The sequence below is a fragment of the Streptomyces sp. NPDC087428 genome (assembly GCF_044744085.1).
In the GTDB taxonomy this organism is placed as follows: Bacteria; Actinomycetota; Actinomycetes; order Streptomycetales; family Streptomycetaceae; genus Streptomyces.
Genome location: NZ_JBIUXR010000004.1, coordinates 402498 through 460168, shown reverse-complemented (window position 1 = coordinate 460168; position 57671 = coordinate 402498). Strand labels below are relative to the sequence as shown.

44 protein-coding genes and 1 pseudogene (2 of these 45 cut by a window edge) are annotated in these 57671 nt (G+C 71.9%); 21 read left to right on the top strand and 24 right to left on the bottom strand.

The genetic code is table 11. The annotated features are described in order from the left end of the window. Together ACIO3R_RS11485 and ACIO3R_RS11480 are read left to right on the top strand one after the other, a co-directional pair. Window positions 1–131, top strand: partial view of a helix-turn-helix transcriptional regulator gene (locus ACIO3R_RS11485; RefSeq protein WP_402105230.1) — the 3' portion only. 364 nt of this gene lie to the left of the window's left edge; 131 of the gene's 495 nt are visible here — the last part of the coding sequence; the start codon falls outside the window, past its left edge; its stop codon occupies window positions 129–131. A 179-nt stretch (window positions 132–310) separates the two neighbouring features. After that, window positions 311–1654, top strand: coding sequence for a histidine-type phosphatase (locus ACIO3R_RS11480; protein ID WP_402105228.1), 1344 nt, complete (start codon window positions 311–313; stop codon window positions 1652–1654). A 49-nt stretch (window positions 1655–1703) separates the two neighbouring features. Here ACIO3R_RS11480 and ACIO3R_RS11475 read toward each other — a convergent pair whose 3' ends face one another. Then, the gene (locus ACIO3R_RS11475; RefSeq protein ID WP_402105226.1) at window positions 1704–2324 is read right to left on the bottom strand and encodes a TetR family transcriptional regulator; all 621 of its coding nucleotides are present in this window, start codon (window positions 2322–2324) and stop codon (window positions 1704–1706) included. A gap of 130 nt (window positions 2325–2454) precedes the next feature. On the opposite strand from ACIO3R_RS11475, the gene ACIO3R_RS11470 reads away from it, so the two are divergent. Both ACIO3R_RS11470 and ACIO3R_RS11465 read left to right on the top strand, forming a co-directional pair. Further along, a complete protein-coding gene (locus ACIO3R_RS11470; protein WP_402105225.1) occupies window positions 2455–3300 on the top strand; it encodes a class I SAM-dependent methyltransferase in 846 nt (281 codons plus the stop codon). A gap of 126 nt (window positions 3301–3426) precedes the next feature. Next, window positions 3427–3879 carry a flavodoxin family protein gene (locus ACIO3R_RS11465; RefSeq protein WP_385030496.1) on the top strand — a complete coding sequence of 151 codons (453 nt, stop codon included), beginning with the start codon at window positions 3427–3429 and terminating at the stop codon, window positions 3877–3879. A 92-nt stretch (window positions 3880–3971) separates the two neighbouring features. On the opposite strand, the gene ACIO3R_RS11460 is transcribed toward ACIO3R_RS11465, so the two are convergent. The 6 genes from ACIO3R_RS11460 to ACIO3R_RS11435 form a co-directional block, all read right to left on the bottom strand. Continuing rightward, window positions 3972–6308, bottom strand: coding sequence for a glycoside hydrolase family 3 N-terminal domain-containing protein (locus tag ACIO3R_RS11460; RefSeq protein WP_402105224.1), 2337 nt, complete (start codon window positions 6306–6308; stop codon window positions 3972–3974). An 82-nt stretch (window positions 6309–6390) separates the two neighbouring features. Beyond that, window positions 6391–8325, bottom strand: coding sequence for a cellulase family glycosylhydrolase (locus tag ACIO3R_RS11455; protein WP_402105222.1), 1935 nt, complete (start codon window positions 8323–8325; stop codon window positions 6391–6393). Window positions 8326–8386: 61 nt separating this feature from the next. Beyond that, the gene (locus ACIO3R_RS11450; protein WP_402105283.1) at window positions 8387–9388 is read right to left on the bottom strand and encodes a LacI family DNA-binding transcriptional regulator; all 1002 of its coding nucleotides are present in this window, start codon (window positions 9386–9388) and stop codon (window positions 8387–8389) included. 146 nt (window positions 9389–9534) lie between these two features. Further along, window positions 9535–10362 (bottom strand): carbohydrate ABC transporter permease, encoded by an 828-nt coding sequence (locus tag ACIO3R_RS11445; RefSeq protein ID WP_402105220.1) that lies wholly within the window; start codon window positions 10360–10362, stop codon window positions 9535–9537. A 13-nt stretch (window positions 10363–10375) separates the two neighbouring features. Beyond that, on the bottom strand, window positions 10376–11317 hold the full coding sequence (locus tag ACIO3R_RS11440) for a carbohydrate ABC transporter permease (RefSeq protein ID WP_402105218.1): 942 nt from the start codon (window positions 11315–11317) through the stop codon (window positions 10376–10378). Between the two features lie 31 nt (window positions 11318–11348). Next, complete coding sequence (locus tag ACIO3R_RS11435; protein WP_402105217.1) at window positions 11349–12641, bottom strand: ABC transporter substrate-binding protein; 1293 nt, start codon at window positions 12639–12641, stop codon at window positions 11349–11351. A gap of 273 nt (window positions 12642–12914) precedes the next feature. On the opposite strand from ACIO3R_RS11435, the gene ACIO3R_RS11430 reads away from it, so the two are divergent. Then, complete coding sequence (locus tag ACIO3R_RS11430; protein WP_402105215.1) at window positions 12915–14018, top strand: substrate-binding domain-containing protein; 1104 nt, start codon at window positions 12915–12917, stop codon at window positions 14016–14018. A gap of 118 nt (window positions 14019–14136) precedes the next feature. Here ACIO3R_RS11430 and ACIO3R_RS11425 read toward each other — a convergent pair whose 3' ends face one another. Together ACIO3R_RS11425 and ACIO3R_RS11420 are read right to left on the bottom strand one after the other, a co-directional pair. After that, the gene (locus ACIO3R_RS11425) at window positions 14137–16623 is read right to left on the bottom strand and encodes a polysaccharide lyase 8 family protein (RefSeq protein WP_402105213.1); all 2487 of its coding nucleotides are present in this window, start codon (window positions 16621–16623) and stop codon (window positions 14137–14139) included. A gap of 325 nt (window positions 16624–16948) precedes the next feature. Then, window positions 16949–17872, bottom strand: coding sequence for an NmrA family NAD(P)-binding protein (locus tag ACIO3R_RS11420; protein WP_402105212.1), 924 nt, complete (start codon window positions 17870–17872; stop codon window positions 16949–16951). A gap of 17 nt (window positions 17873–17889) precedes the next feature. On the opposite strand from ACIO3R_RS11420, the gene ACIO3R_RS11415 reads away from it, so the two are divergent. Next, window positions 17890–18384, top strand: a complete 495-nt coding sequence (locus ACIO3R_RS11415; RefSeq protein ID WP_402105211.1) for a TetR/AcrR family transcriptional regulator — start codon at window positions 17890–17892, stop codon at window positions 18382–18384. 27 nt (window positions 18385–18411) lie between these two features. Here ACIO3R_RS11415 and ACIO3R_RS11410 read toward each other — a convergent pair whose 3' ends face one another. After that, window positions 18412–20361, bottom strand: coding sequence for an ABC transporter permease (locus ACIO3R_RS11410; protein WP_402105210.1), 1950 nt, complete (start codon window positions 20359–20361; stop codon window positions 18412–18414). A 76-nt stretch (window positions 20362–20437) separates the two neighbouring features. Next, window positions 20438–21238: a molybdate ABC transporter substrate-binding protein gene (gene modA / locus ACIO3R_RS11405; RefSeq protein WP_402105208.1), complete on the bottom strand. Its 801-nt coding sequence runs from the start codon at window positions 21236–21238 to the stop codon at window positions 20438–20440. A gap of 495 nt (window positions 21239–21733) precedes the next feature. Between modA and ACIO3R_RS11400 the strand changes: the two genes are divergently transcribed. Then, complete coding sequence (locus ACIO3R_RS11400; RefSeq protein WP_402105206.1) at window positions 21734–22153, top strand: molybdopterin-binding protein; 420 nt, start codon at window positions 21734–21736, stop codon at window positions 22151–22153. An 80-nt stretch (window positions 22154–22233) separates the two neighbouring features. Here ACIO3R_RS11400 and ACIO3R_RS11395 read toward each other — a convergent pair whose 3' ends face one another. From ACIO3R_RS11395 to ACIO3R_RS11385, 3 genes are all read right to left on the bottom strand, one after another. After that, complete coding sequence (locus tag ACIO3R_RS11395; RefSeq protein ID WP_402105204.1) at window positions 22234–22734, bottom strand: molybdopterin-dependent oxidoreductase; 501 nt, start codon at window positions 22732–22734, stop codon at window positions 22234–22236. A 154-nt stretch (window positions 22735–22888) separates the two neighbouring features. Beyond that, complete coding sequence (locus tag ACIO3R_RS11390) at window positions 22889–25645, bottom strand: molybdopterin-dependent oxidoreductase (RefSeq protein ID WP_402105202.1); 2757 nt, start codon at window positions 25643–25645, stop codon at window positions 22889–22891. After that, window positions 25642–26466 (bottom strand): FAD binding domain-containing protein, encoded by an 825-nt coding sequence (locus ACIO3R_RS11385; protein ID WP_385027406.1) that lies wholly within the window; start codon window positions 26464–26466, stop codon window positions 25642–25644. The genes ACIO3R_RS11390 and ACIO3R_RS11385 overlap by 4 nt, the downstream gene beginning before the upstream one ends. A 242-nt stretch (window positions 26467–26708) precedes the next feature. On the opposite strand from ACIO3R_RS11385, the gene ACIO3R_RS11380 reads away from it, so the two are divergent. Then, window positions 26709–28229 (top strand): PucR family transcriptional regulator, encoded by a 1521-nt coding sequence (locus ACIO3R_RS11380; protein ID WP_402105200.1) that lies wholly within the window; start codon window positions 26709–26711, stop codon window positions 28227–28229. Between the two features lie 31 nt (window positions 28230–28260). Here ACIO3R_RS11380 and ACIO3R_RS11375 read toward each other — a convergent pair whose 3' ends face one another. Both ACIO3R_RS11375 and ACIO3R_RS11370 read right to left on the bottom strand, forming a co-directional pair. Continuing rightward, a complete protein-coding gene (locus tag ACIO3R_RS11375) occupies window positions 28261–28668 on the bottom strand; it encodes a molybdopterin-binding protein (protein WP_385027359.1) in 408 nt (135 codons plus the stop codon). Between the two features lie 48 nt (window positions 28669–28716). Beyond that, window positions 28717–29325 carry a TetR/AcrR family transcriptional regulator gene (locus ACIO3R_RS11370; protein WP_385027356.1) on the bottom strand — a complete coding sequence of 203 codons (609 nt, stop codon included), beginning with the start codon at window positions 29323–29325 and terminating at the stop codon, window positions 28717–28719. A 237-nt stretch (window positions 29326–29562) separates the two neighbouring features. Between ACIO3R_RS11370 and ACIO3R_RS11365 the strand changes: the two genes are divergently transcribed. The 4 genes from ACIO3R_RS11365 to ACIO3R_RS11350 are packed head-to-tail and all read left to right on the top strand — an operon-like array spanning window position 29563 to window position 34418. Then, a complete protein-coding gene (locus ACIO3R_RS11365; RefSeq protein ID WP_385027353.1) occupies window positions 29563–30150 on the top strand; it encodes a 2Fe-2S iron-sulfur cluster-binding protein in 588 nt (195 codons plus the stop codon). After that, the gene (locus tag ACIO3R_RS11360) at window positions 30147–31139 is read left to right on the top strand and encodes an FAD binding domain-containing protein (protein ID WP_402105197.1); all 993 of its coding nucleotides are present in this window, start codon (window positions 30147–30149) and stop codon (window positions 31137–31139) included. The genes ACIO3R_RS11365 and ACIO3R_RS11360 overlap by 4 nt, the downstream gene beginning before the upstream one ends. Further along, the gene (locus ACIO3R_RS11355; protein ID WP_402105196.1) at window positions 31136–33277 is read left to right on the top strand and encodes a xanthine dehydrogenase family protein molybdopterin-binding subunit; all 2142 of its coding nucleotides are present in this window, start codon (window positions 31136–31138) and stop codon (window positions 33275–33277) included. Before ACIO3R_RS11360 ends, ACIO3R_RS11355 begins: the two co-directional genes overlap by 4 nt. Continuing rightward, window positions 33270–34418 carry an XdhC family protein gene (locus tag ACIO3R_RS11350; RefSeq protein ID WP_385027344.1) on the top strand — a complete coding sequence of 383 codons (1149 nt, stop codon included), beginning with the start codon at window positions 33270–33272 and terminating at the stop codon, window positions 34416–34418. Before ACIO3R_RS11355 ends, ACIO3R_RS11350 begins: the two co-directional genes overlap by 8 nt. Window positions 34419–34542: 124 nt before the next feature. Here the strand turns inward: ACIO3R_RS11350 and ACIO3R_RS11345 are convergent. Beyond that, window positions 34543–35995 (bottom strand): annotated as a pseudogene (locus tag ACIO3R_RS11345) (glycosyl hydrolase family 95 catalytic domain-containing protein); the annotation flags it as partial. A 72-nt stretch (window positions 35996–36067) separates the two neighbouring features. Continuing rightward, window positions 36068–37255: an ROK family protein gene (locus tag ACIO3R_RS11340; protein ID WP_402105195.1), complete on the bottom strand. Its 1188-nt coding sequence runs from the start codon at window positions 37253–37255 to the stop codon at window positions 36068–36070. A gap of 486 nt (window positions 37256–37741) precedes the next feature. Here ACIO3R_RS11340 and ACIO3R_RS11335 point away from each other — a divergent pair, with 486 nt between their 5' ends. After that, on the top strand, window positions 37742–38455 hold the full coding sequence (locus tag ACIO3R_RS11335; RefSeq protein WP_401286453.1) for an NPP1 family protein: 714 nt from the start codon (window positions 37742–37744) through the stop codon (window positions 38453–38455). Window positions 38456–38479: 24 nt separating this feature from the next. Here ACIO3R_RS11335 and ACIO3R_RS11330 read toward each other — a convergent pair whose 3' ends face one another. Next, the gene (locus ACIO3R_RS11330) at window positions 38480–39664 is read right to left on the bottom strand and encodes an ROK family protein (protein WP_402105193.1); all 1185 of its coding nucleotides are present in this window, start codon (window positions 39662–39664) and stop codon (window positions 38480–38482) included. A 232-nt stretch (window positions 39665–39896) separates the two neighbouring features. Here ACIO3R_RS11330 and ACIO3R_RS11325 point away from each other — a divergent pair, with 232 nt between their 5' ends. Next, a complete protein-coding gene (locus tag ACIO3R_RS11325; protein ID WP_402105191.1) occupies window positions 39897–42098 on the top strand; it encodes an alpha-galactosidase in 2202 nt (733 codons plus the stop codon). 51 nt (window positions 42099–42149) lie between these two features. On the opposite strand, the gene ACIO3R_RS11320 is transcribed toward ACIO3R_RS11325, so the two are convergent. From ACIO3R_RS11320 to ACIO3R_RS11310, 3 genes are all read right to left on the bottom strand, one after another. After that, window positions 42150–42380 carry a hypothetical protein gene (locus ACIO3R_RS11320; protein ID WP_385027332.1) on the bottom strand — a complete coding sequence of 77 codons (231 nt, stop codon included), beginning with the start codon at window positions 42378–42380 and terminating at the stop codon, window positions 42150–42152. 38 nt (window positions 42381–42418) lie between these two features. Continuing rightward, window positions 42419–43366, bottom strand: coding sequence for a TauD/TfdA dioxygenase family protein (locus ACIO3R_RS11315; RefSeq protein ID WP_402105190.1), 948 nt, complete (start codon window positions 43364–43366; stop codon window positions 42419–42421). Window positions 43367–43939: 573 nt separating this feature from the next. After that, on the bottom strand, window positions 43940–45412 hold the full coding sequence (locus ACIO3R_RS11310; protein WP_402105188.1) for a glycoside hydrolase family 76 protein: 1473 nt from the start codon (window positions 45410–45412) through the stop codon (window positions 43940–43942). 194 nt (window positions 45413–45606) lie between these two features. Between ACIO3R_RS11310 and ACIO3R_RS11305 the strand changes: the two genes are divergently transcribed. Together ACIO3R_RS11305 and ACIO3R_RS11300 are read left to right on the top strand one after the other, a co-directional pair. Next, complete coding sequence (locus ACIO3R_RS11305; RefSeq protein ID WP_402105186.1) at window positions 45607–47268, top strand: MFS transporter; 1662 nt, start codon at window positions 45607–45609, stop codon at window positions 47266–47268. 175 nt (window positions 47269–47443) lie between these two features. Next, window positions 47444–50572, top strand: a complete 3129-nt coding sequence (locus tag ACIO3R_RS11300; protein ID WP_402105185.1) for a GH92 family glycosyl hydrolase — start codon at window positions 47444–47446, stop codon at window positions 50570–50572. Between the two features lie 90 nt (window positions 50573–50662). Here ACIO3R_RS11300 and ACIO3R_RS11295 read toward each other — a convergent pair whose 3' ends face one another. Continuing rightward, window positions 50663–52954 (bottom strand): glycoside hydrolase family 3 N-terminal domain-containing protein, encoded by a 2292-nt coding sequence (locus ACIO3R_RS11295; RefSeq protein ID WP_385027317.1) that lies wholly within the window; start codon window positions 52952–52954, stop codon window positions 50663–50665. A gap of 274 nt (window positions 52955–53228) precedes the next feature. On the opposite strand from ACIO3R_RS11295, the gene ACIO3R_RS11290 reads away from it, so the two are divergent. Together ACIO3R_RS11290 and ACIO3R_RS11285 are read left to right on the top strand one after the other, a co-directional pair. Continuing rightward, window positions 53229–53828 carry a TetR/AcrR family transcriptional regulator gene (locus ACIO3R_RS11290; protein WP_385027314.1) on the top strand — a complete coding sequence of 200 codons (600 nt, stop codon included), beginning with the start codon at window positions 53229–53231 and terminating at the stop codon, window positions 53826–53828. A 95-nt stretch (window positions 53829–53923) separates the two neighbouring features. Continuing rightward, window positions 53924–54388 (top strand): hypothetical protein, encoded by a 465-nt coding sequence (locus ACIO3R_RS11285; protein WP_385027311.1) that lies wholly within the window; start codon window positions 53924–53926, stop codon window positions 54386–54388. Between the two features lie 22 nt (window positions 54389–54410). Here ACIO3R_RS11285 and ACIO3R_RS11280 read toward each other — a convergent pair whose 3' ends face one another. Continuing rightward, the gene (locus ACIO3R_RS11280; protein WP_402105281.1) at window positions 54411–56468 is read right to left on the bottom strand and encodes a SpoIIE family protein phosphatase; all 2058 of its coding nucleotides are present in this window, start codon (window positions 56466–56468) and stop codon (window positions 54411–54413) included. Between the two features lie 210 nt (window positions 56469–56678). Here ACIO3R_RS11280 and ACIO3R_RS11275 point away from each other — a divergent pair, with 210 nt between their 5' ends. The 3 genes from ACIO3R_RS11275 to ACIO3R_RS11265 form a co-directional block, all read left to right on the top strand. Continuing rightward, window positions 56679–56933 (top strand): WhiB family transcriptional regulator, encoded by a 255-nt coding sequence (locus tag ACIO3R_RS11275; RefSeq protein ID WP_385027308.1) that lies wholly within the window; start codon window positions 56679–56681, stop codon window positions 56931–56933. 74 nt (window positions 56934–57007) lie between these two features. Then, a complete protein-coding gene (locus ACIO3R_RS11270; protein ID WP_385027305.1) occupies window positions 57008–57325 on the top strand; it encodes a YkvA family protein in 318 nt (105 codons plus the stop codon). 149 nt (window positions 57326–57474) lie between these two features. After that, window positions 57475–57671, top strand: the 5' portion of a protein-coding gene (locus tag ACIO3R_RS11265; RefSeq protein WP_402105182.1) for a discoidin domain-containing protein. 1972 nt of this gene lie beyond the right edge of the window; 197 of the gene's 2169 nt are visible here — the first part of the coding sequence; it begins with the start codon at window positions 57475–57477; its stop codon lies off the right edge, out of view.

The following is a 57671-nucleotide window of genomic DNA, read 5'->3' as shown; positions in this document are numbered from 1 at the left end:
TGGCCAAGGCGCACACCCGGCCGGTCAAGGACCAGCCGGTCAGGATCGGGGAAGGGGCCCCCACCGCCCCAGGAACAGGCGCGGGCGCAGGCACTGCCGAAGGCCCAGCGACCGGCGCAGGCGCCGTCTAGCCGCGCTTGCCCGGAGCCGCGTGTTCCCCGTCGGCGGGCAACGGCGGCCCGGAGCCGCGTGTTCCCCGTCGGCGGGCAACGGCACATGTGCGGGCCATCTCCCGGACGTGTCGGGTTCATCCGGAACGATCATGATGCGAGCGCCCGACCGATACATCCCGACCCGAACCGGTGAATTCATGCAGAAACGAACTGTCGCCGTCGCTCTGACGCTCACCGCCTCGGCACTGTTGTCGACGGCAGTGCCGGTCCAGGCGAACTCCTCAGGCTTCTACGCCACCAAGACGCCGTACGCCCCGCAGCAGAACATACGGGCGTACCAGCAGGCCCCCAAGGGGTTCGTCCCGGTGTTCACCGAGAACGTCTCCCGCCACGGCTCCCGCGCGGCGTCCGACAGCGAGGACGGCGACCTGATCCTGGCACTGTGGACGAAGGCGGCGAGCGAGGGGCAGCTCACCCGCGACGGCGAGCGATTCGGCGGCGAGACGAAGTCGCTGCTCGCGGCCATGGACAAGGTCGGGTACGGACAGCTCAGCGGCCGGGGCGAGCGCGAGCTCGCGGACACCGCCGCGCGGCTGGAGAAGCGGCTTCCCACTCTCTTCAAGAAGATCGCCAGGGACTCCGAGCAGATCAACGTCGTCAACTCCGGCAAGGACCGCGCCGTCGACAGCGGCAACCTGTTCGCAGCGGCCCTCGCCGACAACGACCCCGCCCTGAAGCCGCTCATCACACCGGCCAGGACCGACGCCGACCTGCTCTACTTCCACAAGTCGGCCGGCGGCGCGGAGTACCGGGACTACGTCGGCAACGACAAGCGGCTCGCCGCCACGCTCAAGGGGATCACCGACCAGCGGGCCACCCGCACCGCCGCCCGCAACGTCCTCGGGAAGATCTTCAAGCCGGCCTTCGTCCAGCGGATCGCGGCGGGAGAATTCTCCTCGATCGGTACCGCGACGGAGGCCGCGCAAGCGGTCTACGCCCTCTACAGCATCGCCCCGACCATGGCCGACGAGGGCAACTGGAACATGGCGCGCTACATCGCACCGCGTGACGCGCGGTGGTTCGCCTACCTCAGTGATGCCGAGGACTTCTACGAGAAGGGTCCCGGCTTCTCCGACAGCGACATCACGTACAGGATGGCGAACGTCCTGCTCGACGACTTCTTCGCGAAGATCGACGCCAAGCGGGCCGGGACGGGGAACGTGGGCGCCGAGCTGCGCTTCACGCACGCAGAGGAGATCATCCCGCTGGCCGCGCTCATGGGCCTGCCCGGCAGCGTGAAGGCGGCCTCACCGGCCAAGCCGTACACGTACGCCAACAACGCCTGGAGAGGCGCGTCGGTCGCGCCCATGGCCGCGAACATCCAGTGGGACCTGTACCGGAAGGGGAACAAGTACCTGGTGCGAATGCTCTACAACGAGAAGCAGACCGCGTTCAAGCGGGGCTGCGAGCCGGTGGCGAAGGGCAGCTACTTCTACGACGCCGACGAGCTGAAGCGCTGCTTCGGCCGCGTCACGTCCTGACATCCCGCGAACGGGAGCCGGGCCGCGGCGGTCGCTGGCGTACCCGCCTCTACTCCCCGGCCGCCGCGTCGTCGGAGGCGGCCCCGGCAGCCCCCGCGAGCACGGCGATCAGCCTCCGCACCTGCTCCCGGGGGTCCGGGGCACCGGACCAGCCCGTCATCAGGAGGTGATGGGTGGTTCCGACCACGGCGAGCGCGACCGCCGCCGTGTCGGTACCTGTCGCGAGGCGGCCCAGGCGCTGTTCGGCGTCCAGGTACCCGGTGATCGACTCCTGGACCGAAGCGAAGCCCGGCGCCCCGGCCTCCAGCGCCCGGCGCAGCCGCAGGGAGGCGGCAGGGCGCGTCATGGCCAGGCCCGCGATCGTCGGGCCGCCGGAGTCCAGCAGTGCGAGCGCGACATCGCGGAGATTCCCGGCCACCGTGCCCTCGCCCACCCGTCCGGGCAGCGCCTCGGCCTGCCGCGCCGTGTGCGCGAACCTGTCCAGCACCAGATCGGCGACGAACTCGTCCAGGCCGGCGAAATGGGCGTGCAGTACTCCCTTGGCGCAGCCCGCCTCGCCGGTGATCGCCCTGCTGGTCAGGGCGCCCGGCCCGTCACGGGCCAGCACCCGCTCCGCCGCGGCGAACAGCCGCTCCCGAATGTCCGGCATCGCTACTCCACGCGGTGACATGAGGCTCCTCCCGAGGTGATGTCGCGGCCCGTCAGGGCAACGGGGGTTGCCAGTATGGGCACGCGCCCATACTGTATGGGCACATGCCCATCATAGGCCCGGCGGTCCCGTACCCAGCAGGAGGCACCCGATGCCCGACATCGTCAACACCGAGCAGGCGCAGGCCTGGAACGGCTACGAAGGCACGTACTGGGCGCGCAATCAGGACCGCTGGGACGCGGTGAACGGGGGCTTCGACGAACCGCTGCTCGCCGCCGCCGCTATAGGCGAGCGGGACCGGGTGCTCGATGTCGGCTGCGGGGCCGGAAAGACGGCACGGCTGGCCGCACAGCGAGCCGCCCGCGGGCAGGTGCTGGGGGTCGACCTGTCGGCCCCCATGCTGGAGCGCGCCCGGGTGACGGCGGCGCGGGAGGGCATCGGCAATGTGACGTTCGATCACACGGACGCCCAGGTCCACCCCTTCGAACCCGCCGCCTTCGACGTGGCGGTCAGCCGCTTCGGGGTGATGTTCTTCGGCGACCCCGTCGAGGCCTTCACCAATATCGGCCGCGCCCTGCGCCCCGGAGGCCGCCTGGCGTTCATCTGCGCCGCGGAGGCCGGGGGCAACGAGTGGATCCAGGCCATGTCCGTGCTGCGGGACCACCTGCCCCTCGGGGAGTTCGGGGCGCCGGGCGGCCCGGGGATGTTCTCCCTGGCGGATCCGGACCGCATCCGCACGGTGCTCTCCTCCGCGGGGTTCGTGGCCGTCAGCCCGGTGGAGGTGGAGGCGTACGGGCACTGGGGGCGGGACGCCGAGGACGCGGCGGACTTCCTGCTGGACAGCGGCCCCGGACGCCATCTCAACGATCAGGTGGACCAGGAGACCCGGGGCCGCGCCCGCGAGGCACTGGTGAACCGCCTGCGCGACCACGAGGAACGGGGCGCCGTCCGGCTCCGCAGCACCGCTTGGCTCGTCACCGCCGGCCGCCCGGCGTGAACGTGCCCGGCCCGCCGGAGGCCGTGCACGCGCCGAGCGGTTGAGCGACCGGTGGTGCCGTCGCCGTCGCCGTGTGACGCGTGCCTCGCTTGCGGCCGGGAGGCGGGGGCGGCAGGGTTCGGGGGTGTGGCCACTCTACTGATCGTGCATCACACACCCTCGCCGAACTGCCAGGCACTGTTCGAAGCCGTCGTCTCCGGTGCGGCGGCGGAGGGGATCGAGGGCGTCGGGGTCGTGCGGCGCGCGGCACTCGCCGCGACGGCGTCCGACGTGCTGGCCGCCGACGGCGTTCTGCTCGGCACCCCGGCCAACCTCGGCTATATGTCGGGCGCCCTCAAGCACTTCTTCGACCAGGTCTACTATCCCTGCCTGGACGCGACGCGCGGCCGGCCCTTCGGGTACTACGTGCACGGTGGCAACGACGTCACCGGGGCCGTACGGGCCATCGAGTCGATCACCACGGGCCTGGGATGGCGCCGTGCGGCGGACGCCGTGACGGTGACGGGCGAGCCGGGCAAGGCCGATACCGAGGCGTGCTGGGAGCTGGGGGCGACGCTCGCGAGCGGCCTGATGGACTGACACCTCCCAACGGCGCCGTACGGCCACGAGCCGCCCAGCGACCCGCACATCGCGGGGCACGACTGCCCTGGCGGTGGCGGAAGAGGAGGGGCTCACCGTCGGCTGCCGCCGGTCCGAGCCGTCACGGTCAGTGGGGCCTCGCGGGTACGGTCCGAGGACGGGCCCGTCCCGACCGCGAACTCTCCCGGCTCCACCGCCCGCTCCAGCGCACGGGTGACGGAGGCCAGGGTCCGCGCCCCGAGAGGGAAGGAGACCTCGGCCCGCGCTCCGGGCGCCAGATCGACACGGGCGAAGCCGCGCAGCTCCCGTACCCGCGGCCACGACGTTCCGCCGAGCACCCGGCGCACGTAGAGCTGCACCGTCTCCCGCACGGGCCGGCCGCCCGTGTTGTGCACCTCCACCGTGCACACGAGCGGTTCCGCCGGACCATGAGGCGCGTCCGTACCGAACTCCTCCGCCGCGGCGGACGCGCGGGACAGCCGGGGGACGCCGTACTCGACCGACGTATAGCTCAGACCGTGACCGAACGCGTGGCGCGCGGTGGCGGGCTGGTCGACATAGCCGCGGTAGCCGTGGTCCTTGCCGTTGTAGAAGACCGGCAACTGCGCCGCCGAGCGGGGGACCGAGACGGGCAGCCGGCCCATGGGTTCCGCCGTGCCGAACAGCACGTCCGCCAGCGCGCGCCCGCCCCACGGGCCGGGATACCAGGCGCTCAGCACCGCGCCCGCCCGGCCGGTGAGATCCGGCAGCGCGTGCGGACGGCCCTGGACCAGCACCACGACGACAGCGGTCCCGGTCGCGGCGACCGCGTCCAGCAGGGCCGACTGCCCTTCGGGGATTCCCAGTTCGGCCAGGTCGACACCCTCGCCGCAGGTCATCTCCACGGGGTTGCCCGAGGCGATGACCGCGGCCCCGTTGGCGTCGAAGCGCGTCCCCGACTCCCGTGCGCTCGAACCGCCGAGCACCACCACCGCGACATCGGCGCGGGCGGCGAGGGCGACCGCCGCGGGCACGGCCGACAGGTCACCGCCGACGAGTTCGCAGCCCCGGGCGTACACGACCTCCGTGCCGGCCGGAGCCGTGGCCGTGAGGCCGTCGAGGACGCTGATGCCGGTGCCGGGCCGCTGGGGTGCGGTGTAGTCGCCGATCTGCTGCGGTACGGAGTCGGCGTTCGGCCCGACGACCGCGATGCGCCGGACCTCGCTGCCGAGCGGGAGCGTGCCCCCGTCGTGTGCGAGGAGCGTGACGGACTCCCGGGCGATCCGCTCGCTCAGCAGCTCCGGCCCCGGAGCCGGCGCACGCTCCCCGGTGTACGGCCGCTCGAAGAGACCGAGCCGGAACTTCAGCGCGAGGACCCGCCCGACGGCGGTGTCCAGCGTGCCCTCGTCGACCAGGCCGCGCCGCACCGCCTCCTCCAGGCGGGGGAAGCAGCCGTCCCACAGGCTCAGGTCGGTCCCCGCCTCCAGTGCCAGCGCGCCGGCCGCCACCGGGTCCCCGGCCAGCCGCACCAGCCGGTCGAGCGCCAGCCCGTCGGCCATCACCAGACCGGTGAACCCCCACCGCTCGCGCAGGATCCCGGTCAGCAGCTCCCGGTTCGCCGCACACGGGATGCCGTCGAACTCGTTGTACGCCGCCATCACACCCGCCGCCCCGGCCCGGACCCCTGCCAGCGCGGCTTCCAGATGGATCTCGTGCAGCTCGCGGGCGCCCAGCTCGGTCGCCGCGCTGTTGCGGCCGCCGGCCGTCGCCCCCTGCCCGGCGAAGTGCTTGAGCACGACAGCCGCCCGCTCCGGCCCGAACTGCCGCTCCGGGGGCCCCTGGACGCCGCGCACCAGGGCTTCGCTGAACCGTGCAGCCAGGTACGGATCCTCACCGAAGCACTCCTCCGCGCGGCCCCAGCGCGGATCGCGCACCAGGTCGAGCGCCGACACCAGCGCCACATGGCCGCCGCGCGACCGCAGTTGCGCCGCGGCGAGGGCGGCGGCCTCCTCGTACAGCTCCGGGTTCCAGGTGGCACCGACCGCCAGGTTGACCGGCAGCAGGGTCCCGTCCAGCGCCTGGAGGCCGTGCGGCATCTCCTCGACCAGCAGGACCGGGATACCGAGCCGGGTGTTCTCCACGACATACCGCTGCACGGCGTCGGAGACCCGCGCGCCGTCCGCCGCACCGATGCCGGTGGCCGCCGTCACACCCGACCAGGGATCGGCACGCTGCAACCCGTAGAGCGCGCCCATCCCGTCGAACGCGGCCACCTCGGCACGGAACGCCTCGGTCAGCCGGTGGCCCGATGAGGTGCGTGCGTACGCGTCCCACCCGTACATCCGCTGATTGACCTGACCCACCTTCTCGGTGAGCGTCATCCGCGCCAGCAGATCGCGCACCCGGTCGGCGACGGACGCCGCGGGGTCGCGGAAGAGCGGCTCGGTCATGGGTGGCTCACTTTCACGGTGCGGGTGTCGCGGGCGGGACGGGCGCCGGGTGGGCGGCGCGCGGGTTGTGGCGGTCAGCCGGTCAGCGCAGTTCGAGGACGCGCACCCCGTACGGGGCGATCACCACGTCCCGCACCGGGGCGCCGCCGGTCAGCTCGTGCAGTTCACCGTCGGCCGACGGGCGGACGGTCAGCTCCTCGGCCGACTGGCTCACCAGCCACACGAAGCGGGCGCCGTCCTCGCGGACCAGCGTGTCGGCGGCCACGTACGGCGTGCCGACCGTCACCGGCCGTGCGGCACCGGCCAGTTCGGCGAGCGCCGCGTACAGCCGGTGCGTCTGCTCCGGGTTGGCGCGGGCCGTGCGGGCGGCCATGTGCTCCAGTGGGTAGGTCGCCAGGACCGTACGGCCCTCGCCCGTCTCGTGGCGGAGCAGCGCCGGGCGGCCGTGCGCGTCGGTGGCGACGACCCGTGCGCCCACCGGGACGACCGGCAGGTAGGCGCGGCTGTCCTCGTTGCCGGCGACCGGGAAGGTCAGGGTCTCGCCCGCGGCGATGGAGCCGAAGTCCTCGGTGAACGTCATCTCCAGGACGTCGTCCTCGATCGGCTCCGCGACCCCGTAGGAGAGCTGGAGTTCGACGCCGAACAGGCCGTCCAGGTCGTGGAACCACGGGCCGCGCGTCGTCGGGTACTCACCCGAGCAGAACGACAGGTAGACCGTGGCGCCGGAGCGGGCCCGCTCCTCCAGCACCCGCCGGGTGCGGGTGGTCAACTGCCGGGTGGACGGCAGCAGATACAGCGCGGCGTCGGCCGGCAGCCCGTCCGCCTCGCGGGTGAGGGCCACGGGCAGGTCCGCGCCGCGCGCGGCCACGTACCCCTGGTGCAGCGAGGTGAAGATCAGCGGCCGGTCGGCGGGCCGGCTGTAGGGGTAGCCGCGTTCCAGGAAGGCGGGCACGACCAGGGCGGTGTCGGCGTCGGAGCGGCGGCACCGCGCGAAGTCGACCCGCTTCAGGACCTCGGCGAAGTCGGCCAGTTCCCGCAGTGGCTCCTTCGGCCGGCCGGCGCTGTCGGTGATCCCGAAGTGCATCTCGAAGGGGTGGTGGTCGTACGGGGACTGCTCCCAGAGGTCGTCGTAGTCCGTGTTGTTCCAGGCCATCCAGCCGGTGGCGCCACCGAGCAGCGAGTTGTGCAGGGTCTGCCGGTAGAACACCCCCGCGTTCGCGGCCGAGACCGTGTCGGTCGAGAGCCCGAACTCCTCCAGCACGACCGGCTGGCCGGTGACGGCGGCGAGTTCGCACTCGAACGCGGCGCGGTAGTGCTGGCGCGGCCGGTCGGTGTCCGAGCGGTACACGTGCGGCCCCACGAAGTCGACGTACTCGGCGGTGTCCCGCAGCGAGAAGCCGTTGTCGCGGCCCGTCACCTCGATGCCCCACGCGCCGTCCCCGAGCGACACGGGCTGGGTGCCGCCCGCCGCGCGCACCGCGTCGCACATGAACTGTGCCCAGGCGGTGACGACATCACTGGAGGGCGGATCGACCTGGTAGATCCGGCCGTAGCCCGGCATCTCGTTGGTGATCAGCCAGCCGGTGACCGCGGGATGGTCCTTGAAGCGCCGGGTCATCTGGGAGACGAACCAGGCCTGCCGCCCGACGAGCCACACGTCCTCGTACAGATCACGGTCCCCGCGCCAGGCCGGGTCCCAGTTCTCGCCCGACATGTGGCCGACGATGAAGGTGGGGACCGTACCCATGCCCGCCTCGCTGTGGGCGTCCAGGAAGTCCCGGAAGCGGTCGCACAGTTCCTCGTCGATCCGGCCGGGCTCGGGGTGGAAGTCGGGCCAGTAGAAGAACGACCGGGTCATGTTCAGCCCGTGCTCCCGCAGGACGGCCAACTCCTCGCGGACCGTCTTCGGCTCGTAGTTCCGCCACATCAGCGGACCACCGGTGCGGGACCAGAAGTTGGCGCCGAGCCAGGGGAGAACGGCGGAGTCATGGGTGAGCTGGGCGCTGTGGCGTCGCATGGTCGTGTCCTGACCTGTTCGAAGTGCGGGGGTGGATCGGTGCTTTGAGGCTTCGGGGCCCTCAGTGCGAGGTGGGCAGTGGGCCGGTCGACTCCCGGACGACCAGGCGCGGACGTCCGTCGAGTACCGGCGGGGGTACGTCCTCCCCGCACTGGATGAGCAGCGCGCGGGCGGCGGCCGCGCCGACCCGTTGCACCTGCTGGTCCACGGTGGTGAGCCGGGGGTGCAGCCAGCGGCCGAGCGGCAGGTTGTCGTAGCCCACCACCGACACGTCCCCGGGCACCAGGAGCCCGGCGCGCTGGGCCGTCCCGATCCCGCAGACGGCCATGGAGTCGTTGGAGAAGACCAGCGCGGTCGGCCGGTCGGGCAGGGCGAGCAGTTCCTCCGTGACGGCGACGGCCGCCTCCTCCGTGAAGTCGGTGTGCCGCACGGCGACGGGCCGCAGTCCCGCCTCGGTGAGGGCTTCCTCGAACGCGGCCCGGCGCAGCCTGGTGTGCACCAGCTCGGCCGGGCCCGCGACGTACGCGATCCGCCGGTGGCCGAGCTCCAGCAGGTGCGCGACGGCCTCGCGGACACCGGCGCCCTGCTGCCCGAGGCCGACGCCGGGCACCGGCGCCGCGGCGTCCGGTGAGCCCAGCAGCACGGCGGGCAGCCCGAGGCCGTGCAGCAGCAGCGGGCGCGGGTCGTCCGCGCGTGCGTCGGTCAGCACCGCGCCGTCGATCCGGCCCTCGGCGACCAGCCGTTCGTACAGCGCGCCCTCCTGGGCGATGTCGGCGACCAGGTGGAGGAGCAGACCGTAGCCCCGGGGGGCCAGTTCGCCCTCCAGGCCGGTGATCAGCTCGCTGAAGTGCGGGTCGGCGCCGAGTACGTCGGTGGGCCGCCGGACGACGAGGGCGATCGTCCGGGTCCTGGCCCGGCGCAGGGCCGTCGCGGACGCGCTGGGTGACCAGCCGAGTTCGGCCGCCGCCTCCAGGACCCGCCGGCGGGTGGCCTCCGAGATCCGGCCCCGGCCGTTGACCGCCTGGGAGACCGCGGCGGTGGAGACCCCCGCGGCGGCGGCCACGGCCTTGATCGTGGGCCGGACGGCTCCGTCGGCGCCCGCGCGGGCACCCCGCCTGCCGGTCGGAGCGCCGGGGCCGCGGCCCGTGGGCGGATCCGGCAGCCCGGACCCCGACGGCGTACCCACGACGCCTTCCCCGAGATGTTCCCTCACATCTTCACCGCCCCGTTCACGAGAGCCTGCTGCATGCGCTTCTGGAGCACGGTGTACACGACCCAGACCGGGACCAGTGTCAGCACGGTGCCTGCGGTCAGAATGCCGTAGTCGGTGCCGGTCAGGGACTTGAGGGTGGGCAGGGCGACCTGGACGGTGCGCTGCTCGGGATCGGGGCCGATGATGACGAGCGAGTACAGGTACTCGTTCCAGAACGTCAGGAAGTTCAGCAGCAGGATGGTCGCGATGCCCGGCATGCACATCGGGGTGTAGATGTGCCGCAGCACGGCGAAGGTGGACGCGCCGTCCAGCCGCGCCGCCTCCTCCATCTCGTGCGGGATGGTCCGCATGAACTGGACCAGGATCACGACCGAGAGCGGCATCGCCGTGGCCGGGAGGAACAGCACCATGAACGTACGGGTGTGGAACAGCCCGGTCGCGGCGGCGAGCAGGAACGTCGGGAAGAGCGCGGCGAACGTCGGCACCAGGAACCCCAGCGAGAACACCCGCTCCACGAACGCCCCGAGACTTCCCTCGGTACGGGCGATGGCGAAGGCCGCTGGGATGGCGAGCGCCAGGGTGAGTGCCAGCGCCAGCACCGTGACGAGCACCGAGTTGACGATGGCCGGACCCAGATCGGCGGAGGAGAAGGCCTCGCCGAAGTTGTGCAGGGAGAACGACGTCGGCAGGGAGAACGGACTCCCGAAGATCTGGTCGTTCGTCTTGAACGCCGAGACCAGCAGGTAGTAGAGGGGGACCACCAGCAGCGCCGCGTACAGCCAGGCGAGGACGTGGGCCGCCAGCCAGGACCTTCCGAACTTCATGGAACCGCTCCGATCAGTAGTTCTGGCGGAAGACGCGGCGGATGGTCAGCAGCCCGGCCAGACCGACCAGGAACAGGACCACACCGACGGTCTGGCTGTAGCCCAGGTCGGCCGCGATGAACGCCTTCTGGTAGACGAGGAAGGACAACGTTGTCGAGGAGCTTCCCGGCCCGCCCTGGGTGAGCAGCAGGACGTTCTGCGCCGAGCCGAACAGCGTCCACAGGAACTGAAGCATCGTCACGACACCGACGAAGTCGCGGATGACGGGGAAGTGGATGCGCCACATGGCGCGCCAGTGGCCGGCGCCGTCGAGCTGCGCGGCCTCACCGATCTCGTCCGGCACACTGCCGAGACGGGCGGCGAACAGCACGGCGGTGAACCCGATGCCGCTCCACACGTCGAGGACGATCAGGCAGTACAGGGCGGTGGACGGCGAGGCCAGCCAGGCGTCGGTGAGGGAGCCCAGGCCGATCTTCTCCAGAGCGCCGTTGAACAGACCGTCCGGGGAGAGGACCGCGTAGAACACCATCGCCTTGGCCGGCGTGGAGATCAGACCGGGGATGAAGAGCAGGTACCGCAGGACGCGGTGACCCGGCGGCTTCTGCGCGACGTAGTACCCCAGCATGTACGCGCACACGATCATCACGGGCAGTGCGACGACGAGTTGGGTGGCGGTGTTGCCGACCGAGTCCCAGAAGACCGGGTCGTCGAAGACGGTACGGACGTTGCCGAGACCGGCGAACGAGACCGGCTGGAGCATCCCGGGCCAGTGCATCGCGGCGATGACGAAGATGGCGACCAGCGGGCCGACCATGAAGACGAGGTACCAGACCAGCGCCGGCGCGGCGAGGACGACCCCGCCCTGCTTGCGGCGCGGGGGAGCGGCGAGGGGCGGCGACGGCGGGGCCGGCCGGCGGACCGACGCGCCGTCCGGGGCGGACGAGAGCAACGTCATGAGGGACTCGCAGAGGGCTCGGGCGCGCGGTTCAGGCCGTGCGGTAGGCGGATTCGAGGGCGGAGCGCACGGCGGTGGCACTCGTCCCCCGGGTGAAGGCGGTGCTGGTCGCCGTGATCAGCGGCTGGGTGGCCGTCGGCGGTACGTACAGGTCGGGCAGGAGGACCTGGCCGACCCGGTCGCCGAGCTGCTGGGCCTTGGCCACCAGGGGGAACTGCTTGCTGACCGTGTCCGTCACCAGAGCCATGTCCCGCCCGCTCTCGGTGATGAAGCGCGACACCACCTCGGGCCGGTACATGAAGCGCAGGAACTTCTCGACCGAGGACAGCTTCTTGACGCCGTTCGGGCTGATCCAGAAGCCGATGAGGGTGTACGAGCGCAGGATCGTCGGCTTGCTGTGCGAGGCGCCGGGGGCCAGCGGCCAGCCGCCGACATCGGTGTGTGCGGCGGGCTTCGGGGCGACCTTCGCGAGCGCCGAGGACATCGCGGACTGGATGGCCGCCGATTCGGTGTTGTACTGCGTGGTCATCGTGTCCGAGGTCAGCCCCTGCGCCTTGTCGGCGAAGACACCGGCGTCGCGCAGCTGGACGAAGTAGTCGATGCCCTCGCGGGCTCCCCTGCTGCCGCTGAAGTCGCCGCTCGTGTACACCTTGCGGGCCTCGTCGGGCGTGAGGAAGGTCTGGATGATCTGGGCCAGCAGCTTCTGCCCCGTCCAGTCGTTGCCGCCCACGGTGACGGGCGCGATGCCCTTGGCCCGCAGTTTGCGGGCGGCGCCGATGAGCTGGTCCCCGGTGGTCGGGACGGCGTCCACGCCGGCCCGCTCCAGCAGGGCGGTGTTGTAGGCGACGGGCCAGTTGGTGGCGAAGTAGGGGAAGGCGCGCAGCCTGCCCTTGCCGTCGGTCCACTCCTCCAGCGCCGCGGGCAGCACGCGTTCGCGCAGCCCCCAGTCGTCGAGGTAGCCCGACACGTCGACGGTGGCGCCGACATCGGTCCAGGCCAGCGTCTTGTCGTAGAGATTGACCATGACCACGTCCGGCTCCTTGCGGGCCAGCCGGGACGTTTCGTACACCTGGGGAAGGTCGTCGCCGTTGACGAGGTTCTTGACCCGGAGTCCCGGGTGCTCCTCGTGGAACTCCTTCACGACGGCTTTGTAGGTGGGAGAACCAGGCGCGGTGGTGCCGAGCTGGGTGTGCACGAGCAGGGTGCCGGGGTCGGAATCGGCCGAGGCGAGTGTGGAACAGCCGGACAGAGCGGGGACTGCGGCAGCGGCGGCGACGCCGGAACCGGCAGCGAGGAAACCGCGCCGACTCAGGGATGAGCGCACAGCGGGATGTCTCCAACCAGGACGTTGACCATGTGGTTAATCGATGTACCAGTGGGCTGCGAGAAACCTAGGGCCGCTTCCCGGAATGGTCAACCCCTCTGTGCCGGGGACGGCCGGAGCGCCTCACGGTGCCGGTGACGCGGGACGCCCGGCCGAACCCCCGCAAGGCGAACGATCGTATTGAACGCAAGCGTTCGATACGCTATCCGGCGATACCGTGACCTGCGGAGAGCCGCTCTCCGCGGCCGTCCGGCCTTGCCACAGGGGGATCCCATGCGTCTGCATGTCGACCAGCGCCATGAGCGGGTACTCGATCTCGTCCGGCAGCGCGGCAGCCTCCGGGTCGCCGAGCTGGCCTCCGAACTCGGCGTCTCCGCCGTGACCTTGAGGCGTGACGTGGAGACGCTGGCAGCCCGGGGCAGCCTGCGGCGGCTGCACGGGGCCGTGGTGTGGCCGACGGATCAGCCCGCGGAGGCGGCACGGGCGCCGGGTGCCGGGGGCGCGGTGATCGGAATGATCGTGCCGACCACCACCTTCATCTTCGCCGACATCGTGTGGGGTGCCCGGGAGGCCGTGGAGGCCCAGGGCGGTCGGCTGGTGCTGGGGATGTCGGGATACGTGGACACCGAGGACCCGGTGCAGGCGGACCATCTCCTGGCCGGCGGCGCCGAGGGCCTGCTGATCGCACCCAGCTGGTTCGGCGGGGTACCCGCCGACGGCCAGGAGAAGTGGCTGCTGGAGTGCCCCGTTCCGGCCGTACTGGTCGAGCGCTCCGCGCCGGCCGGCAACCCCGCCGCGGGACTCGACCGGGTCCGTACCGACCGGGCTCACGGCGCCGCGGAAGCAGTGGGCCACTTCGCCGAACTCGGGCACACGGCCGTCGCCGCGGTGCTGCAGGAAGGGCCGCACGCCGCGCAGATCACCGCGGGGTACCGGGCCGCGGTGGAGTCGCTGGGGCTGACACCCGTGCCGGGATCACCGGCCATCAGGGGGCACGGCGCGTACGACGAGATGGCGGAGTACCTGGTCGACGCGGTCAGGAACCGGGGGGTCACCGCGGTCCTCGTCCACAGCGACGAGGACGCGATCGTGCTGGTGCCCCGGCTCCAGTCGCGCGGCGTCAGCGTCCCCGCCGACCTGGCCCTCATCGCCTACGACGACGAGGTGGCCGGGCTGTCCGACGTACCGCTGACGGCCGTCGCACCGCCGAAGCGCGCGGTGGGCGAGCTGGCGGCGAAGCTGATCCTGCAGCGCCTGGCCGAGCGCGCGTCGGGCAGTGCGCCGACACCGCGCCAGCACCTCGAACTGCTGCCGGAACTGCGGGTGCGGGCATCCTGCGGTGCGGTCGGAACAACACCGTCCCCGTCAAGGAAGTAGTCGGCGCGTTCCGGGGCGGGCTGACACCGCGACGCGATCCGGCGCCGGGGCGGGCACCTCCGCCGGCCGGAGAGGGGCGGCCTGCGGAGGTGGCGGGGGCCGGCGACGCCGGGGAACGTCAGGCCGTGCGGACCTTGACCCGGTGGGTCGCTCCGTAGCTGCCGCTGAGGTCGCCGAACGTGAGGGTGAGCGAGGAGCCGGTCCGGGCGCCGGTGACCGCGGGGGCCTTCGAGAGGACGGACACGACCGGCCGCTTCCACGTGAGGGTCAGGCTCTTGACGCTGCGGGACGGGTCGGCCACCGAGATCGTCGCCGTACCGTCGCGCCGCTCCCGGATCTGCACACTCACCGGCGCGTCGGCCGTGACTGTGCCGACCGTGCCGGCAGCCCAGAAGTTGATCCCGGTGAAGCCGAGCGAGGGCACACGGATGCCGTGCTGACGTGAGGTGTTGGCGAGAATCCGCAGCCACAGCGGGTCGAGGGCGCGGGCGGCGGTGCGGAGCTCGCCGGCGCCGGGCATGAGGATGTACGCGTACGAGGCGTCCCGAGGGTCCGTTCCGTGGTCCTGCCACAGGGTCAGGTAGCGCCGGGTGAACGGGATTGGCGAACTGCCGGCGTTGATGTCCTTCCACGCGCCGGTGCGCTCCTCGCGCAGTGCGCTGATCCGGCTGCCGCCCGCCTGCGGGAACACGTAGCCGGCGTGCCCCTGGATGTGCGCCCACCTGGTGTGCGTCCGCGTGGTGCTCCAGCCCTGGGTGCCCGGTTGCGGGATGCCGTTGAGGGTGAGTGCGGCGGTGCCCGACGCGCCGAGGTTGCGGTTGTCGATCACTGTCTCGACGGCGGCGCCGTCGGCCGAGGTGATGCCCGCGCCGAGGCAGACGATCGAGTCGTCGAGCCAGAACCACGACTTCCTGGCGGTCATCGTGCTGTCGATGCCCCGCAGGTGCTGCCCGGTGGTGCCGAACTCGCCGTCGGTGGTGCCCCCCACCCAGGTGGTGTCCGGTTTCGGATTGCCCCACTCACCGCCGAAGCCGTCCGGAAGGAGCTTCTTCGAGACGGTGACGCCGGGCAGCCGGTAGGGGTCGGCGGTCGGCCAGAAGGTGTCCGAGTACTGCGCCAGGCCGTGGTCGCCGCCCCACCAGGAGAGCCAGCCCGAGCCGGTGTGGTAGCCGCGGGCGTGTTCGCCGTTGCCGAACTCGTAGTGCGCGATGCGGGCGGAGGCCATGCTGACCGACGCGCCCCAGTCATGGCGCCGGTGGGTGGCGCGGTCCATGTTGTGGAAGGTCCGGTGCTCGGCGGGCTCGGGTGAGGCCTTGACCGTGTCGTCGTCGAACAGCTTCTGCAACAGGGCCGTGTTGACCAGGCTCAGCTTCGGATTCCTGAGGGCGGGGCCGTAGGAGTCGCGTTGCAGCCAGCCCTTGACCATGGAGTTCCAGCGGGCCCGCTCCTCGGCGCTCACGCCCTGGCCGACGAGGACGACCGAGGCCATCACACTGTGCGCGCGGGTGTGGTCGTCCTGGGGGAGCTGGAAGGCGTCGGCCTCCGTCAGTCCGCGGCTGATGCCCCGGCTGGAGACGTTGTCCATCATCAGGCCGTTGTAGATGAAGGGGGCGATGGCCTTGTCGACCGTGTCGAGGAAGAGCTGACTGCCCGGGTCGTCCACCTGCCACGTCGAGTCCCGCAGCAGTGCGAACAGCCGGCCGAGGCCGTCGTGGAGGACCGCACCGTAGCCCCCGATGTACGGGACGTCGGTGTGCTGGACGAACGAGCCGTCGGCGTAGAAGCCGTCGCCGGACGTCACGTACGGGAAGACGGGGGACAGCGCGTCACGGCCCAGCTGGATCTTGGCCGCGCTGCCGCCGACGACACCGCGCAGGATGATCCCGCGGCACAGGTCGACCCGGTTGGCACCGGTGCTGGTGCCGGTGTACTTCGCCACGGCCGAGTCCGGCAGGAACCTGTCCACGGACCGGCAGTAGGTGGCCAGTTGCTCGGCCGACAGGTGCTCGTGGAGCAGTACGGCGGTGTCGAGGAGCGCCTGCGGCGAACCGATCTGGAAGTTCCACCAGTTGCCGAACGGCGCGGCGTCCGCGCTGTAGACGTCCGAGCACAGGTGGTCCAGTCCGGTGATGACAGCGTCGCGCAGGGCCGTGTCCCCGGTGCCCCCGGTGCCCGGCTGTGCGTAAGCCTGGGCCATGGTGCTCAGCCGCGTGAAGCTGTCGTTCATCCGGGCCGAGTAGCCGTACGACTCCTGGTCGGTGTCCGGGGACGGATCTGCGTAACTCAGGCCCGGCCAGAGCCGGCCCGCCGCCGGAGCCATGGTGTCCCGGAAGCCCGCCGCCTGGGTGCCGAGCGTGGCCAGCTTCGATCGGAAGGGTTCAGCGGTCGGGCTGAATCCCTCGCCGAGGATCAGCGTGCGCCACTTGGTGCGCAGCGCGGCGAACGCGTCGGCGGCCTCGGTGTCGGCCTCGGTGTCGGCCGATGCCTGGGTGCCGGGAGCGGCCGAGGCGGTGCCTGTCTCGGCCAGGCCGGCCGCGAGTGCGGTGCCGCCGGTGGCCGCGAGGAAGGTGCGGCGGGACCAGGGGGACGAGGGAGGGGGCGTCATGGGTGCTCCTGGGGCCGTGAGAGGGAGGAAAGAGCGCGCTGAAGTCAGCCGGTTTCTCACACGCATGCGCTCAACCGCTCAATAGGACCGGCCTAATTGATCGTTTCGATCGCTACGAGCGCCGCTGTCCGGTCCGCTTTGTCGTGGACGCCATGCTTCGTCTCTCCCTGCCGAGGCGACCCGCTCGCTCCCGGCGGCCTTCATGAACAGGCCTTCACCGGCGGCCGGAAGCGCTCCCGCTCCCTTTGGCGCCGAGGCCGGGCCGGCATCGGCGCCGGCTTCCCCGGTAGGAGCCCGGCGGAACCGGCCGCCGTCTCGCCCGTCGTCAGGCCGTGGCCTGCAGGTGCCGCTGTGCCCATTCCTCGAACGTGGTGAGTGGGATGCCGAGAGCGCGTGCGTACTCCGGGCGGGCGGGCTGGCCGACCACGTTGATCCGCTCGTGCGAGGCACCCATCCCCGGCATTCCGGCGGCGGACGCCTCCTGTTCCGTCATGTCGGGCGCGGTCAGCCCGGCGCTCAGGGCGCGGGAGAGGATCTCGGCGATATCCGTCATGGACAGGTAGTCGCTCGCCAGCTCCAGCTCCACCCCGTCGAACCTCTCCGGTGCGGCGAAGGCCGCCGCGGCGGCCGCGCCGATGTCGTCCACCGCGACGAGGGACAGCCGGGTCCCGGGCTTCAGCACGCTCACCAGGCCGCCCTCGACGCCGCGCGGGAACAGGAAGGCCACGGAGGGGAGGAAGTTCTCCATGAAGAAGCCCGGCTTGAGGAGTGTCCAGTGTGCGAAGCCCGCTTCACGGACCCGGTCCTGGATCCCGGCCTTCGTGCCGAAGTACGGCTCCGTCGCGGCCCAGCGGCCCTCGGCCCAGCCGGGCGCCGCCGTGTGCTGCCCGGCACCGGAGACGGAGGTGTGCACGAACTGCGGTACGCCCGCGGCCGTCGCGGCCTCGATCAGGTTGACCGCCTGGGCCGACTCGCCCTCGAAGCCGCGCCCCTTCATGTCGGGCATCTGTACCGAGAAGACGGCGCGGGCCCCCTCGGCGGCCCGGGTGACGGAGTCGCGGTCGAGCAGGTCGCCCGTGACCAGTTCGGCGCCGAGCGCTTCGACGGCCCTCGCCCGCTCGGTGGCCGGGTCGCGCACCAGCGCCCGGACAGGAACGCCCGCCGCGAGCAGGGCGCGCGCCGTGGCGCCCCCCTGTCGGCCGGTGGAGCCGGTGACGAGTACGGGCGCGGATGCGGATTCCGTGGACATGACGCTCCTCGAATGGTGTGCGGAGGCTAAACGGTGGACCCCGCCGTTTCAGGTTCGGTACGATACGGAGGGCCCCGCCACTTGGCAAGCGGGCAGCGGGCGCGGCGCATCGGAACCCAGGAGGTGGCGCCAGGACCGGCCGACGCGCGGACGCCCGCGCAACTACGCGCGCATTTTCGACGTCGCGGAGGCGGAGGTCGCCGCGCAGGCTAAGCGCCCTCACCGCATACGTGGCGTCCGTCCGTGGACTGGCCACCGCACTGGCACTCGACGGGGCGGACCGTCCCGACGCGGCCCATGTGAACGTCTGCTCGGTGAAGCTCACCGACGCCGCTGACCCGCTGCTCGTCCGCGCCACCCGGGACGGTGCGGTGACGCCCGGTGTGAGCGTCGCCGACCTGCTCGCGCTGATCGCCGGTATCGCCCCGGCGACGGAACACCACAAGGACTCCGCAGCCGAGGCGGACCGGCTGCTGGGCCTGACCATCGCGGGAGTCGGCCCGCAGAGGTGAGGAGCGAGCCCCGGCGGCCGGGGCTGCTCACAGTGTCACGATTGTCGCCTCGGTCGCCTTGACGCTGGTCCACACCGCGACCCCGTCGGCGAGGCCGAGTTCGGCGGCGGCGTGGGGGGTGATCTCGGCGACGAGATCCGGTGCCTGCGGTGACGTGATGAGGACACGCAGCCGGCTGCCGCTGGTGGTGATCTCCCGGACGGTGCCCGCCCAGATGTTGCGTGGGCTGCCGCCCGGCTCCGTGCGGTGCACGGAGACGGCCTCTGGTGCGATCACCGCGAGTGCGGCGGTGCCCGCCGGCAGCGGTTCCGCGATGACGAGGAGGCCACCGCCGTGCAGTTGGAGTCCGTCGGCGGTCGCGGTGCCGGGCCAGGCGTTGCGGCCGAGCATGCGCGCGACCCAGGGGGAGTGGGGGTGCCGGGTGACCTCGCCCGGCGGGGCGTCCTGGAGGACGTGCCCGTCCTCCAGGACGAGGACGCGGTCGGCGAGGGAGACGGCCTCCACCGGGTCGTGGGTGACGATCAGGCAGACGCCGCCGAAGCCGTCGAGGTGGGTGCGCAGGGTGTGCCGCACATGCGCGCGGGTGGTCTGGTCGAGCGCGGCCAGCGGCTCGTCGAGCAGCAGCAGCCGGGGCCGGGTGGCGAGCGCCCTGGCCAGGGCGATGCGCTGGGCCTGTCCGCCGGAGACCTGGGACGGCTTGCGGGCAGCCAGTTGCCCGACGCCGAGGCGGTCGAGCCACTCCTGAGCCCTGCGGCGGGCCTCGGCGCGCGGTACCCCTTGGGCACGCAGCCCGTAGGCGGTGTTCGCGAGCGCGCTGAGGTGCGGGAACAACGCGCCGTCCTGCGGCACCCACGCGACGCCGCGGCGGTGCGTGGGCAGGGCGCTGACATCCAGCTCGCCGAGCCGCAGCGCGGCATGGGCGCGCGGGGTGAGTCCGAGCAGGGCGCGCAGGAGCGTGGTCTTGCCCGCGCCGTTGGGGCCGACGACAGCGATGGTGGTCCCGGCGTCGGCGTCCAGCGTGAGCTGGTTGAAACCGGTGACCTCGGCGTGCAGCGGCCAACTGCCCCGTCCGGCGTCGGGCTCGACGTCGTCCGGCAGAGCCGTTCCGATGTCCTGCGGGGGGAGAGAGGCCGGTTCGTCGGCGGAGACACGCGGCCCGGTGGTCGCCGCGGTCGGGGTCCCGGTCCATCGTCCGCGCAGCCCGAGGAGGACGAGCATGGCGATCGCGAGCAGGAGGAGGGAGACCGAGGTGGCGGCCTCCGGGTTGTCCTGGAGGAGCAGGTACACCTGGAGGGGCAGGGTCTGGGTGGTGCCGGGGAGATTCCCGGCGAAGGTGATGGTCGCGCCGAACTCACCGAGTGCCCGCGCCCAGGTGAGCGCGGCTCCGGCGGCGAGACCGGGGGCGACCATGGGCAGGGTGACGGTGAAGAACACCCGTACCGGCGAGGCCCCGAGGGAGGACGCCGTCTCCTCGTAACGGGGGCGCAGTCCGCCCAGCGCTCCTTCGAGGCTGATGACCAGGAACGGCATCGCTACGAAGGTCGCCGCGAGGACGGCGCCGGAGGTGTGGAAGGGCAGGGTGATGCCGAACGTGTCCTCCAGCCACGGCCCGAGCAGACCGCGGCGCCCGAAGGCGAGCAGCAGCGCGACGCCGCCCACCGTGGGCGGCAGCACCATCGGCAGGAGCACCAGGGAGCGGACGAAGGTCTTGCCGGGGAAGTCGGTACGGGCCAGCAGCCAGGCCAGCGGCACCCCGAGGACCAGCGAGAGCCCGAGCGCCCAGAAGGAGACGAGCAGCGACAGCTTCAGCGCCTCGGTCGTCCCGGGGCTGGTCAGATGGTCGCCCAGCTCGCCCCAGGACGTGCGGGCGAGGATCCCGATCAGCGGCAGCAGCAGGAAGGCGATGGCCAGCAGCGCGGGGATCGCCAGGACGATCGGTGCGCGGGGGCCGGTGGTGCGGCTGCGAAGGCGTCTCATCGAAATCCCTGAAGCTGGAAGTGCCGTGCGGGCGACCGGGACCGAGGCCGGGCCGCCCGCACGGAGTGGTCACCGGCTACGGCTGCTGGAAGCCGGCGGCGGCGAGGATCTTCTGGGCCTCCGGGGTGGAGAGCCACTTCACGAACGCGTCCGCGGCCTCACTGTTCTTGGTGGCCTTCAGGGTCGCGGCCGGGTAGGAGGCCACGGCGTTCTGGGCGTCGGGGATGTCGACGGCGTCCACCTTGTCGGTGGCGGTGGCGGCGTCCGTCTTGTAGACGAGACCGGCGTCGGCCTCACCGAGTTCGACCTTGCTGAGGACGGAACGGACGTCGAGCTCCTGGGAGACCGGCTTCACCTCGATCTTCTGGGCGTCCAGGATCTGCTTGCTGTAGCGGCCCACCGGGACCTCGGGTGCGGCGAGCACCACCTTCAGCTTGGTGTCGGAGAGGTCCTTCAGGTTCTCGATCTTCTCCGGGTTGCCCTTGCCCGTGGCGATCACCAGACGGTTCTTCGCGATGACGGTCGGCGTCCCGGTGTCGGACTTCAGCCCGTCCATGGTCTTGGTGTCCGCGGTGACCAGGGCGTCGGCGGGCGCGCCCTGCTTGACCTGGGCGGCGAGCTGCTGCGACCCGGCGAAGGAGAACGTCACCCTGGTGCCGGGGTGTTCCTTCTCGTACGCCGCGCCGGCCGTCTTGAAGACATCGGTGAGCGAGGCGGCGGCCAGCACCGTCAGGTCTGCCTTCGGTGCCCCGGATGCGGAGGCGGCGGCGCCCGAGTCCTTCTTGTCGTTGTCGCTGCCACAGGCTGCCAGCGGGACGAGGAGAGCCGCCGTGAGGATCGCGGCTGCGGTACGGCGTCTGGTGAAGGCGAGGGACATGAGGGTGGGAACTCCTTGGGAACGCGGTCGGCTGGTGCCGCCCGAGCGGATGGTGGTGAGCCGCGCCGGGGACGGGCGACGCCGCTTGGTGGAGCTGTGGAGCTGTGGGGCTTGTGGGGCGGTGGCTCAGGTGCGATTGATGCGTACGCCGGTCGATGTGACACGAGCTGTGGTCACCCTGGCCTCGACATCGCCCATGGCGTGGGACTGCATGTGCCACACAATAGGTGTTTTGAGTTTGCATTTACAACGCATAATGCGAAGCTCCATAGCAGATGCGTTGTCGTTCGGAGGAAACTCCGAAGGGGGCGCCGCGCGGATACGCCGAGGTGAGAGGCGGTCCGCGAACGCGCTGCCTCCGCTTTGCCGGGCGAGGTGCCGGATCGTCCCCGCGTCTGCGGCAGGCGATCGGCCGGCTGTGCGGGAAATGTTTACAGTGAGAAATGCAGACCGGGAAATACCCGGCATTTCACCCTGAATTCGAGGCGCTTCTCCATGAGCATGAGCATCCGCAACCAGATCCCCGGCACCGTCACCGCCGTCACCGCGGGCGAGGCCATGGCCACCGTCAAGGTCCGCCTGGTGGGCGGCCAGGAGATCACGGCCGCGATCACGCTCGAAGCCGTCAAGGAACTCGGACTCACCGACGGGAGCCCGGTCCGCACGCTGGTCAAGTCCACCGAGGTGTCCCTGGCGACCGGTGCCGTCGAGGGTCTGAGCATCCGCAACCGGATCCCCGGCACCGTCACCGGGGTCGCCACCGGCGGTGCCATGGCCAGTGTCAAGGTCGCCGTCGAGGGCGGCGAGCTGACCGCGGCGATCACCAAGGACGCCGTGACCGACCTGCGACTCGCGCCGGGTGCGTCCGTCACCGCGCTGATCAAGTCGACCGAGGTCTCCCTCGCCGCGGTCTGAGCCACGGACCGGGCGCACCGTCTCCGTCACACGCGCCCCGCGGACCGTCCCGGTGCCACGGACCCCGTGCACCGTCCCGCCTATACGCACCGTGCCGGCTGTACGGAGACCGGCAGCACTCCGACCCACACGTGCGTGATGGCGCTGATGTAGCGCGCGCCGCACCGGTCGGCGGGTACCACCAGGTGGCTTCCCGCCGCGTCCAGCCCCCGGCCGTCCATCCCGGTGGCCAGGAGGACGGGCACATTGCCGAAATCCGCGTCGACCTCCGCCCACGACAGCACCGTGTGGTGCCCGTCGCCGCCGGTGACCGCCACGAGGTAGCGGGAGCGGTCCTTGCGCCCACGGGCGTCGAACACCGGATGGGCGTCGAGGACCACGTCGCGGAGCAGGGGCCCCTCGAAGCTGTGGTGCTGCGGGCCGTTGGTGGCGCAGTCGAACACCACCTCGGCCCGGTGCTGCTCCCACCCGCTCCGCAGATCCTCCACGGTCAGCGTGGCCGGACGCTCGACGTCCCCGAGCAGGTCGAAGGGTGTGAGCAGCGGGGGAGTCGTGCGGGGTTGCGCGCTGAGTCGGCTCATGGGGATCCCCAAATCTGACGGCCCGCAGGGCGGCTGTCAGAAGGTATGCCCAGCGGCCACCCCGCGAAATCGCGGGTACGAGGCAATATCCGCCAAAAGCCTGGCGTTTGTGAACCGGAACGATCGATACCGAGTGTTTCTGCCGCACCCCGGGTCACTGGCCGCCCGGTCGGCCGGACTGGGCGCGGGCCTGTCCGTCCAGGGCGAGCCAGACGCGGTCCCTGGTGAGGGGCAGCCGGGTGAACCGGATCCCGGTGGCGTCCCGCAGGGCGTTCGCGAACGCCGGCGCGACCGGGTTGAAGGGGCTCTCGCTCATCGACTTCGCCCCCAGCGGGCCGATCGTGTCGACGGTTTCCATGAAGCGGACCTCCGTTCGGGGAATGTCCGCGTACTGCGGCAGCCGGTACTGGCGGAACGCGGCGGTGGTGACCTCGCCCCGGTCGTTCAGCCGGACGTTCTCGAAGAGGGTGGCGCCCAGCGCCTGGGCGATGCCGCCCTCGACCTGGCCCCGGCACTGCATCGGGTTCATGACCTTGCCCGCGTCCGCCGCGTGCACGCTGCGCAGGATCCTGATCTCGCCGGTTCCCGGATCGACGGCGAGCCTGAACCACTGTGCGTTGAAGGCGACGGAACGCGGCGTCCCGCCGAAGTGACCGTCCGCCGCGAGTTCCCGGCCGGCCGACTGCGCCGCGGCGTGCAGCTCCTTCAGCGGGATGCGCGTGCCCCGGTGCTCGACGGCGTCCTCCACGAGGCGGCACTCGTCGCGGTGCACCCCGAGGTGCGCGGCCGCGAAGGTGAGCAGGGTCTCGGCGAGGGCCTGGGAGGCACGGAGCGTCGCCTTGCCGGCCACCACGGTTCCGGTGGAACCGAAGGCCCCGGTGTCGTGCTTCACGACATCGGTGTCGGACTGGCGCACCGTGATCCGGTCGACGGTGGTGCCCAGTTCACCGGCGGCGATCTGCCGGTGGACCGTGGTGGTGCCGTTGCCGAACTCCGCGGTCCCCACGGCCAGATCGAGGGTCCCGTCCGCCAGCAGACCGATCCGGGCATCGGCGATGTGCCCGCCGGGCGGCCCGGTCGCGATCATGGACAGGGCGGAGCCCTCTCCCACCAGCCACCCCTGCGGCGCCGCGTCCGCCGGCTCGGCCCGCGCGCCGCGGACGATGCCCAGGCACTGGTCGAGGCCGTAACTGGCGATGTGCAGGTCCTCCTCCTCGCCGCCCGGACTGATCATGGCCTCCCCCGGGCCGATGATGTTGCGTTCCCGGAACTCCAGGGGGTCCATGGAGAGCAGGCGGGCCAGCTCGTCCATGACCGACTCCATGGCGAAGACGACCTGCCCGAGTCCGTACCCGCGGAACGCGCCCGCCGGCACGGCGTGGGTGTAGACGGAGTACGCGTCCGCCTTCTTGTGCGGGGCGCGGTAGACGGCCATCGACTCGCCGACGCTGTGGAACATCACGGCAGGCCCGTGGTTGCCGTACGCCCCGGTGTTGGAGACCACCCGCAGCTGAAGCGCGGTCAGGGTTCCGTCACCACGGGCCCCGGCCTTGACCCGGACGTTGAACGGGTGCCGGGTGGTGGCCCCGTAGAACTGCTCGGCGCGGGTGTACTCGAGCTTCACCGGACGGCGCAGCCGCATCGCGGCGAGTACGACGATGTCCTCGACGATCATCTCCTGCTTGCCGCCGAAACCGCCTCCCACCCGCCCCGCCAGGACCCGCACCTCCTCCAGGGGCAGGTCGAACAGGGCACAGAGCGCCCGCCGGGTCAGGAAGGGCGTCTGGGTGCTGGAGCGCACCACGATGCGCTCCGGCCCCTCGTCCGGCCGCTCGAACCAGGCGACCGCGCCGTGCGTCTCCAGGCTCGCGTGCTGGACCCGCTGGGTACGGAACGTCTCCTCGTACACCACGTCGGCGGCGGCGAAACCCTCCTCGACCGAGCCGATCTCGCCGTGCGACTCGCCCACCACGTTGTCGAGCGGCCGGGCGATCCGCGCCTGCGCGCCGTTCTTGGCGTGCACGACCGGGGCGCCCGGCAGCATCGCCTCCTCCGGGTCGAGGACCGCCGGCAGCACCTGGTACGTCACCTCGACGCGCCGGCAGCCCTCCTCGGCGGCCGCCTCGCTGTCCGCGACGACCGCGGCGACCCGCTGGCCGACGAAGCGCACGGTGTCGTCCAGCACCCGGGTGTCGTCGGGGTCCTCTGTGGGGTGCTCGTGCCGGGCGGTGGAGTAGTGCCGTTCGGGGGCGTCGTGGTGCGTGAGCACCAGGTGCACCCCCGGCACGCGCAGCGCGGCGGACGTGTCGATCCCGGTGATGCGGGCGTGCGCGTGCGGGGAGCGCAGCAGCTTCATGTGCAGGAGGCCGGGGACGTCGATGTCGAAGGTGTACCGGGCGGTCCCCGTCACCACCTGGGGGCCGGCCGGGGCGGGCAGGCTGCGGCCGACCGCCGCGCCGGCGCACGGGGCCTCGACATGCTTCACGCCGCGCACGGCGTCCTCGATGGCGCGATAGCCGGTGCAGCGGCACAGGTTTCCCTTGAACGCCCGCGGCAGGTCCGCGAGCTGCCCGTCGTCCAGGGCCGCGGTGGTCATCAGGTACCCGGCGGTGCAGAAGCCGCACTGGAATCCCTGCGCGTCGAGGAACCTCTGCTGCACGGGGTGGAGTTCGCCGTCCGTGGCGAGACCCTCCACGGTCGTCACAGACCGGCCCCGCGCCCGTACGGCCGGATAGACGCAACTGTGCACCGGCTCCCCGTCGACATGAACGGTGCACGCTCCGCAGTCCCCCGCGTCGCAGCCCTTCTTCACCCCGAACCAGCCGCGTTCGCGCAGATACGTGCGCAGGCACTGCCCCGGGCGCGGCTCGGCGTCGAAGGGCTGCTCGTTGACATGGATCCCGAAACTCATCGTGCACCGCCTGTGGTCAGCTCGCTCCGGATCTCCTCGGCCAGGCGGAAGGCCATGTGCCGCCGCCAGGCGGGCAGTCCGTGGATGTCGTCGAACCAGTCGGCGTCGCCGATGGCCGCCTCCAGGGCACTTCGCAGGCCGGCGCGGTCCGGCGGCAGCGGGAACCAGAGCCGGAACGGGCGGACGGTGGCCGCGGTGACGGTCACGGCCAGCGAGCCGTCCTGCTCGTCGAGCACCCCGATCACCAGAGCGCCGGACCTGCCCAGGCCGTAGAGGGATGCCTGCCGGAAGGCGGTGCGCGAGGCCAGCGTCCGGGCGGGCAGGGAGACGGAGCGCAGCAACTCGCCCTCGCCCAGGTCCTTGCGTCCCGCGCCGAGGACGAAATCGGCCACCCGTACCCGGCGGAGCGAGCCGTCCTGCGCCTGGAGCAGGCACTCCCCGTCGAGGGCCGCGGTGAGGGAGATCATCGGGCCGGCCGGCAGGGCGTTGCAGAGGTTCCCTCCGACGGTGGCCATGTTCCAGATCTTGAAGGAGGCGAGGAACGCCCGGCAGCACTGCTCGAACAGCGGCGCCGCCCGGACCCGGCTCCGCCTCCCGTGGCGGGACAGCTGGGCGACGGTGCAGGTCGCTGCGAACTCCACGGAACCGTCGGGGTGGTGCGTGACCGGCTCCCAGCCCATCCCGCTCAGGTCCACCAGCCGCCGCAGCCGGGGCTGCGGCTCGGAGAACAGATAGGTGCCCCCGCCCAGCCAGGCGTCACCGGGCCTCCAGGGCTCGTGGGAACGGGCGTCCCGCACGTCCCGCACGGTGTTGAGATCCATGTCGTTCTCCGCTCCGGCCGCTGCGTCGTCGGCCACCGAGAACCTCAGTGAAGCAACGCGGCGGCCCCGCGCACGACTGGTGCACCACACGGAAAAACACAAGCGCCCGCACCACGTCCTGGAGGATCGACCAAGAGGTGTATCGATCACTTCGCCTTGCATTTACGATGACGGGACTCGCAATCGCCTCGTGAATGTGAGATGCCGGGTCCGGGCCCGGCGGTCGCGCAAGGAGCCACACCATGCACGTCGAACACCTTCTCCAGCTCGAATCGCTCGGTCTGACCCTGCTGTGGGGCGAAGAGCCCCTGCCGGCGCGGGAGATCAGCGGGGTCACCGCCACCGACCTGGAGGACCCGACCCGCTTTCTCCAGCAGGGCGAGGTCGTTCTCAGCGGCCTGGTGTGGTGGCACCCCACCGATGGGCCCGAGAAGGCGGCGCGGTTCGTCACCGCGCTCCGGACGGCCGGGGCCGTGGCCCTGCTCGCGGGGGAGGAGACGCACGGCACCGTGCCCGATGTCCTCGTCGACGCCTGCCGGACCCATGGCGTCACCCTCCTCGCCGTCCCCGCAAGCACCAGCTTCCGGGCCGTCACCGAGGCGGTGTACCTCCGGCAGTGGGGCGATCTCAGCCGCCGCCCCACCCACCACTACGCACTGCCCGAGAACGTGCGCAACGAGCTCGGCGGCCTGCTCACGGCCGGCGCCGGCCCGGACATGCTGCTCGACCGGGCCTTCGCCCACCTGGGAACCCAGGCCGCGTACCTCCTCAGCGCGACCGGACGCACCCTCGCGCGCACGCCGCCGGCCCCGCCGCTGACCGCGCGACGGGGCGCGGAACGCCTGCGCAGACCCACCGGGGCCACGCTGCGCATCGAGTCGGAGGGGTCCCCCTACGACGTCTGGCACCTGTACGTCCCCGACCCGGCCGGTGCGCCGCCCCGCGTACTGCACGAGATAGCCGATGTCCTGGCCCAGCACCGGCACCGCACCGCGCCCCGGGAGAACGCGGCACGCCGCAAGGGCGACGAACTCGTCTCGCTGATCGACGCCCCCCACACCGACGGGACTTCGCTGCGCCTCGCACTCCACGGCTGCGGCCTCTCCGACCAGGGCCCCTACCAGGTCATCACGGCGCGGCCGGCCCACGAGGAGGACGCCGGTGCGGCGGCGGACGCCCTGGCCGAGGCCCTGCACCACGACCCCGACCGCCCCTTCACCGTCGGCAGGCTCACGGGAGGCACGGCCGTGGCCGTCGTCCAGGGCGAACCGGGCGACAGCGAAGGCCGGCTGCACACCCTCTGGCCCGTTCTGGAGGGCTGCCACCCCGGCGCGGCACTCCACGGCGGGGTGGGGGCGCCGACAGCCGGTCCCGAGGGCCTGCACGGCAGTCTCGTGCAGGCGCGCTACGCCCTGACAGCCTCCCGCACCACGGAACCCGCGGCGTCCCGGCTGACGTCGGTGGACGACCTCACCAGCCTGCGCACGCTGCTCGCGGGTCTTCCCGAGGAGGTGCGCGAGGTCTTCAGCGCCCGGACCCTGGGCCCGTTGATCGACGGGGACGGCGCCTCGCAGCGCATGATGCTGCACACCCTGGAGGTCTTCCTCGCGCACAACTGCTCCTGGGCGCGCGCAGCCGAAGCCCTCCACCTCCACGTCAACACGGTTCACTACCGTGTCCGGCGCATCGAACAGCTCACCGGCCGCGACCTGTCGCGCCTCGATCACAAGCTCGATCTGCAGGCCGCCCTGATGTGCCGCTGACGGCTGGGCGTATCGACCGCAGGGCCAGGGCTCAGCCCAGGCCGTCCGGCCGGTCGATGTGCACGTTCGTCGACTTCACCCGTGCCGTGGCCATGACCCCGACCTCCAGGCCGAGTTCGTCGACGGACTCGCGGCTGATCAGTGACACCAGCCGGTGCGGCCCCGACTGGATCTCCACCTGCGCCACGACGTCGTCGGCCCGCACCGCGACGACGATCCCGGCGAACGAGTTCCGTACCGACGTCAGGACCTCCCCGGGTACCGGATGCAGCCCCGCGGCACGCTCCGTGGCGAAGCCCGCGAGGCTGACACCGTCGATCACCCGGTTTCCCGAGCCGCCGCGGTCCATCACGAGGTGACCGCCGTCTGCCCAGCGGCGGACGGTCTCGGGACTCACGGCCAGCAGCTCAGCGGCCTGGCCAATACTGTACGAAGGCACCCGCGTACTCTAGGGCCTGTACGGGGCTGTCCCGTGGCGTCCGCCGGCTCAGTCCCGTCCGTCCTGCGGCGCCGGCCGGTCCCCGCCGGGGGCCCCCGCCCGCAGTCCGTCCATCACGAGGTCCAGCAGCCGGGCGGCGCGCGGCTGCCAGTCGCCGTGCGGGTCGATCTGCCAGAGCCCGGCGATCGCGAGGAGGAAGTCCTCCGGGGTCAGCCCCGGACGGATGGTACCGGCCTTCTCGTTGGACTCCAGCAGGAGCGTGACGGCCCGGGTCACCGGGCCGTGGCCCAGCTGGGCCAGACCGCCGTGCCGGCTGACCGTCGTGCGCAGCGCTTCGGCCAGACCGGCCTTGGCCATGGCGAACTGCGCGAGCCGGTCCATCCACTCCCGCAGGGCCCGGTCCGGATCACGGGTCAGGAGCAACTGGGCCGCGGCGTCGGCGACCTGCTGCATCTCGTGGCGGTAGACCTCCAGGACGAGTGCCTCGCGGTTGGGGAAGTTGCGGTAGAACGTCCCCTGCCCGACACAGGCCTTCTTCGCGATCACGCTCACCGGGGCGTCCGCGGCGCGCGTCAGCTCGGCCAGCGCGACATCCAGGATGCGCTCGCGATTGCGCTGTGCGTCCGGACGCAGAGGAGCGCCCTTCTCTTCCTGCACAGGTCCTCCTTCCGAGCCCACGGCCACGGCCGCTCTTGATAACCGGACAGCTGTCCACTAGGTTTGATCACTGACGGACAGCTGTCCGCTTAGCCGTACCTTACCGGTAGAACCAGCCAGTGCGGCCGACCGCTACCCCCTCCTCACCTGCGCAATTCATCTGAATCGCCTCCCCCCGGGTCGACTGCCGGGGTCGTCTCGTTCGACGCGCATCAGTAATGCGAAAGAAGGCTGATCATGGCCCCATCGACGTCCAGTGCCATCACCCTGAACATCAATGGCGAAAAGTACACGCTGCCCGTCGACCATCGCACCACCCTGCTCGACGCCCTGCGTGAGCACCTCGATCTGACCGGCACCAAGAAGGGCTGTGACCAGGGCCAGTGCGGCGCCTGCACGGTACTGCTCGACGGGCGCAGGGCCGTGGCCTGCCTGCAGCTCGCGGTCGCGGCCGAGGGGCGCGCGATCACCACCATCGAAGGCGTGGCCGACGGCGATCGGCTGCACCCCGTCCAGCAGGCCTTTCTCGACCTCGACGGCTATCAGTGCGGCTACTGCACCCCGGGCCAGATCTGTTCGGCGCTCGCGGTGATCGAGGAACACGCGGCGGGCTGGCCGAGCGCCGTGACCGGCGATGTCAGGCCGGAGGCGGGGGTGCCCGCACTCACCGCCGAGGAGATACGTGAGCGGATGAGCGGCAACCTGTGCCGCTGCGGCGCCTATGTGTCGATCGTGCAGGCGGTCGCGCGGGCGGCGGAGGCCTCCGCGTCCGATGTCTCCACGACCCGGGCCGACACGTTCCAGGACAAGGAGCCGGTGGCATGAGGGAATTCGGCTACGAGCGCGTCCACGACGTCTCCGGAGCGGTCGCGCTGCTCGGCACGGACCCGGACGCCCGCTTCCTCGGCGGAGGCACCAACCTCGTCGACCTGATGAAGGCCGGCGTGGAACGGCCCGCACTTCTCATCGACGTCCAGGAACTCCCGCTGGACACGGTCGAGTTCACGCCCGACGGCGGCCTGCGCATCGGTGCGACCGTCACCAACAGCGACCTCGCCGCCCACGCCGAGGTGCGGCGCCACTACCCGGCACTGGCGCAGGCGCTCCTGGCCGGGGCCTCCGGACAGCTCCGCAACATGGCCACGGTCGGCGGGAATCTGCTCCAGCGGACCCGCTGCGGCTACTTCAGCGACCTCGCCAAGCCGTGCAACAAGCGTGCCCCCGGCAGCGGTTGCCCGGCCATCGCGGGCGAACACCACAACCACGCGATCCTCGGCGCCTCCGAGCACTGCGTGGCCACCCACCCCTCGGACATGGCGGTCGCGCTCGCGGCCTTCGACGCCGTCGTCTCGTACGAGACGGCCGGCGGGCCCGGAGAGCTGCCGATCGCCGACTTCTATCTGCCGGTGGGCGACACCCCGCACATCGAGACCGCCCTGCCGCCCGGCGCCCTGATCACCGGCGTCACACTCCCGCCGGCCCCGGTCGCCGCGCACTCCCGCTACCGGAAGGTGCGCGAGCGGGCCTCGTACGCCTTCGCGGTCGGATCCATCGCCGCCGCGCTCGACATCCGGGACGGCGTCGTGCACGAAGTGCGCCTCGCGTTCGGGGCGGTCGCGTCCGGGCCGTGGCGGGCCCGCGCGGCCGAGCGGGCGCTGACCGGCCGGCCGGCGAGCGCCGAGGCGTACGCCGCCGCCGCGGACGCCGAACTGACAGCCGCCGAGACGCTCCCGGACAACGGATACAAGGTGACGTTGATGCGCAACCTGGTCGTGGCCGTGCTCACCGAACTCGCCGAGGAGGCCGCCCGATGACCACGACGACCGACAGCGCGGCATTCACCGGCACCGCCGGCTCCGGCCGCACCCGGGTGGAGGGCCGCGACAAGGTCACCGGAGCGGCCCGCTACGCGGGCGAGATCCCCTTCGCGGAACTCGCCCACGGCTGGCTGGTGCTCTCGACCGTGGCCCGCGGCCGGGTCCGCCCGGTCCAGGACGCGGAGGTGCTGGCCATGCCCGGAGTCCTCGCCGTGCTGCACCACGGGAACGCGCCACGCGTCGACACCGACTACGTCGGCATGCTGGGACGGCCCAACCCGGTCGTCGGGCTCTTCCAGCACGACCGGGTGCCCTTCGTGGGCTGGCCGGTGGCCCTGGTCGTCGCCGAGACGTCCGAGCAGGCCAGGGAAGCGGCCGAGGCGCTGGTCGTGAGCTACGACGAGGAGCCGCACGACGTGGCGTTCTTCGCCGGGCACCCCGGCGCGTACACGCCGGGGACCAGCACGATGGCCGACGCCGAGACGGCGAAGGGCGATGTGGAGGCCGAGCTCGCGGCGGCCGCCTTCGTCGTGGACGAGGAGTACACCACTCCGGAGGAACACCACAGCTCGATGGAGCCCCACGCGGCGACGGCGCGCTGGGACAACGGCCGGCTCGACGTCGTCGACTCCAACCAGGGCAGCACCTGGGTGGCCACCGAGCTCGCCCAGCTCTTCTCCCTCGACCCGGCCTCCGTACGGGTGCGGTCCGAGCACGTCGGAGGGGCCTTCGGCTCCAAGGGCCTGAGCCCCCATCAGGTGGCCGCCATCATGGCGACGACCCTCCTCCACCGCCCCGTACGCGTGGTGCTGACCCGGCGCCAGATGTTCTCGCTCGTCGGGTACCGCAGCCCCACGGCACAGCGGATCAGGCTGGCCGCCGACGCGGACGGCCGGCTGCGCGCGTTCGACCACCAGGCGCAGAGCCTGACGTCGACCGTGCACGAGTTCGTCGAGACGAGCGCCGCACTGGGACGCGTCCTGTACGACGCCGACGCGCATCACACCCTGCACAGCCTGGTACGGCTCGACGTGCCGTCCCCGACCTGGATGCGCGCACCGGGCGAGGCACCGGGATCCTTCGCCGTCGAATCGGCGCTCGACGAACTGGCCGAGAAGTGCGGCGTGGACCCGATCGTGCTGCGCACACGCAATGAACCCGCGGTGGGGCCGGTGTCGGGGCTGCCGTTCAGCAGCCGCAATGTGCTCGCCTGTTTCGAGGAGGGCGCCCGCAGGTTCGGCTGGGCAGAGCGGGACCCGCGCCCCGGTCTGCGCCGGGAGGGACGCTGGCTGATCGGGACCGGGACGGCCACCGCCACCTACCCCTCGGGGGTCGGCCCGTCCACCGCGGCCGTGACCGCCGAGCCCGACGGAAGCTTCACCGTACGGATCAACGCGGCGGACATCGGGACCGGCGCCAGGACCGCGATGACCCTGGTCGCCGCGGACGCCCTCGAAGTGGACCCGGACCGCGTCCTGGTGCGTGTCGGGGACAGCGATCTGGGCCCGGCGATGATCGCCGGCGGCTCGATGGGCACCCGCTCCTGGGCCTGGGCGGTAAGGCTCGCGGCGGGCGAGCTGCGGGAGCGGCTCGCCCTGGGCGGCGCCATTCCGCCGGAGGGGATCACGGCCAGGTCGAACACCGCGGAGGCCATCGGCGCCCTGCCGAAGATGGAACGGCACTCCTTCGGGGCGCAGTTCGCCGAGGCGGCGGTGGACGTCGGCACCGGCGAGGTGCGGGTGCGCAGGCTGCTCGGCATCTACGCCGCGGGCGCCATCGTCAATCCGCTGACCGCACGGAGCCAGTTCATCGGCGGAATGACCTGGGGGCTCTCCATGGCCCTGCACGAGGAAGCGATCAGGGACCTGGCCTCCGGCGGCCATGTCGGCGCCGACCTCGCCGGCTACCACTTCGCCTCGCATGCCGACGTGCCGGTCATCGAGGCGGACTGGGTGGACGACCAGGTGCCCGGCGACCCCGTCGGGATCAAGGGCATCGGTGAGATCGGCGTCGTCGGCGTGGCCGCCGCGATCGCCAACGCGGTGTGGCACGCGACCGGCGTCCGCCACCGGGAGCTGCCGATCCGTCCCGACCGTGTCCTGCGCGCGGCGGCGGGGGAAGCCCCGCGTGCTTGACATAGCGGACGCCCTGAGCCGCTGGTTCGAGGAGGGCCGGGACTTCGCGGTCGCCACCGTCGTGGCCGTCGGCGGCAGCGCACCGCGCGGTCCCGGCGCCGCCCTCGCCGTCGACAGCGACGGCACCGTCATCGGCTCCGTCTCCGGCGGCTGCGTGGAGGGGGCGGTGTACGAGCTGTGCGTCCAGGCACTCCAGGACGGGCGGACGGCGCGCGAGCGGTTCGGCTACAGCGACGAGGACGCCTTCGCGGTGGGGCTCACCTGCGGCGGCGTCATCGACGTCCTGGTCACACCGGTGCGCCCGGCCGCGCCGGTGTTCCGGGCCGCTGTGTCGGCCGCGGACCGGGGGGCGTCCGCCGCGCTCGCCCGGGTGGCCCGCGGACCGGGCGAACTGCTCGGCAGGGCACTGCTCGTCCACGCCGACGGCTCGTACGAGGGCGGCCTCGGCGGGCATCCGGAGCTGGAACGGACGGCGGTGGCGGAGGCCCGCGCGCTCCTGGACACCGGCCGCACCGGTACGGTCGAGATCGCGGAGGACGGCTCGCGCTGCCCCGGCGGCGTCACGCTGTTCGTCGAGACGAGCGTGCCGCCGCCCCGGATGATCGTCTTCGGCGCGGTGGACTTCGCCACGGCACTCGTGCGGGCGGGCAAGTTCCTCGGCTACCACGTGACCGTGTGCGACGCCCGGCCGGTCTTCGCCACCCGCGCCCGCTTCCCGGAGGCCGACGACCTCGTGGTCGACTGGCCGCACCGCTACCTGCGCGGCACCGCGACCGACGGACGAACGGTGCTGTGCGTGCTCACCCACGACGCGAAGTTCGACATTCCGCTGCTGGAGACGGCCCTGCGGCTGCCGGCCGCGTACGTCGGCGCGATGGGCTCGCGCCGCACCCATGAGGACCGAGACCGGCGCCTGCGCGAAGCCGGGCTCACCGAGGGCGAGTTGGCCCGGCTGCGCTCCCCGATCGGCCTCGACCTCGGCGCCCGCACCCCGGAGGAGACCGCGCTGTCCATCGCGGCGGAGATCGTCGCGTCGCGCCGGGGCGGATCGGGGGCACCGCTGACCGGTTCGGGTGCGCCCATCCACCACGACGCCGACGGACGGCGGGAGAGCGGGTCCCGCTCCCCGGCGGCGGCGTGACCCGCACCGGTCACGCCGCCCACCGTCCGTACCGGCCCCGTACCGGTCACGCCGCCCACCGTCCGCGCCGGCCCCGTACCGGTCACGCCGCCCACCGTCCGTACCGGCCCCGTCCGACGCGGGGTCAGAACTTCCGCAGGGTGACCGAGCCGGGCCGCAGCTCGACCCGCCGCGTCGCGCCCTTCCAGCTCACCTCGGTGGTGCGGCCGCCGACACTGCGGATCCGTGCCTCGCGCACCTTTCCGTCGCGCCAGCTCAGATCCACCAGAAAGCCGCCACGCGCGCCCATCCCGGTGACCGACCCCGAGCCGGCCCAGGCCGCCGGCAGGGCGGGCAGCAGCTCGATGTGGCCGGGCCGGGAGTAGAGCAGCATTTCGATCATGGCCGTCGGGGTGCCGAAGTCGGCGTCGATCTGGAAGATGCCGCGGCCCGGTTCGGTCTCGTAGATGTCGAACAGGTTCACCGCGGAGCCGTTGCCGCTGCTGACCGAGGGCCGCAGGTTGTTGACGACGAGCTGGTAGGCGTTGTCGGCGTGCTTCAGCCGTGCCCAGCACATCGCACGCCAGGCGTTGGCCCAGCCGAAGTTCTCCATGCTGCGGGCGCGGAGCAGCGCGGTGGCCCCGTCCAGCAGCTCGTCGGGGACGGCGCCTGGACGGATCCGGTCCCCGGGGAAGAGGCCGATCAGCGGCGACAGATGGCGGTGGGTCGTCTCGCCGAGGTTCTCCGGGGACATCCACTCCTGGAGCCAGCCGGTCTCGGGGCTGACCTCGGGGAGGTAGAGCCGCTCGCGCATCTTCGCCACGGTCGCGCCGTACCGCGCGTCGCGGCCGAGCAGCGCGCACGCCTCCTCGAAATGCAGGAAGAGGTCCCGGACCACCTCCTGCGCATAGGTGTTGCCCTTGGCGTCCTGCGGCCCGTGCTCAGGGGACCAGTCGCTGTCCGCGATCAGGACCTCGCGCCGCTCGCCCGGCCCCGCATCGGTGACGGGCGTCGTCAGCAGCCGCGCCTCCCAGAACTCGCAGGCCCCCTTCAGCATCGGGAAGATGCGCGCCAGGTGCGCGTGGTCCTGGGTGAACTCGTAGTGCTCCCAGAGGGAGTTGCACAGCCAGGCGTTGCGGGCCGGGTGCCACCACCAGCCGAGGCCGCCGTGGATGTTCGTGGAGACCGCCACGGTCCAGCCCGCGACCTCGCCGCTGGAGTTGCGGAAGCGGTTGGCCGGGTCGTTGAAGTGGAAGCCGGTGAGCGCGGTCCAGGACGGGAGCTGGGCGAGACAGTAGTCCGTCAGTGCGTCGAAGCAGGGGGACAACCCCCGCGCGGTCGGCCATCCAGTAGTTCATCTGGATGTTGATGTCGGTGTGGTAATCGCCCATCCAGTCAGGATCGTTGCCGTCCAGCCACAGGCCCTGAAGAGCGACCGGCAGCCCGCCCCGGGACCCGGAGATCATCAGATAGCGGCCGAACTGGAGGTACAGGGACTCCAGTTCCGGATCCGGAACGCCCTCCGCCGTGCGGGCCCTGAGCCGCTCCCAGGTGTCGAGCGCGCGCTGCCGCGGTGTGGAGGAGCCCAGGTCCACTGCCATCCGCCATCAGCCCGCCCACGACGCGCCGGCGGCCCGGACCGCCCGGTACCGGTATGCGGCTCTGCTCGGTCATCGATTCTCCTGGAAGGCGTCGGACCCGATGAAGGTCTGGATGGCGGTGGCCGCGGCCCCGCGCGCCCACTCCTCGAACGGCAGCGGGCGTGTGATCACGTCGCACTGCGCGGCTGTACTGAAAACGGTGGCGGCGAACGCGTCGCGGATCTGCGCCGCGAACAGGTCGTACGCGGCCAGCCCCTCGCCGGAGATGATCACGCACTCGGGGCCGAGCAGATTGGCGACCGCCCCGATGGCCCGGCCGATCGCCGCCCCTGCCTGTGCGAAGGCCTCGCGGGCCACCGGGTCGCCCGACCTGGCCGGCTCCAGCGCGTGCGCCGGACCGCCGGCCGGCCGGCCCGTCTCCTCCTGGATGCGGCGCACGATGGCCGAGTCCGAGGCGATCGCCTCGACACAGCCCCGGTTGCCGCAGTGGCAGAGCGGCCCGTGCGGGTCGATGGAGAGATGGCCGATCTCACCGGCCACCCCATGCGCCCCGGCCACCACCCGGCCGTGGACGACCAGTCCGCAGCCGATGCCGGCCCCCACCGTGACCAGCGCGAAGTCGGACCGCCCGACCCCGGCGCCGAACCACTGCTCCGCCACGGTCAGCGCTCGTACGTCGTTGTCCACCGTGGCCGGCAGACCGGTCGCCGTCTCCGCGAGCCCGGCCAGCGCGACGTTCCGCCGGCCGAGGAACGGCGAGTAGCGGACCACCCCCGCGGCCCGGTCGACATCGCCGGACACCGCGACGGCCAGGCCGCGCACGCCGATGCCGAACGGCTGCGCCCGCGTGACCAGTTCGCCGGCGAGCGCGGCGATCACGGAGATCACCGCGCCGGGCGAACGCTCGGACAGCGGCACATGACGGGCCACCCTGACCCGGCAGCAGAGGTCCGCGAGAACGGCGATGACCTCGTCCGCGGTCACCTTGACGCCGATGAACAGGGCGCGCCCCGCGTTGACCCGCACCGGGTTGGCCGGCCGGCCGACCGCGGAAGGCGTGCTGCCGTCGGCGTCCTCGACGACGTACCCGGTCGCCATGAGCGGGCGCACGGCCCTGGTCACGGCGGCCGAGGACAGCCCGGTCCTGCGGGCGATCTCCACCCGGGAGAGCGGCCCTTGGGACAGGGCTGTGGTGAACACCAGAGAGGCAGCCGGCGTTGGCGCCGGGAACGTCTCGACGAGGTTGGTCGATGACATGGCCGGAAACGCAGGGGAGTTAATTTCCTCTGTCAAGAAAAAAAGTCAACCCCGATGCGACGTCGTACGGACGACTCGGAACCGCCGGGAGCGGGCGCGCGGAGAAGGGTTGACGCCGGGACGGGCGGGGCGGTTGTCTGTGTGCCGCCCGGTCGCACGGCGCGTTGTTCCGTGGCGCCGCGGCTGCCGCGGCGCGCACCGATGCGTGCGTGATCCGGATCCAACTCACGTGAGAGCCAGCCGTGTTGAGCGGGTGCTCGACCGTGTTCCGGTACCCCGCTCGGGCCTCTCCCGGCGTGCCGCCCGGCTGTTGGCCGAGCCTTCACCGCTGCGCGGTCCGTCGTACCCGGCAGGGCTTCGGGGTTCCCCGAGTGTGGACATGGGCATGTCATCGCATGGCATGGCCCGACACGCTTCGACCAGGAGGAAGCAGTGAAGAACAGACGACGGATCCGCAAGGTGTCACTCGTGCTGGCCGCGGCCGGGATGTTGGTCCTGGCCTCGCCGGGCAGCGCCTTCGCGGACGTGCCGGGTGCTCTGCCCGCGAACGCGGACGGACTGGAACAGACGTTCCAGCCGGCCTACGACTACGACGGTGACGGCTGCTACCCGACCCCCGCCATCGGCCCCGACGGTACCGTCGCCCCCGGACTTAAGACCACCGGCGCCGTCAACGGGAGCTGCCACGACTCCTGGGATCTGGACAACACCAACGGCTACGCACGCTCCAAGTGCAACAACGGCTGGTGCGCCATCATCTACGGCCTCTACTTCGAGAAGGACCAGGCCGTGGCCGGGAGCGGTCTCGGCGGGCATCGCCACGACTGGGAGCACGTCGTGGTCTGGGTGCAGGACAACGAGGCGAAGTACGTCTCCACCTCGGCCCACGGCGGCTTCAGCGTCTACGGCCGCGACCGGATCCAGTGGGACGGGACCCACCCCAAGGCCGTCTATCACAAGGACGGGATCGGTACGCACTGCTTCCGTCCCGCGACCACCGGCGACGAGCCGCCCGAGAACCACTACCACCAGTGGCAGTTCCCCGACCTCGTCGGCTGGAACGGCTACCCCGAAGGCATCCGGGACAAGCTGGTGCAGGCCGACTTCGGCAGTGCCGTCTTCGGCCTGAAGGACGGAAACTTCGCCGCCCACCTGGAGAAGGCGATGCCGGCGGGCATCCCCTTCGACCCCAACGCCTGACGGGGACGGGGTGGCGGGCGCCGGTCAGTGCCCCGCCGCCCCGGTCCGGGCGGGAAGCGGGGCGAAGACGCGGTGGGCCGCCATCGCCGCACCGCCGCGCGCCCACGTCTCGAACGGCAGCGGCCGCACCACGAGTTCGCACCGGGCGGCCGCGCCGAAGGCCTGGTCGGCGAAGGTCCGGCGGATCTCGTCGGAGAAGAGGTCGTACGCCGCCACCCCCTCGCCGGAGATGATGATGCGCTCCGGGCCGATGAGGTTGGCCACCGAGGCGATCCCCAGCCCCAGCGCCCGCCCGGCACGGGTGAACACGCCGCGCGCCGTGGCGTCCCCGGACCGCGCCAGGCGCACGGCGTCGGCGAGGGAGAGATCCGCGTCCCCCGTCTGCTCCTGCACCTGGTCGACGATGGCCTGCGTCGACGCGACGGCCTCGATGCAGCCGGTGTTGCCGCAGGTGCAGACCCGGTCGCTGCCGCCGACGGGCAGATGTCCCAGCTCGCCCGAGACCCCGAACGCACCCGAGACCACCCGGCCGTGGACGGACATGCCGCAGCCCACCCCCGCGCCGACCGTGACCAGGGCGAACGAGGAGAGCCCGACCCCGGCGCCGAACCACTGCTCGGCGACGGTGAGGGCCCGTACGTCGTTGTCGATCACCGCCGGAATGCCGGTGGCCTCCTCGACCAGTGCGGCGAGCCGCACCCCGTGCCAGTCGAGGAAGGGGGAGTAGCGGACCGTGCCGCTCGGGCCGTCCACATCGCCGGAGACCGTCACACCGATGCTGTGCACCGCCGGGCCGGACCCGCCCTCCCCTTGTCCGGCCCGTCCGGAGAGGGTGCCGACCAGTCGGGCGACGGCCCTGACCACCGTGCCGACATCCCGCGAGCGGAGCGGGGTGCGGTGGGTGGTCAGTGGCGCTGCCGTGAGGTCGACGAGCATCCCGGTCAGCTCGTCCGACGTGATCTTGATCCCGATGAACCCGGCCCGCTCGGGCCGTACCGCCACCAACGTGGCGGGGCGGCCGGGCTGCCGGTCACCGGACGGGCCGAGCTCGGTGATCCAGCCGTCGTCGAGCAGGGGTGCCGAGACCTTGGTGACAGCCCCGGAGGAGAGCCCGGTGCGGCGCCCGAGCTCCGCCCGGGTCAACGGGCCCTGGGTCAGCAGGGCCTGGAGGACAAGGGCTGCGGACGGTGGCTGCCGGGAGAGGTTCACCCCGTGGAGATTACCTTCTGGCCGAAAGCAAGGGTGCGGGTCCGGAACGGCGGCGTGCACCGGAACCGAGAAACGATCTTGGGTCGATACTGAATATATTGATGATGGAAGGAAACTATCGTTACAGTCGCCGCGCTCTCATCGATGGCGGCGGGCCTCGGCAGGGGCCCGGTCGTACGGGGGTGCCGACGCGGAGCCCCGCTCCCACCCAGTGGTTTCGAGAGGACATGCCATGACTCGCATCACCGCCCGGATCGTGCACCTGCGCGCGGCCGGGGTGAGTTTCGTCGTCGAACTCCGCGCTCCGCTGCCCCGTGTCCTGCACTGGGGTGAGGACCTCGGCGAGCTGACGGGCGACGGTCTCGCTGCCCTCGGGCTGACGGCGGACGCCGCCACGCTCAACAACGCCCCCGACGAACCACGGCAGTTCACTGTCTGGCCCACCGAGGCCGACGGCTGGCTCGGCACCCCGGCCCACCAGGGCCACCGGGCCGGGACGGCCACCGCACCCCGGGTCGCGATGACCGGCGCCGAGGAGCGTCCCGGCGAACTGGCCATCGACCTCCATGACGCAAACGCCGCCCTCGACATCACCCTCACCTACCGGCTGGACCCGTCCGGCGTCCTGGGCGTGCGCACCAGCGTGGCGTGCCCGTCCCGCGCCGAATCCGACGCCGCCGGCTCCGTCCCGTACGACCTCGCCGCCACCACCGCGCTGCTCCCGCTGCCGAACCGGGCGCAGGAGATCCTGGACTTCACCGGCAAGTGGTGCCGCGAACGCTCCCCGCAGCGTGGCCGGCTGGCGTTTGCCGGCCACGTCCGCGAGGTGCGCCGGGGCAAGCCGGGACCGGACGCGCCGCATCTCCTGATGGTAGGTGTGCCCGGCTTCGGTTTCCGTACGGGCGAGGTCTGGGCCCTGCACGTGGGGTGGAGCGGCAACCAGCGCTGGCTCGCCGAGCGGCTGCCCGAGGGCGCGGGGGTGCACGGGGGAGTCCTCGGCGGCGGCGAACTGCTGGCACCCGGCGAGATCCGGCTCTCCCCGGGCGGCCGGTACGACGCGCCCGAGTGCTTCTTCGCCTGGTCCGGGGAGGGCCTGGACGGACTGGCCGGCCGCTTCCACACGATGCTCCGCGCCCGCCCGGGGCATCCGTCCACACCGCGTCCGCTGACCCTGAACACCTGGGAGGCGGTCTACTTCGACCACCGCCCCGAACGGCTCCTGGCGCTGGCCGACGCCGCCGCCGCCGTCGGGGTGGAACGCCTGGTCCTGGACGACGGCTGGTTCCTCGGCCGCCGGGACGACACGGCGGGGCTCGGTGACTGGACGGTGGACCCGCGGGTGTGGCCCGAGGGGCTGACCCCGCTGGCGGACCGGGTGCACGCCCACGGGATGCAGTTCGGGCTGTGGGTGGAACCGGAGATGGTGAACCTCGACTCGCGGATGGCCCGGGAGCACCCCGAGTGGATTCTCGGCCCGTCGGCGGGCGTGGGGCCGAGCTTCCGCCACCAGTACGTGGTGAACGTCGCCGACGCGCACGCGTTCGCCCATCTGCTGGCACGACTTGACTCCCTCGTCACCGAGTACGGCATCGACTACCTCAAGTGGGATCACAACCGGGACCTGCACGAAGCGGTGCAGCGCGGTGCGCACGGCACCGGCCGGCCCGGGGTGCACGCCCAGACGGCGGCCCTCTACCGGCTGATGGACGCGCTCAGGTCGCGCCACCCCGCGCTGGAGATCGAGTCGTGCTCCAGCGGTGGCGGACGCGTCGACCTCGGCGTTCTCGCCCGCACCGACCGGGTCTGGGCATCGGACTGCAACGACCCGCTGGAGCGCCAGCCGATTCAGCGCTGGACCGCGCAGCTGCTGCCGCCCGAGCTCGTCGGCGCCCATGTCGGAGGCCCGCGCAGCCACACGACGGGGCGGGTCGCCGACGACTCGTTCCGGCTGATCACCGCGTTGTTCGGCCACGCGGGCATCGAGGACGACCTGAGCGCGCGTACCCCCGTGCAACGCGCGGCGCTGGGCCGGTGGGCGGCGCTGTACAAGGAGCTGCGCGGACTGCTGCACAGCGGACAGATCGTCAGGGCTGACCTCGACGACGAGGCCACCCAACTGCACGGCGTGGTCGCGCCGGACGAGGGGTCCGCGCTGTACTGCTGGGCGCGGACGGAGACCTCCGTGCCGGGTCAGTCCGGACGGGTCCGCCTGCCGGGCCTCGCCCCCGGCCGGTCCTACCGGGTCCGGATCCGGACGGAGGCGGGGCTGCCGGCCCTCCACCAGGTCACGGGACCCGTGTGGTGCACGGCGGCACTCGACGGCTGGGTCCCGATGCCGGGCGCCGTGCTGACCGGTGCGGGACTGCCGATGCCGACGCTCAACCCGGGGCAGGCCCTGCTGATCGAGGTCGCTGCCCAACTGCCCGTGAGCTGACCGGCGGCACAGCGGCCGGCTTCTCCTGGGCCGGTGTGCCGCCGTGCGGCGTCACGGGCTCGCCGCGTCGTAGCCGTAGCTCAGCGGTCCCTCGCCTGCGGGCAGGCCGAGCCGGTAGACGTACAGGGCCTCGGCCCGGACGCCGCCCGGCGGGGCCTCCACCTCGCAGGGGCGGGTGACCTGTACGACCGGTGGCCGGTCGGTGACGCGCAGGCGCAGGCCGTGGGCGGGGCCCCCGACGAGCACCGCGTGCTCCTCGCGTGTCGTGCAATCGGTATCCATGACCGTTACTTTAACGGTTGCGCAATAAAAGAACTGTGTCATGTCCCTGAAACCGAGGCGCCGGACGCGATGCCGAAGGCCGGGTCGGGCACTTCCGTGGGGCTGATGAGGGTGGAGGGGCGACCGTCCGTGCCGACGGGGATGTCTCCGTCGATGGTGACGCGGCGCAGCTTGCGCTCGTGGGTGTCGGAGTCGTCCACTCCGTAGTGCTGGGTGGCACGGTTGTCCCAGATGGCGACGTCGCCGGGCTGCCACTGCCAGCGCACGGTGTTCTCCGGGCGCTCGATGTGGGACTGGAACAGCTCGACGAGGGCCCGGGAGTCACGGCCGGTCAGTCCACTGATGCGCTGGACGAAGTTGCCGAGGACCAGGACCCGTTCACCCGTCTCCGGGTGGACGCGGACCACCGGGTGCTCGGTGAGGAACTTCGTCGAGGTGAACACCTTCTGGTACTGGGCAAGCGCCTCGGGCAGGGCGTCCGGACGCAGCGCGACGTAGTCGTAGTCGTTGGAGTGGACGGCCCGCAGGCTGTCGGCCAGGGTGCGCAGCGGCTCGGGCAACTCGGCATACGCGGCAGCGGTGTTGGCCCACAGGGTGTTGCCGCCGTAGGGCGGGATGACGACCGCGCGCAGGATGGAGAAGGCCGGGTAGGCGGGCACGAAGGTGACATCGGTGTGCCACTGGTTGGCCCGGCCGCCGTGGTCGGAGTCGATCCCGAGCGAGTAGCGGCCGTCGGCGGACGGGACGGTCGGGTGGGCGACCGGGGTGCCGAGCAGCCTGCCGAACGCCTCGTGGCTGTCCTCGTCCAAGTGGTCCTGACCGCGGAAGAAGACGACCTTGTTCGCCAGCAGGGCGGCCCGGACGGCCGCGACGGTCTCGGGGGCGAGGCCGCCGCCGAGGCGCACCCCGGAGATGACGGCGCCGATGCGGCCGCCGGCCTTCTGGACGGTGACGGGGGAAGTGGGAGCGGTGGTTGCCGAGGACATGGCGGCATTCCTTTCGAAGGGCACGCCCGGCCCCTGACCGTTCGTGGAATCCGGTCAACGGCGGGCTTGATCGATCTCGGAGAGCGAGGGACCGGACGCCGGGGCGGTGAAGTGCCTGCCACTGGACGCGGAACGGTCCGGGTGCGGGTGCGGGTGCGGGTGCGGATGCGTGGGCGATGTGGAGCCGCGGGAAGCGGGATCGCGGTGCGACAGCGGCTGGTCAGTCAGTGCTACAGCGGCCCGGACACCCGGGCGGCACTGCGGTGCGGTCGGCGCGCGGGGCGGGCCGCGCATCGGGAGTGGCCGTCGCGAACATGCTCCGGAGACTCGCAGCGCCCCGCCGGATGCGTCAAGCACGCACCCGCTCCCCGCAGTGCGTCCGGCAGTGGCCCGGCCGGCGCCCGTGCGCGGCCCGCGACCCATCCGGACGGGCACCACCAACCCCACCGTGACCAGCGGGTTTTCCCGTACTCAGGGCGGCCGCGCGCCTCGCACCGCAAGCCGGTGCGAGGCGCCGCACGATTTCACGCCGCCTTAACGTCGGGCCCGCCCCACGCCTGGGCGTCCGGGTCGTCAGCCGTCCTGGGCCGCGTTGAGCAGGTCGAGGGCGCTGTGCTGGCAGCCGTTGCCCGTCGCGGCGAAGGGCCCCGCCCAGTGCGGGCCGTACTGGTCCAGCGAGTTGCGGTTCCGCGCGTACAGGGTGGCGGCCTGCCGGTCCAGGTAGGCGCTGTACGGGTGGTCCGGCAGTTCCTTGTCCAGAATGCCGAGGCCGCGTGCGTAGGCGCCTTTGAACGAGTCGCCGTCCGAGGTGCACCCGGTCCCGTCGGGCTCGTACGGCTCGTGCAGGGTGCCGCCTGGGTTGAGGTAGTCCGAGGACGTCGAGGCGTCGGCGAGGGTACGGGCGCTGCTCAGCACCGCCGCGTCGCCCGAGGCACGATGCAGCTCCGCCAGCCCGGCCAGGATCACACCCTGGTTGTAGGTCCAGGTGGTGTCGCCGTTGTTCGCGCACGCCGAAGTGAGCCCGTCGTTGACGGTCCCGCCGGAGTTGATCATCCCGGAGCCGCGGAACCACGCCCACTCGTCCTCGGCCCGCTGGAGATACGCCGTGTCCCCGTCGATCCGGTTGTGCAGCGACGCGTTCAGCTGGAGATAGAGCTCGTTGGTCACGGCGTTCTTGTAGGGCTTGTCGGTCGCCCACTGCACCCCGCCGCCGCACGTGGAGGTCCAGTAGTCACGCATGTGGTCGGCGTCCTTGCGCGCGGTCTCCAGATACCGCGCGTCGCCGGTCACGTCGTACGCGGCCACCCACGCCAGACCCCACCAGCCGGTGTCGTCCAGGTACGCGTTGGTGAAGTCGCCGTCCTCGGCACCGATGAGCTTGTCGTACGTAGTGGAGATCGCGGACCGGTAGCTCGGCATCCCGCTGATCCGGATGTTGTCGATCAGGGAGGTGAGGGCGGTCGCCGACGTCCACCAGCCGGCGAACCTCCCGGTGTCCCGGTGGTACTCGGTCATGAGCGAGGTCGCCGCGGCGGTGCTTCTGCTCGCCGCGTTCCGGTCGGTGCGCGCCCAGCCGGTGCACGCGATCTCCGCCCGGTTCCCGGCCTTGCCGCAGGCCCGGAGCGCGCCGATCCCGCCGGTGTTCCAGTCGTCGACGTTGTACATCTGTGAGCGCCGGCCGGTGGAGCCGTCCGGGACGGCGGTCGCACCGAGTCTGCTGCCGGAGGACCATGTCCGGCCGCCGTCGAAGGACCGGTCCAGCCAGACCTCGTCGCCCCCCACCGCGCCGTCGATGGACGCCCAGCCCATGACATCGTTGTCGGAGAGGTGGAGTGCGAGGGTGCGCCCGTAGATGGAGGCGGTGACCGGCGTCCGGTCGCCCGTGGCGTTCTGCGGGTCGCGGGCGTCGCAGAACTTGTTGCACACCGCGCCGTCGGCCGCCCGCGCGGTGGCCGGAGCCGTCCCGAGGGTCAGTTCGGCCGTCACGGTGATCAGTGAGGCGAGCAGGGCGGCTCGTGCGGGGCGGTTGGGTCTCGTGGGGGGCATCGCCAGATCCTCCGTCATTCACGCGGGGCTTGTGGTTACCGTAAGCAAGAGAATCGGTGCGCTCCGTGCGTGTCAAGATGCCGCAAGGAGCCGCCCGCGGGCACCGCCATCGATTGGCGGGGGGCGGCGGGCAGGGCTAATGTCGTGGAAGTGGACGAATGCGTTCACTCCTGGCTTGAGTTGCAAGCGATCCCATGACGGACTCCCACGCGACACCCCGGCAGGCTGCCACATCCCCGGAGCGGGCACGCGGCAGCGGGATCGCCCTACTCGTCATCTGCTCATGTCAGTTGATGGTGGTGCTCGACATCACCATCGTGAACATCGCTCTTCCGCACATCCAGACCGCGCTGGGCTTCTCCACCGAGAACCTCTCCTGGGTGGTCAACGCCTACACGCTGACGTTCGGCGGGCTGCTCCTGCTGGGCGGGCGGCTGGGCGACGTCCTCGGCCGTCGCAGAGTCTTCATGTTCGGCGTCGTCCTCTTCGCCTTCGCCTCCCTGCTCGGCGGTCTCTCCCAGGAATCCTGGCAGTTGCTCGCGGCGCGTTCGCTCCAGGGCGTCGGCGGTGCCATCGCCTCACCGACCGCCCTCTCGCTGATCACCACGACCTTCCGCGAAGGGCCCGAGCGCAACAGGGCGTTCGGTGTCTTCGCCGCCGTCTCGGCCGGTGGCAGCGCCATCGGGCTGCTGGCGGGCGGGCTGCTGGTCGAGTGGCTCGACTGGCGGTGGATCTTCTTCGTCAACGTCCCCATCGGGCTGCTGATCGCGCTCGCCACACCCCGCTACATCCGGGAGTCCGAACGCCACCCCGGCCACTTCGACGTCGTGGGGGCACTGACGGCGACCCTGGGCATGGTGCTGCTCGTCTACGGCTTCATCCGCGCGTCCGAGCAGGGCTGGAGCAACCCCCTCACCCTGGGAGCCTTCGCCGCGGCCGTCGTGCTGCTCGCCGTGTTCATCGCCGTCGAGGGCCGGTCGAAGCAGCCCCTCACGCCATTGTGGATGTTCCGCGACCGCAATCGCGCGGGCGTGTACGGGATGATGCTGTGCCTGGCGGCGGCGATGTTCGGGATGTTCTTCTTCCTGACTCTCTTCGTGCAGGATGTCCTGAGCTTCAGCCCGCTCCGGGCCGGCCTCGCCTTCCTGCCGGTCAGCGCGATCATCGCGGTGGGCGCCGGCATCACGTCCCAACTGCTTCCCAGATGGGGGCCGAAGCCGTTCATGGTGACCGGCGCCGTCCTGTGCGCCGTGGGACTCGGCTGGCTGACGCAGGCCGACGCGAACAGCACGTACCTGGGCAGTCTTCTCGGTCCGGTGCTCGTGTTCGGGCTCGGCATGGGGCTCCAGTTCGTGTCGCTGACGCTGATGGCCGTGTCCGGTGTGGAGGCGCGGGAGGCGGGCGCGGCGTCCGGAATCCTCAACACCACGCAACAGGTGGGCGGCTCGCTCGGCCTGTCCATCCTCGTCACCGTCTTCGGTACGGCCAGCCGCAACGAGGCCGCCGATCAGGTGCCCCGCTTCCTGTCGCGAGCGACCCCCGCCGAGGTGGCGCAGTTCCGCAGGACCGGTCAACTGCCCGGGCACTGGGGCGACCAGGTGCTGGTGACGGGCATCTCCAGGGCCTTCGTGTGCGCCGTCGTGTTCGCCGCCGTGGCAGCGCTGATCGCCCTGATCGTCATCCAGGTGCGCCCCTCGGACATCGAGCGTCTGCGTGGCAGCGGCCCCGGGATGCCCGGTGTGGGGGCCGGTGACGCTCCGCAGGGAGCGGCCGGTGCCGCCGGACCGGACTCCGCCCGGAAGCAAGGGCATCAGCCCCCGTCGGGCGGTCCGGAGCACCCCGGTCCGGAACGGTGACTCCCAGGTCTTGACGGAACACGGCCATGTCGCCGAGTGTGTGGTGGGTTTGAGCCGCACCACACCGGAGGCGTAAGTGAGACGTTGGAGTACCCGGAGCGCAGTGACCGCCGTGGCGGCGGCACTGCTCGTCGCGACCGTGCAACCCGCTGTGGCCGTCGGCGGTCCGACAACGTTGTCAACGTCTTCCGGGAGTGGCGCGCACCTTGTCGAGGACCCCGCCGGCCATGTCGACCCGCTCATCGGGACCGGCCGCGGCGGCTCGAGCGTGGGGGAGATCAACAACTTCCCCGGTCCCGCCGCCCCGTTCGGCATGATGCAGTTCTCGCCCGACACCCCCGGCTCGTACGCCGGGTACCAGTACCACAGCGACGAGATCCGCGGCTTCAGCCTCGACCACGCCTCGGTCGGCTGCACCGCCTTCGGCGATGTGCCGATCCTCCCGGTGACCGGAGAGGTCGGCTCCGCGCCCTGGGACCGCAGCGAGCACTTCTCGCACACCGGCGAGGAGGCGGAGCCCGGGTACTACGCCGTGACGCTCGCCGACTCGAAGGTGCGGGCCGAGCTGACGGCGACGACGCGCACCGGTCTGGCCGCCTTCACGTTCCCCGAAGGGGCCGACGCGGCACAGGTCCTGGTCAAGGGCGGCGGCAGCCTGGCCGGCAACAAGAAGGCCGATCTGCGGATCGTCGGCGACCGCGAGGTCACCGGCTCCGCGACCACGGGCAACTTCTGCGGCAAGGGGAACGAGTACACCGTCCACTACGCGATCACCTTCGACCGCCCCTTCACCCGGCACGGCACCTGGGACGGCACGTCCGTCACGAAGGACAGCGACACGGTGGACGCGCCCAAGGCCGGCGCCTATCTCACGTTCGACACGGACGGGGCGCGCACGGTACGGGCCAAGGTCTCCATGAGCTACGTCTCGGTGGCCGGTGCTCGGGCCAACATGACCGCGGAGGTGCCCGGCTGGAGCCTGCCGGACCTGCGGAAGCAGACCCGGGACCGGTGGAGCGAGGCGCTGGGCAAGGTGCGCGTCGCAGGCCGGGACGAGGACGAGCTGAAGACGTTCTACACCTCGCTCTACCACTCGCTCATGCACCCGAACACCTTCAACGACGCCGACGGCCGCTACATCGGCTTCGACGACAAGGTGCGTACCCTCCCCGAAGGCCGCACCCAGTACGCCAACTTCTCCGACTGGGACACCTACCGCTCGCTCGCCCCGCTTCAGGCCATGCTGTGGCCGAAGGAGGCGAGCGACATGGCCCAGTCACTCGTCAACGACGCCGTACAGGGCGGCTGGTGGCCGCGCTGGCCACTCGCCAACAGCTACACGGGCCAGATGACCGGCGACAACTCCGTGGCCCTCATCGCCAACCTCTACGCGTTCGGCGCCCGCGACTTCGACCTCAAGACGGCGCTGAAGTACCTGGTCAAGGGCGCGACGACGGTGGACGGCACCCCGGGCGCGTACAAGGAACGCCCGGACATCGCCAACTACGTCGAGCGTGGCTACGCACCGAACAACGACGCCTCGCGCGGCGACCATCAGCGCGTCGGCGGCTCGGTCACCCTGGAATGGGCGATCGACGACTTCGCCATCGCGCAGCTCGCACACGCCGCGAAGGACACCGCGACCGAGCGCACCTTCACCCGGCGCGGACAGAACTGGCAGAACATCCTCAACCCCGCGACGGGCTACCTCCAGCCGCGCGGTGAGGACGGCCGCTTCCCCGACGGCCCCGGCTTCCAGCCGCCGCCGGAGGGCAAGTTCGGCCAGGACGGTTTCGACGAGGGCAACGCCGCGCAGTACAACTGGCTCGTGCCGCAGAACACCGCCGGCCTCATCGACGCGATGGGCGGCCGCGACGTCGCCTCCGCACGGCTCGACACCTTCTTCACCCAGCTCAACGCGGGCCCGAACGAGCCGTACATGTGGGCGGGCAACGAGATCAACTTCGGGGTCCCGTGGGTCTACAACCACCTCGGAACGCCGTGGAAGACACAGAAGGCGGTCCGGGACGTCGCCACGACGCTGTTCAGCCCGACACCCGACGGCGAGCCGGGCAACGACGACCTCGGGGCGCAGTCCTCGTGGTACGTCTGGGCCGCGCTCGGCCTCTACCCCTCGACACCGGGCACGCCCGATCTCACCGTGCACAGCCCGCTGTTCGAACGTGCGGTGCTGGACCTGCCCGGCCGGGGCGCCGACCTGGACATCCGGGCGCCCGAGGCCGCGGCGGACACCCCGTACGTGCACGGGCTGAAGCTCGACGGGCGCGACTGGGAGCGCACGTACCTGCCGCAGTCGACGGTGCGCGACGGCGGACGGCTCGACTTCTCGCTGTCCGGCACCCCGGACACCCACTGGGCGACCTCCGCGAAGGCGGCGCCGCCCTCGTACCGCACGGGTGAACGTCCCTTCCTGGCAAGCGCGACGCCCAGCCGGAGCACCGCCGAACCCGGTGGCAGGGGCGCGGTGCTCAAGGTCGCCGGGCAGCGCCTGGCCGGCCACGACCGGACCCTGACCGTCACCGCCGACGCACCCAAGGGGCTGAAGGCCAGTGCGCGGAAGACCACGATGAAGCTCGGTGCGGGAGGATCGGGGAGCGCGGCGCTCACCGTCACGGCCGGAGCGGAGACGCCTGAGGGCTACTACGAAGTGCCGCTGACGGTACGGGGGAGCGGAGCCGCCGATCCCGTACGGCTGTCCGTCACCGTTCTGGTGGCACCGGCGGGCAGCCTCTCGGCGGCCTACGACAACACCGGCATGTCCGACGACTCCGACCACGGGCAGGGCGACTACGACGGGGACGGCAACAGCTACTCCCGGCAGGCGCTGACCGGGGCCGGGCTGCGCGGTGGCGCACCCGCCGAGGTGTCCGGCACCTCGTTCACCTGGCCGGCCGCACCGCAGGGCAGTCCGGACAACGTCGCCGCGGACGGCCAGTCGATCACCCTGGGCAAGGCCGGTGAGGGCGCCCGGCGGCTGCTGTTCGTCGGCTCGGCGACCGACGGAGACCACAAGGGCCGCGCCACGGTGACCTTCACCGACGGCAGCACGGCCGAGGCCGACCTGTCGTTCGGAGACTGGACCCTGCCGGGCGGCGGCACGGAACCGGTCCTCGGCAACACGCTCGTCGCCCGGACGGACCACCGCAACCAGCCCGGCGGCAGTGGCCCCGCGGCACATGTCTTCGCCACCACCCCGTTCGACGTGCCGGACGGCAGGCGGGTCAAGAGCGTGACGCTGCCTCACGACCCCGACCTGCACGTCTTCGCCGTCGGGCTCGGCTGACAACGGCGGTACGGGAAAGGCGCGGACCGGAGGAGCCCTTGGCCCCCGGTCCGCGCCCCACCCGGTCCGTCCCGGCGGGCGCGGGGTGGTTCAGCCCTTGACGGTGAAGGCCGCCCGCAGCAGTGCCTCGTCGCGCGAGGACGGGCCGACGAGCAGCTCGAATGCGCCCGGCTCGACGACACGGTGGCCCTCGGCGTCCACCAGGCTGCAGTCCGCGACGGGCAGTTCGATGGCGACCTCACGCGACTCGCCGGGTTCGAGCGTCACCTGACGGTAGGCCTTCAGCTCCTTCTCGGCCCACGTCACCGACGTGACGGTGTCGCTCACGTACACCTGCACGGTCTCCCGCACCGGCCGCTCGCCGGTGTTGCGGAGCTGGACGCGCGCCCGCAGGGTGTCGCCCGCGCCGAGAACCGAGGTCAGCACCTCCAGCTCCGTGTACGCCACGCTCGTGTAGCTCAGGCCCTCCCCGAACACGAACGCCGGACTCTGCGTCAGGTCGGCGTAGCGGGAGCCGTGCTGGCCGCGCACCTGGTTGTAGTACGTCGGCTGCTGCCCCGAATGGCGGGCGAAGGAGACCGGCAGCCGGCCGGACGGCTCGATGAGGCCGAGCGCCAGTTCGGCGACGGCCCGGCCGCCGAGCATCCCCGGGTTGAAGGCGTGCACGATCGCCGCCGCGCTGTGCGCAGAGGGCGGCAGCACCAGCGGCTTGGAACTGATGACGACCACCACCAGCGGCTTGCCCGTCGCGGCGAGCGCGTCGAGCAGCGCGACCTGGCCGCCGATCAGCTCCAGGGTCGCGGTCGAGCGCCCCTCACCGACCAGCTCGATCCGGTCACCGACGACCGCGACGACGTAGTCGGCGGCCCGCGCCGCGGCGACGGCCTCGTCGATCAGCGAGGCGGACGGCTCCGCAGGGACGACGATCTCCGGCCGGGGCTGCCCGTCGGGGAAGAAGGCCCCCTGGGGGTCGGGCCCCACGGTGAGGATGTCGGCCCCCCGCGCATGGGTGACGGTCCAGCCGTCCGGCACGTGCTCCCGGAACCCCTCCAGCACGGTACGGATCATGTCGCGCGGCTGACCGTCCGGCAGCCAGTCCGCCTGACCGGAGGACCCCGCCCAGTCACCGAGCTGGGTCTGCGCGTCATCGGCGTTGGGCCCGACGACCGCGACCGTGCGCGGCGCGTCCCCGCCTGCCGCGAGCGCGCGGCCGTCCTCCCCGGCCGTGAATCCGCCGGCCAGCGGCAGGGTGCCGTCGTTGGTGAGGAGGACCAGCGAGCGGCGGGCCGCTTCGAGGTTCAGCCCGGCGTGCCCGGCGCTGCCGATGACCGCGGCCTGCCGGTCCCGGTCGGGGTGACGCGGGTTCTCGAACAGGCCCAGCTCGAACTTGAGCGTCAGGATCCGGCGGACCGCCGCATCGATCTCCGCCTCTTCGAGCGTGCCCCCGGCGACCGCCTCCTGAGCGCCGTCGAAGAAGTCCGGCGTCGTCATCACCATGTCGTTGCCCGCGCGGACCGCGGCGGCGGCCGCCTTCGCGTGGTCGGCGTAGACCCGCTGCTCCCACACCATGCGGCCGACGTTGTCCCAGTCGGTCACCAGCGTCCCGGTGTAGCCCCACTCGCCGCGCAGCACCTCGTTCAGCAGCCAGTTGTTGACCGTGATCGGGACCCCGTCCATGGACTGGTACCCGAGCATGAATGTCCGGCACCCCTCCCGGGCGACCCGCTCGAACGGGGGCAGGAACCACGAACGGAGCTTGCGGCGCGAGATGTCCGCCTCGCTCGCGTCCCGGCCCCCCTGGGTCTCCGAGTAGCCCGCGAAGTGCTTGGCGCACGCCAGGATGGCCGTCGGGTCGTCGAGGCCGTCGCCCTGGTATCCGCGCACCATCGCGGAGGCGAGCTCGCCGATGAGGAAGGGGTCCTCGCCGAACGTCTCGCTGACCCGGCCCCAGCGCAGGTCCCGGGTGATGCACAGCACCGGGGAGAACGTCCAGTGGACACCGGTCGCCGCGACCTCGACCGCGGTCGCCCGTGCGATGCGCTCCACGAGTTCCGGGTCCCAGGTCGCGGCCATGCCGAGCTGGGTGGGGTAGATCGTAGCCCCCTCCCAGAACGAGTGGCCGTGGATGCAGTCCTCCGCGACGAGCAGCGGAATCCGCAGCCGGGTCCGCTCGGTGAGCGCGGCCGCTTCCAGGACGCGATCGGGTGAGGCGTGCAGGATCGAGCCCGCGTGCATGTCCTCGATGAGGTGCCTGACCCCGTCCTTCGCGTTCAGCTGGAGCATCTGGCCGACCTTCTCGGGCAGCGTCATCCGGCCGACCAGATCGGCCACGCGCTCGGGGACGGACAGTGCGGGGTCGAGATAGGGCAGTGAGGAGCCCACAGGAGTTCCTTTCACAACGTCGGTGACGTTCTCATCGGGCGGATACCTGGGTGGTGGAAGGTGCCGGCCGGCGCACGGGCCGCCGACGATCGCCGCAGCCGCGTCATGTCCGCGCTCCTGCTGCTGTCATCGTCCGAGGCCTCCTGCGGTCGGCACGGCACGGCTCAACTCGCCGCCCGGACCCACCGTACGCCGAATCCCGACCGGGTGGTAAGTATGTGGGTATGCGACTGTACTCAGTGATGCCGTCCGAGACGGCCGGGGAGGGTGGCACGTGACCGGCGATACGCGGCGTGGCTACGCCAAGGGCCGGGCCAAACGCGTGGAGATCCTCGACCAGGCCATGGCCATGTTCGGCGAGGTCGGCTACCGGGGGGCCTCGCTGCGCGTGATCGCCACCCGCTGCGGCATCTCGCATCCCGGTCTGCTGCACCACTTCCCGACCAAGCAGTCGCTGCTGCTCGCGGTGCTGGAACACCGCGACGAGGTGGACGGGGAATGGCTCGCCCTCGGCGGTCCGAGGGGTGTCGACCGGCTGCGCCGCCTCGTCGCCCTCGCCGCGCTGAACGCCGAACGCCGGGGGATCGTCGAGCTGTTCTCCGTACTCGCCGCCGAGGCGACGTCCGCCGGGCACCCGGCCCACACGTACTTCGTGGAGCGCTACCGCACCTCGGTCCTCAGCACGGCCGTCTCCTACCGGGAGGCACGGGACGAGGGCGCGCTGCGTGCGGGGATCGATCCCGACGAGGCCGCGCAGCAGCTGATCGCGCTGATGGACGGACTCCAGATCCAGTGGCTCCTGAGCGGCTGCGTGACGGACATGGCGGGCGTGCTGCGCGCCCATGTGCAGGCGCAGTTGACCGTGGAGCTCTGAGCCGGGTACCCGGGCGGCCGTTCTCTGCGAGCGGTCCGGTGGCCCGCTGCCTATGATCGACAAGGGGCCTTGGACCTGATCTGTGGAGGCTTCCGATGCTGTCCGTGCTCGAACCGCGTGACATCCCTCCGCGCCTCGCCACTGGCGCGTTCATCCTGAATTCCGGCCTGGGCAAGCTCAAGGCCGACGAGGCGACCGCGCAGACCCTGCACGGCATGGCCTGCACCGCGTACCCCTTCCTCGAGAAGATCGAGGCCGAGCGGTTCACCCGGCTGCTGGCCTGGTCCGAGATCGCGGTCGGCGGCGCTCTGCTTGTCCCCGTCGTGCCGACCCGGCTCGCCGGGCTGGCGCTGGCCGGGTTCTCCGGCGGGCTGCTCGGCCTGTACCTGCGGGTTCCCGGGATGCGTGAGCCGGGCAGTCTGCGCCCCAGCCAGGCGGGCGTTCCGCTGGCCAAGGACTCCTGGATGTTCGGCATCGGGCTCGGCTTCCTCGGCGCGGGAGCGCACCGGTGCGGACCGTCGGCCCGCCGTTGCCGCCGGCACCGCAGGTGCGGCCGCTGAACCACCCCCGCACCGGGCGGTGTCAGTCGCGCACCCGGGCCATCAGCAGTGCCACGTCGTCGTGGTGACTGGGGTCCCGCAGCTTGCGCAGCAGCCGGTCGCAGGACTCCTCCAGCGACGGATCCGGCTCGCGGAGCAACGCGCACAGGGCGTCCAGCCGGGTGTCTATGTCCTGGTCGCGGGTCTCGACCAGACCGTCCGTGTACAGGACGAGCCGGTCACCCGGCGCGAGGTCGAACGTGACGTCGCTGAACGGCACACCGCCCACGCCGAGCGGTGCCCCGGCCGGCAGACCGAGCAGCCGCGGCGGGCCCCCGGCCGGTATCAGCACCGGCGGGAGGTGCCCGGCGGTACTCACCCGGCAGGTGTTCCGGTCCGGGTCGTACACACCGTAGACGCAGGTGGCGAACCACGGGTCCAGATCGGCGGTGATCTCGTCGAGATGCCGGAGCACCTCCGCGGGCCGGAGGCCGATCCGGGACAGGGTCTGGGTGGCGGTACGCAGCCGCCCCATCGTGGTGGCCGCGTTGATCCCGCTGCCCATGACATCGCCGACCACCAGGGCGGTCCCGCCGTCCCGCAGCGGGATGACGTCGAACCAGTCGCCGCCGACCTCATAGCGGGAGGCGGCCGGCCGGTATCGGGACGCCACCTCCAGCCCGGCCGGAATGTGGTGGTTGTGCGGCAGCATGCTGCGCTGGAGGGTGAGCGCGGTCTCCCGCTGCTGCCGGAACAGCCGGGCATTGTCGATACAGACCGCCGCGCGGGTGGCCAGCTCGCCGGCCAGCACTTCGTCGTCCTCGGTGAACGGCAGCGGATTGTCCGTCCGTATGAGGTCGAGAGCGCCGAGAACCTCGCCCCGCGCGATCAGCGGCACCGCCAGGTAGGAGTGGGCGCCGGCCTCCGCCAGCAGCCCCGCGGAACGGCTGTCGCGGGCGATGCGCGACAGCTTCTCGGCGTCGAGATACGGCTCCCGGACCGGCTTGGCCGTACGCACGCAGCGGGTGATCAGCCGGTCGGCGCCGTAGTGGGCCGCGTGGCCCGGTGGATCGGCCGCCTCCACGACCGGTGTGGGCCGGGCGGCGACGACGGCCAGCGCCTGGATGAGGGCCGGGCCGTCGGTCTGGCGGGGGCGCCCCTTCAGCACACTGTCCAGGACGTCGACGGCCGCGACGTCGGCGAGCTCCGGAACCGTGACCTCGGCCAGCTCCCTCGCCGTCTGCTCCAGGTCCAGGGTGGTTCCGATGCGCACAGAGGCGTCGGCGACCAGCGCCAGACGGTGCCGGGCGCGCTCCGCCTCGGCCTCGGCCCGGTGGTGGTCGGTCATGTCGATCAGTGAGACGGCGAGGCCCAGTACCTGACCACCGGAGTCGTCCAGCCGGTACAGCGACATCGACCAGACGCGGTCGGTGTCCGGATCGGCCGCGGTACGCCCTTCCACCTGACGGCCCACCTGCGGCACACCGCTCTTCAGCACCTCGCGCATCGCCGCCTCGACCGCGTCGCCGCCGAGGAAGGGCAGCGCCTCCCCGGCCCGGCGGCCGAGGTGCTCGGCCGCGCTCAGCCCGTTCATCCGCTCCAGCGCGGGATTGGCCGCCAGATACCGCAGATCGCTGCCCAGGACCGCGAGACCGATCGGCGACTGGTCGACCAGACGCACGGACAGTGCCAGATCGCGCTCCACCTGCCGCAGCGTCGCCCCGTCCGTGGCCAGCCCCAGCGCGTAGAAGTCACCGCGGTCGTTCTGCAACCGCATGTTGCGGAACTCCAGCAGTCTGGTGGTGCCGTCCTTGCACCGTACGGGGAAGCTGCCCGCCCAGGTCTCGCCGCTGCTCATCACCTCGGAGAACAGCCTCAGCACCAGCTCGAAGTGCTCGTCGTCGACCAGGATGCGGGCGGCGAACCGGCCCAGTGCCTCCTGCGGTGTGTAGCCCAGCAGCCGCTCGGCCTGCGGGCTCCACAGCGCGATGCGGCCCTCGGTGTCGAGCACCATCGCGGCGGTGCCGAGGACGTCCACCAGGCCGCCCTCTGGAGAGCGGCGCACGCCTGCCCGCCGGCCGTCGTCCCGGCCGGTCCGCATGTCATCGGTGCCGTCCACGGACCGTCCTTCCCAAGCCGTCACCGTGCCCGGACACAAGGTTCGCTGACTTCCATGGTCGCCCCGGACCCGCCGCCCCCGCAGCTCCGGCGGATCCAGAGATCCGGCCGCAGGGGGTTTCGGAAGCCTCACGACGGTCACCCGCAGCGTACTGAGCCGAACACCCGAACACGACCGTCAGGAGTGAGACCCATGGAGAACTGGCGCGAGCACGCGGCCTGCCGCGACGCCGACCCCGACCTCTTCTTCCCCATCGGAAGCACCGGTCCCGCGCTCGTACAGACCGAGGACGCCAAGGCCGTGTGCCACGGCTGTCCGGTACGGGAGGCGTGTCTGCGGTGGGCCCTGGAGAACGGCCAGGACTCCGGCGTGTGGGGCGGCCTGGGGGAGGACGAGCGGCGCGCGCTGAAGCGCCGCAGCCGCAGGCGGGCCAAGGAGCACGGATGACGACGAGGGCACTGTCACACCGCCGGCGGCCCTTCCACGTGATGATTCACCGGCCGGCGGGTACACGATGAGGCATGGACACCACGGTCTGGCTCATCATCGGAGCGGTTCTCGCGCTGCTCACCATGGGTGTCGCCGGCGTCCTCCTGGTACGGGTGTTCCGCGCCAGGAAACTGCTGGTCGACGCCGGAATCCCGCTGCACAACAAGGCGCTGGTCTGGGCGGCGGTGATCTACACCGTGTCGCCCGTCGATCTGCTGCCGGACCCCGTGTACCTCGATGACATCGGCTTCCTGATGCTGGCGCTGCGTTCCCTGCACGCCGCGGCACGGGCCGCCGGGGCCGGCGGCCCGGCCGAGCGGGCGGGGGAGACCCGGCACCTCGTGCCGTAGGACGCGTTACCGGCCTCGCGCGGACGGTTCACCGAACCGGACGCGTCAGTCTCGTTGACAGCTGAACGGGTACACGTCACTCTCCTGGGAGAGCGCTCTCCCATTCGGTTACGGGACATCGGTCCCGCACTCTTCTGCCAGGAGTGAATGTGCACAGACCTAGCGCAGCCCTGCCCGCGAGACCGCGTTCGGGCACGCTGCTGATCACCCTTCTCGCCCTGCTCGCGTCGTCGCTCGTGATGCTCACGGCGTCGTCCGCCGGAGCCGCCGAGACCCTGCTCTCGCAGGGGAGGACCGCCACCGACTCCTCCCACGAGGGCGAGGGCTACGCGGCCTCCGCCGCCGT

Excerpts from the sequence above, each read along its gene's own strand:
- ACIO3R_RS11285 (WP_385027311.1), top strand. The coding sequence starts at position 53,924 with ATGCTGTCCGTGCTCGAACCGCGTGACATCCCTCCGCGCCTCGCCACT.
- ACIO3R_RS11460 (WP_402105224.1), bottom strand. The coding sequence starts at position 6,308 with ATGACCGAGCCGCTCTTCCGCGACCCCGCGGCGTCCGTCGCCGACCGG.
- ACIO3R_RS11455 (WP_402105222.1), bottom strand. The coding sequence starts at position 8,325 with ATGCGACGCCACAGCGCCCAGCTCACCCATGACTCCGCCGTTCTCCCC.
- ACIO3R_RS11440 (WP_402105218.1), bottom strand. The coding sequence starts at position 11,317 with ATGACGTTGCTCTCGTCCGCCCCGGACGGCGCGTCGGTCCGCCGGCCG.
- ACIO3R_RS11480 (WP_402105228.1), top strand. The coding sequence starts at position 311 with ATGCAGAAACGAACTGTCGCCGTCGCTCTGACGCTCACCGCCTCGGCA.
- ACIO3R_RS11365 (WP_385027353.1), top strand. The coding sequence starts at position 29,563 with ATGGCCCCATCGACGTCCAGTGCCATCACCCTGAACATCAATGGCGAA.
- ACIO3R_RS11395 (WP_402105204.1), bottom strand. The coding sequence starts at position 22,734 with ATGAGCCGACTCAGCGCGCAACCCCGCACGACTCCCCCGCTGCTCACA.
- ACIO3R_RS11430 (WP_402105215.1), top strand. The coding sequence starts at position 12,915 with ATGCGTCTGCATGTCGACCAGCGCCATGAGCGGGTACTCGATCTCGTC.
- ACIO3R_RS11475 (WP_402105226.1), bottom strand. The coding sequence starts at position 2,324 with ATGTCACCGCGTGGAGTAGCGATGCCGGACATTCGGGAGCGGCTGTTC.
- ACIO3R_RS11335 (WP_401286453.1), top strand. The coding sequence starts at position 37,742 with ATGTTGGTCCTGGCCTCGCCGGGCAGCGCCTTCGCGGACGTGCCGGGT.
- ACIO3R_RS11380 (WP_402105200.1), top strand. The coding sequence starts at position 26,709 with ATGCACGTCGAACACCTTCTCCAGCTCGAATCGCTCGGTCTGACCCTG.
- ACIO3R_RS11400 (WP_402105206.1), top strand. The coding sequence starts at position 21,734 with ATGAGCATGAGCATCCGCAACCAGATCCCCGGCACCGTCACCGCCGTC.
- ACIO3R_RS11325 (WP_402105191.1), top strand. The coding sequence starts at position 39,897 with ATGACTCGCATCACCGCCCGGATCGTGCACCTGCGCGCGGCCGGGGTG.
- ACIO3R_RS11270 (WP_385027305.1), top strand. The coding sequence starts at position 57,008 with ATGGACACCACGGTCTGGCTCATCATCGGAGCGGTTCTCGCGCTGCTC.
- ACIO3R_RS11275 (WP_385027308.1), top strand. The coding sequence starts at position 56,679 with ATGGAGAACTGGCGCGAGCACGCGGCCTGCCGCGACGCCGACCCCGAC.
- ACIO3R_RS11385 (WP_385027406.1), bottom strand. The coding sequence starts at position 26,466 with ATGGATCTCAACACCGTGCGGGACGTGCGGGACGCCCGTTCCCACGAG.
- ACIO3R_RS11315 (WP_402105190.1), bottom strand. The coding sequence starts at position 43,366 with ATGTCCTCGGCAACCACCGCTCCCACTTCCCCCGTCACCGTCCAGAAG.
- ACIO3R_RS11305 (WP_402105186.1), top strand. The coding sequence starts at position 45,607 with ATGACGGACTCCCACGCGACACCCCGGCAGGCTGCCACATCCCCGGAG.
- ACIO3R_RS11420 (WP_402105212.1), bottom strand. The coding sequence starts at position 17,872 with ATGTCCACGGAATCCGCATCCGCGCCCGTACTCGTCACCGGCTCCACC.
- ACIO3R_RS11410 (WP_402105210.1), bottom strand. The coding sequence starts at position 20,361 with ATGAGACGCCTTCGCAGCCGCACCACCGGCCCCCGCGCACCGATCGTC.
- ACIO3R_RS11280 (WP_402105281.1), bottom strand. The coding sequence starts at position 56,468 with ATGCGGACCGGCCGGGACGACGGCCGGCGGGCAGGCGTGCGCCGCTCT.
- ACIO3R_RS11360 (WP_402105197.1), top strand. The coding sequence starts at position 30,147 with ATGAGGGAATTCGGCTACGAGCGCGTCCACGACGTCTCCGGAGCGGTC.
- ACIO3R_RS11445 (WP_402105220.1), bottom strand. The coding sequence starts at position 10,362 with ATGAAGTTCGGAAGGTCCTGGCTGGCGGCCCACGTCCTCGCCTGGCTG.
- ACIO3R_RS11390 (WP_402105202.1), bottom strand. The coding sequence starts at position 25,645 with ATGAGTTTCGGGATCCATGTCAACGAGCAGCCCTTCGACGCCGAGCCG.
- modA (WP_402105208.1), bottom strand. The coding sequence starts at position 21,238 with ATGTCCCTCGCCTTCACCAGACGCCGTACCGCAGCCGCGATCCTCACG.
- ACIO3R_RS11310 (WP_402105188.1), bottom strand. The coding sequence starts at position 45,412 with ATGCCCCCCACGAGACCCAACCGCCCCGCACGAGCCGCCCTGCTCGCC.
- ACIO3R_RS11355 (WP_402105196.1), top strand. The coding sequence starts at position 31,136 with ATGACCACGACGACCGACAGCGCGGCATTCACCGGCACCGCCGGCTCC.
- ACIO3R_RS11340 (WP_402105195.1), bottom strand. The coding sequence starts at position 37,255 with ATGTCATCGACCAACCTCGTCGAGACGTTCCCGGCGCCAACGCCGGCT.
- ACIO3R_RS11425 (WP_402105213.1), bottom strand. The coding sequence starts at position 16,623 with ATGACGCCCCCTCCCTCGTCCCCCTGGTCCCGCCGCACCTTCCTCGCG.
- ACIO3R_RS11470 (WP_402105225.1), top strand. The coding sequence starts at position 2,455 with ATGCCCGACATCGTCAACACCGAGCAGGCGCAGGCCTGGAACGGCTAC.
- ACIO3R_RS11320 (WP_385027332.1), bottom strand. The coding sequence starts at position 42,380 with ATGGATACCGATTGCACGACACGCGAGGAGCACGCGGTGCTCGTCGGG.